Raw genomic sequence first — 57,671 nt, forward strand, 5'->3', positions numbered from 1 at the left:
GCGCACATGATCAGGCAATGCATTGTTCCAGAAATCCGCCTGTGCACATATTAAGGGCTCTGACACTAAACTTTAGCCCGTCAGCACACATATTGAGGTCTCTGACTCTAAACTTTAGCCCGTCAGCACACAGATTAAGGGTTCTGACTCTAAGCTATATAGCCCGTCAACACACATATCAAGGGCTCTGACTCTAAGCTGTAGCCCGCCAACACACATATGAAGGGCTCTGACTCTAAGCTATAGCCCGTCAGCACACACGATCAATCATTTTAAACGTAGCAGATTCCCTTCAGCACACATGAACTTCCCGTCAGCAAACATAATTATGAGTCGATTAGGAAAATACTATTCTGTCAGCACACATTTTTTTGACTTCTTCAGGCACAATTGCCCGCCAGCACACATGATCTTGACTTTCCGACGGACGTATCCCGCCATAACACATTTTCTATTTTTCCCGGGACTGTATCCCTCCAGCACACATTTTGAGTCTATAAAGAAGAAAATAGCTCGCCAGCGCACCTATCTCTGCTTTTGCAAAGCAAAAATCGCATCCACCTCTTTCAGGCAGTTGCTGCATATCGCCCGTTATAGGTGACATTTTAGACGGGCTGGGTATAAGAAGTGTAACCGTCAGCACACATGTTTGAATTCTGCCTTTTTAATACCCGTCAGCGCACATGATACTTTAGGATAATCATGTCCCGCCAGCGCACACAATCTATTGGTTAATTATTGATACCTGGGGTGTGGAGTCCTCGCTGGCCGACATTGCATTCTATATCAGGTTGAGTAAAAAAGATTTTTCAACCTCCAGCAGCAATGACTGAACTTTGGTTTTTTAAAGAATCGGTAACGCCGCCAAATTTTTTGAGGTAAGTGGGAATGTCTTAAAAAAATCGTCCTCGAAACTGCGCTGGTATTACCTGCAGAGTCACTGGCAGACATTCCTGAATAGCGCTATCTACGGGGAATTTCAGCTTGAAAAAGTAGTTAAATTAATATTAAAAACAATAATTTAACGTATTTAAATTGAGGGGTATAACTTATCTGAATCTGCGTGCTCTACCCATCTTTGGTCTGTAATTAATTCGTTATCAGGACATGACTTCTGGCAGAAAAAAGGAAAAACTATCAGCAAATATTTTTTCCATGTACAAGAAATGCATGTCTTTTCGAAAATTGTTGCTCTGGCTTTTTTGACATGTACAATCAACATAAAATTGACAACGGAACGGCTAAATGAAAAGTCATTACGGTGGAGTGGATGAAACTGCACGCAGGGCCAGTGCAATGTTACGCAGTATGAGCGACGACATATCCCTTAGAAGAAATGAGTTTGGACTGGATCAGTATTACCAGACATTCACACGCAACTCTGTGGCTAACCTTCCGAAACTTAGTCGGCGTGCTGTTGAGCAGGCGATTGATGAAATGGAAGCACAAGGGCATGTCTTCGGCAGGAAGGATGCCGGTAATACCCGACATTATGCGCTTACCATCAAAGACGTTGTTGATATTTATGCCCATCGCAAAGTGCCTAAATACCGTGATTTGCACGCGGGGGAAGGCCCTTTTGTTATCTTTGTTGTGAATCTGAAGGGGGGGGTGTCAAAAACTGTGAGCACGGTGACGCTTGCGCATGGTTTACGTGTTCATCAGGACCTTCTCCAGCATGATCTTCGTATCCTTGTGGTTGATCTTGATCCCCAGGCCTCCAGCACCATGTTTCTCAGCCAGCAAAACAGCATTGGCTCCATAATGGAGACGGCTGCACAGGCAATGCTTAACGATCTTGATGCTGATCAGCTCCGTGAAGACATTATCAAACCCACAATCATTCCTGGTGTGGATGTGATCCCTGCTTCCATAGACGATGGTTTTATTGCCAGCCAGTGGAATGATCTCGTCAGAGAACACCTGCCGGACAAGTTACCCTCAGAGGTTCTGCGCCGCACTATCATTGACCGTGTTGGCGGGGATTATGATTTTATCTTTATTGATACCGGTCCTCACCTTGATGCCTTCATGCTGAATGCTCTCGCGGCAAGCGATTTATTGCTCACTCCCACGCCGCCGGCACAGGTGGATTTTCACTCCACGCTTAAATATCTCACCCGACTGCCTGAAATGATTGAGCAGCTTGAAGAAGAAGGAATTACGCCACGTATCAAAGGGAACATTGGCTTTATGTCGAAAATGACCTCAAAACGTGACCATGAGATGACGCACGGGCTGGCCCGCGATGTATTCACGTCCTACATTCTTGATGCGGCACTGCCGCGGCTGGATGGCTTTGAACGCTGTGGAGAGAGCTTTGATACCATCGTTAGCGCCGATCCCGGTTCTTATCCGGGCAGTACTGAGGCGCTCAAAAAGGCAAAACGGGAAGCAGAACGTTTTACTCAGGCTGTATTTAAAAGGATCGAGTTCATCAGGGGTGTGAAATGAAGAAAGAAATGGTGAAGCTGGGCCGGCAGCTGGGCAATTCGAGTTTTTCGAAAATGATGAGTGAGTCAGACAGCGAGCGGGTGTTCACCCTGAAGTCTGGCGCCCAGGCCCGTTTTGTTCTGACCAAGATTCTGCATGACGATATTGAAACACAGACTTTTGTAGACGCAACCGTCAATGGTCGTGACCAGGCCTTTCTGACGCGCGAATCGGTCAGCGATATCTCCCGGACTATCAGACTGCAGCAGTTCTTTCCTGCTATCGGGCGGGAAGTAGACGGACGTACAGAGATCCTCGATGGTTCACGCCGCCGGGCGGCCTGCCTTTATAACGGGACTGCCTTTGAAGTGCTTGTAACGCGTGACGCGTTATCTCTCTCTGATGCAAGACAGCTGGCTACGGACATTCAGACTGCCAGAGAGCATACGCTGCGTGAACTCGGTAATCGATTAAAGCTGATGTATCCTGCGGATATGAATCAGTCAGATATTGCCGCCGCAGAAGGACTTTCTGCGGCCAAGGTCACTCGTGCGTTTCAGGCAGCTGCAGTACCTGAAGAGATCATTGCCGTTTTTCCTTCGGTCAGTGAACTCTCCATTAGTGACTATCAGGTTCTGCTTGATGTGACTGAAAGAGCCCGGGCAAGTAGCATCAGTACGGAGGAATTAGCTGGCAACGTCCGTGTACGGATCGAAAGTGACGCGTATCACGATAAGGCGGATCCCTCCTATAAGGCAAAGATAATCAGTTACTTCCGGGCTGAAAGCGCAGATCCCAAAAAAGGATCGTCTAACAAAAAAGTCGTTACGGAAAAACTGGCAGATTTTGCTGATAAAAAGCAGTTTGCAAGAAAGAAAACGGATTCGACTAAACGGCTTGTTACCTACGAATTCTCGCGCCTTTCTGCAGCCAGTCAGGCTGAACTTGATGCCGCTGTAAGAAGCGTCATCGAACGGATGGTTGCGAAGGAAAAAAGCACATAACTTTCTTTCCGTTGCGGGAAATTAAGGAAATAATTCCCGCAAAAAAAATCACTTAAATCTTTGTTTTTTAAAATTAAAAAAAATAATTTCAATCTGAAATTCCCGGGATAATACTCCTTATAATTGCCTTTAGCCTCTTTGCACGAACCGATAAAGCGGTCTCTTACGGGTATGAAACTCTGCATTGAGCCAGTAAGCAAAAGTAGTGATTCTACTGGCAAAAGACATTACGTCCCCATACGGACGGAAGCTTGTGCTCAGCAGATAGTCCATTTCTTCAGCCAATGGCCGGATACCGGCGATTAAATTTATCCCGGAGTTCATCCAGCGTAATTGGCCAGTCATTATCGCTATCTAATCGCAGTATGTTTGTCGAACGGATGGCCTTGCGTACAGCGGCAGACTGAAGAGCATGCCCGTCCACAGGTTCCAGAGTGGGTTTCCTCAGAGCCACATAGTCAAAGAGCACAGCGAAAAAATTACCCTTTATGGCAACAGCAATTTCCGTGAAGGCCTGAAGGATTTAAAGAGATTACGCAGGTCTTCACCGTAAACGCCTACACAGTGGTGCTTCAGACAGTAGCCCCATCGTCTGTCGTTGGCGGTTAACATCACGTCTTCCAGTACACCCGGATCGATGTCCATTTTACTGATAACCGGATGATGCTTTTCAAGTGCAGACTTAATAACGTCGATTTGTACAACTGGATCTGGTTCACGGTAGTTAATCACGGTGAGGCCGAGGTCAGACGACTTTTCATTGGCTGTGCCAGGGATAACTACCATAGACATAAATGCTGTGGATCCGATCTGGAAAAGTCACGGTTAGTGTCTGAACCACATCAGAGACCAGTGGAGAAAAGCTGGCTGAAGTCCTGTGAAAAAAGGCTGTGTAATGAACCCACAGTTATCGACCGCCAGTGGTTTCCCATCAGGTGAAGCATAATGTAGTTAGCTGAAGCCCGCAGCATAGAACAATAATTTTACCGCACAGAGAAATTAAAGCCTGGGTGACCGGAGTTCTGAACCTACGATACAAAGCTCTCTGATCCGTTAATCATCGTCGGCTTCCATCATGCTGACCATTGCTCCCCGGTGAGCTTCAACCATACGAATGTAGCGCATGACCGTCTGGGTCTGCGTCCAGGTACCCTCCTGCATGATCTGCGCAATCGATATACCTTTTCTGGCCATGTCCTGCGCAGCACCAACACGAGCGCTGTGACCGCTCCAGCTGGCATAGCGGCCCTTATTGGTTTTGTGAGATTTTGTCTCACCTGCAGCCTGACGGGCACGACGATAAATATCTTCCAGGCAGGGTGCGCTCATAGGGATTTCCGACAATCGGGTGACCCGGTTAGAACGATGAACAGGACAAAAGATAATAGCGTCAGGTTTGTCTGTCAGACCCGCTGCCGTGATCCATTCGCTAAGCCGCCGGGATGACTTTGCACTGAGGGCTTTCACGATACCGCCAGACTGCAGGATAGTTTTGGTCCAGCCAACATCCAGAATGACACGCCCGTCTACAGCGAGCGAGATATCCCTGACCCTCAGGCGGGAAAGCTCGCTCATGCGCAGAAGGGTGCTGTAAGCAATGTGCATAAACGCGAGATCCCGCAGCTGCTGCAGGCGGGATGAATGACTCCATGCAGCATCCAGACGGTTAAGGTCTGGCCGGCAGAACGGAACTGCCTGTCCTGTACGCTCACCCGAGATGACCGCAATACGGTTTATCTTCTTCCTGGCGCGCACAACGTCCGGCGAAACCGTTGGGGGTACCAGCCCAGCGTTACGGTGTAACATTGACAGAAGAGCGGCGTGCACCGAAATGGTTGACGTTGCCCGGCCAATGGCCTGCAGGTGGAAGAGATAGTCCTGCATGTCTTCAGGCGACATGGGCAGGAACGTACGCTGGTTTTCCTGCGACCAGCGCCAGCAGATCCGCATAACGCTCAGGAGCTGCCGCCACGTGTTAGGCGAAAAGGCCTCACGGTGGCGCACAAAGGCAGCGAGCTTTCTGGTGAGATCATCATCAGGTGCTCCACTGGAGAGCAGGCCGGTAAAACCGGAGATATCGTTCATAATTGTTCAGTAATCGTCCATTTATCGATAGGCAGCGCTACGTGAATTCTATGATAGTTACAGGGGAGATATGCGCCAGATTTCACGTAGCGTTGTCAAACTTTTAGCTGCCTGTTTCAGGGTCTGGCAGGACAGACACAGTTCAGAACTCAGTAGTTTCGTATAAATGATCGGAAAGGTCAGGATCCGCGTCAGATCTTCATGATACAGGGTTTGTGAGTCCACGTCTGGTCTTATATAAGTATAATTATATAAGGTTAGAAGACATGCTGAGTTTTCACTTTTTTTTACTCTCAGAGAAAGAAACGGGTAAAAATAATTATTTTGAGGCGCGTTCGTCTTGCGGAGATTGTGCGCAGTTCAGAAAAACTCCGCACAAAACATGCAGCCCGACACGTATTTCTATCGAGGAATATCACGCAAAACACAACTTATAGTCGTTGTTAACCGCTAATATTTCTGTTGAGGATTACAATCACCTGGTGAAAAAGCAGGCATCTTTATGTCCGTCAAACGTTAAGTGCCGAACAAACCGGAACTTCTTATAATCCGTTAAAAATGACATAGGTATAAATTAACGAATGGATATTGGTTGTTGCCTGCTAATTCTGGCATTTAAACAGAGCCACTAACGAATAGCTTCATAACTTTCTGTATTCCAGAGGTGTACAGACAAGTCAGTGTAGAAAGAATTTACTTCGCTTCACTTTTCAGGCGGCGCTGCGACTGCTTATTTGCCCGATAAACTCTCGAACTTCAACAGCCTGTTCAATAAAACCGCTCACGACATGACTGAAGGTGGCATCATCAAGCTGTGCCAGCGACTGCTGGAAACAAAGGCGCACCTTGAACTGCTCATCCATCGCCAGCCAGCAACCACGCATTGCTGCCATCTCAAAGTTCAGCTGCAATAACAGCGGATAGAGTGTCAGCGAGGCCTGAGGGTCAGTTTCAGTTAACTGACAGTGCATCAGCAAGCTGTCACTTTGCTCCGGCACCTCCAGCACTACGGCCTCTTGTCCCTGGTCGTTATACAAGGCGCAAACCCCTTCCTTCAGGTGCAATGGCGTTTTGCAGCCCGCTGAGAAATACTGTAAAAACTTTTCTACCTGCCGTTGTGATGCGGTCATCATCTCGTTCCTTCATTCAGTGTTTAATGGTCTGGCCGGCGAAGATTAACGGCGGTCAGCTTTTCATTTCAAACCCTTCTTTTCTCAGCTCAGAGAGAGCCGATGCCACTTCCGGATTGGCTTTAGCAATGTCGCCCTCAAGTGTGAAGCGCCGTGGCGTGTCCTGGTCCTGACCGTATTTAAAGTTAATGGTGCCAATATTGCGTTCCATACTGACGCCTGCGCTGTTGCTGGCCCCCAGTAACAGCGTCGGCGTGTTGAATCCTTCGCTTTTGGTGACATTCTGACTGACGCTGATCGAGCGAATGCGCAGGTTGTTGCGGTCCTGGAACAGCAAACCCAGTTCGTCGCGTCCGACCTTACCGTCAAGAATGGCTTTTTCAGTATCATCACGCAGGCTATCTTTCAGCTCCATTGAGACGCTGGCGCTGCTGAATGGCATGCTCTGCAACTGTTTAACTAACCCCTTCAGTACTGGATCGTTATCCATCATGGCACTCAGACGGGTGGCATTGGTTGGTGGCAGAGCCGCATTGAAATGTTGCTTCAACATATCCACAATGCCGTTCTCATTCAGTCGTGAAAGATTGCTGTAAGAGGTGCTGTGCCGGGCCGAACTTAACCCCATCACATTGGTTTCAACAGCCTGTTGACGAAGGACCAGCTGTTCCAGGCTGCGAACCGCCTCATACCTGTCGTCACCGATGACCTTATTGCGGGTGAAATGGCGGTGTAACTCGCTCAGTTGCTTTGACGGTTCGGGGTTTTCCTGTTTTTTCAGATCAGCCAGCATTTTAGTACTCTCGCTGTCCTTAAAATGTTTACCCAGTGTGGCGGTCAGCTCACTGATATCGTTGCTGGTGATCGGATCGGCCTGTTTCATCTCCACGCTGATCCTTTGGGTGGTGCGGTTATCCATCGCCAGCGACACCGCCACGTTAGTGGAGGTGAAGGCCGGAAAAGTCCCGACGGACTTAGCCGGCTCTTTGGTGGCATTGTCGGTGACCTTACCATCATGAGTAAAACCGTGGGCAACACCGACGCTGAGGGTGAGGTTAGCTCCGACGCTGGCCGAGTTAAGGAAAGTCGCACGGTTGTCACTGGCTGATACCGTACTGCCAAACTCGCCTTTTTGCATACTGCGTTCACGTCTGGCGGTCATCAGGTTAGCTGAACCGCTTATTCCGGTGGAAACACGGGCGGTCACGCCGTCAGGTTTTGCACCATCGTTGGTAATGTTGATACCGGCACGCAGGTCAAAAGCCGCCGAAGTATCGACATTGAACACCAGTTTGGTGCCCTGCTTCATCTGATGTTCAATCCCTTTTTTCATCAGCTCGGTCGGCGTCAGGGTGCCATGTGTCAGACCATGCAGAAAATCAGGCAGTTCATCTTCGGTCAGTTTGAAGTTAAGACTGTTTTGCAGCGTCCCCTGGATGTTACTGCTGATACTGCCGCCGATACGAAAATCCGGGCTGATCTTATGTTTTTTGCTCAGCCAGTCGCTGGCATTTTCGGCGGTGTTTTTTTTGCCGGTCATGTAGGGCATTAAATCGTGGCCGGTAGCAACAGAGATGGTGCCGGTTGCCCCCCCGTCACGACCAAAGGTGACGTCCAGTCCACCGCTGGTACGGCCAAAGCTAAGGTTATAAGCACGGTCGAGGGTGATCCCCGCGCCGGGCACGATCGGCACCGGGATTTTGTTTAGCGTCGGTACAAAAGCAGTGCTGAGGCCACCGCCATAAGCACGGCTGAAGCTCATGCTTTCGCCATCGTTCAGCGATAACAGCGTGTCTTTTAATTTTTTTTCCAGCTGGGTGTTGCCGTGGGTATCCAGTAAGGTGCGGGTGGTCAGGTTGACACCGTGGTGCTCTTTCCTGAAGGCGTTAATAAAGGCTTTCACCGCATCGTAACTGGCTTCCAGCGGTGCGTTATGGCTAAAGCCCATGTCAGTAAACTGCTTCACCGGGTTAGCGCCATACTTTTTTTCGCGCAATGTATCGAACTGCTGACGCAGTTGCTTGATCTGGTCGGGATCGGGGTGGTGTCCTGATACCAGCGCCGCCTTATCCGCCAGCTGATGCAGATCGCCGATGGTGACGGTATCAAGAATGAGCCGCGACTTGGTGAGGGATGTCTCGTCGTTGGGATCGCGCTGACGTCCCATCGGCACGTCGCCTTTCTGGTGACTCATGTTCACCCCGGCTTTGACAAAGTGGCTAAGCAGCGTTTGTAATTTACTTTGTAGTGACGGCGCGGCAGAGCTGACCGCTTTTTCTAGCGCTTTACTGAGGTCACGACCTGAGCGGTTGACGTTAAAGCTTTGAATGACTGCCTTACTGGCTGAAGGTCTGAACTCTTCGTTAATCTGACCGTTGCTTTTCAACACCCCCTGATGCTGACCCAGTTCAGTGGCCGAGCGGACGGCATTCTGTTCCAGCTCTTCACGGAACCGTTTCATATCATTCAGCAACGCCGCACCGTGTTCACCTAAATCCAGCGCTTCCATTTTGCTGTGCAAATCCATTTGTGTGCCGCTGTTACGCACGTTGTGCGCTTCCAGCTGCTTAATCAGTGCGCCCTGCATTTCGTAAACAGAACTCAGACCACGCCGTCCCTGCCAGTTATGCTGTATGTTGTAGGCCGCATTCTTGATCGGACGCGGCGTCGCCATCGTCGGATTGAAAATATAGGCGCGCACCCGGTCAGTAAATTTACTGGTTATTTTGCGGTTTTCCATCCCGGTCTGACCGGCGACCTGCGCAGTAGCCTGCATCGTTACACCGGTTCCGGGGATCAGGCGGCCTTTGGCGCCCTGGTTTAAGCGGGAAAATACCTGTTCTGATCCACGCGGACCCACTTCCAGCGGCGCAGGCTCTGGTGCGGTATGCGTGTGCCACTTACCCTCTCTCAACTGATGCAGGGTGCCGTCGGCCATCGTGGCGACCGGCTGGTTGTCATGGTCCATCTCCAGACGTTGCAGTTCACTTCCGCTGTGCGGCATAGCCAGTTTTTGCCAGCTACCGCCAGCCTCGCCGCTCTGCCACTGTTCACGCAGCTGATGGAAAATCTCGCCCTCGTGGTTTACGGCGTAAAGATTCTGCTGATGATCGACGTGAATATCTTTCAGGGTGCCGGTAATACCTTCTCGGCTGAGGGTTTGCGCTGGCCGCGCCAGTTGCTGAGTGCCTGGCTTGATTTGGAATGAGCGGATGTCACCTTTTTCCGACAGCGCCAGGTATTTGTTGACCCCAATCACCGCCATCGCCTGAGCTTTATCGGCTTTCTCCAGCCCCTGAAGTGCGCTTCCCGGCTCCGGCTTATTGCGTACATGCGGCAAAGTAAACAAGTTGTCCTTACCCTGGCTGATGGATGAGGAACTCTGGTTAATATCCAGCCGCTTTACCTCACCCTCTTTCAGAATATATGCCGCACCGTCCAGCCCTTTTTTCAGCTGCTGACAGTCTGATTCTGCGGCAGTCCAGCCTTTTGTCAGCTGATCGAAATAGTGAACCTTTCCTTCCTGTAGCGTCAGGCTGCCTTCACGCCCCATATTGAGAATTTGATGTGGCGCCGGGTTGACATTTTGCAGGCCAAGATGGCTGTTGATCACCAGCGTGTCGCTGAGGTTCCAGCCCGCATGGAACTGGTGATCGTCGCCCAACGGGCAGGCGTGTTGCTGCCTGAAATTATCTTTAACCAGCGCATTTAACTGACCATGATTGTCAGTGAAAAAGCCTTCAATACGGTGGTCGTGTCCGAAATGCTGCTTGAGCACCTTTTGTGACATGCTCTGCATCGGCAGCTCGCCCTCTCTGACATTCGATAATACGCCGCTGTAGAGTTTGCCTTCGCTGTCGGCGGCATACAGCTTGCCATGACTGATACCAATTGATTGCGTTTCCAGATGAGGTTCACCACGCTTCAGCATCTGCATGGTATCGGCAAGATGCAGGCTGAACTGGACACGCTCTTCCGGAGAGGCATTGGACGAAGGCATCAGGCACATATGATGCGAGCTGTCTGTATCGGTCAGAATCGCCACCTGTCCATGCTCACTGACGGCGAATGATTTGATCTTATCAACGAACTTTTCGGAGGTGTGATTATCCGACAGGTTGTGCAACGACCGACCATCCTGCACCGCATAGAGTTTGCCATCGGCCTGACGGGAAAGCTGGCCATGCGAATCGTTGCCGGCGGTCTGCCAGACGCCAATTTCCGGATTGAGAATATGAATCTTATCGTCGTGCAGACGAATCGACTCGCCTGCCGGATGCTGCCAGACGCCGCAGAGCAGGGAGCGGTGAACGTCTCCCGGCTGATTGACATTTAGTTTATTCTTACCATCAGTACCGATGCTTATCTGAATTTTACCGTTGTTATTCTCCAGAGTGACTGGCGTATCGCCAACCTGCGCCAGCTTTGTCCTGATATCAGAGGACTGGCTGTTATGCAGCACGCTGTAGCCGCTCTCATGACTTTTAATATCAAACAGGCGGCCCTGTTTATCCAGTAGCAGATGCTGACGGCCATCGCTGCTGGCAGAGTGGGCCAGATAGTGCTGATCTTTTTTCCCCAGCGTTTGTGACAGTAGCGTATTGATCGCCGGAGGATTGCTGGCGGCCAGCTGCAATTTACCGTTTGCCAGCGTCATACCCAGCGTAACAACAGGAGTGGTACTCAGCTTCGACGGTACCTGAAGGGGCGACGGCTTTATGCTGCTTTCGGTTTCCAGCATGTTCTCTGCAATCGGTGACAGGGTTGGCTGGAATTTACGGGCTAGTGGCGTTGGTATACCTAACCGTGGCGGCTGCGTGGGGTTTTCCCGCTCACGCGCCATCATCTGCTGGTGCATCTGCTGGAACTCACTGTCGTCATCTTCTTCCGTGATCTCTGACGTGCCGGAAGGCGTGGCGGTGGTGGTCTGATGCACTTCAATTTGCTGATGATGGCCATGCCCGTGAGTTTCACCCGAACCGTGCGTTGTTTCAGGACTGCCTGGCGGGGTGGGGGGGAGCTCTTCAATCTCATGGTGACTGACGGGAATATTAATCGGCGTATGGCTGCCAGTGGGAGAAGGTTGGTTCATTCTGCTCAGTATGTTCTGCCTCACCTGGCTGAAGTTTTGCAACTGATGATGCTTAAGGTGCGTCGGCACGCTATCGGTATGGCCTTCTGTTACCCTTTGCCGACCGCTCATATCGTCAGGATTGTGGCGTTTCACGCCATCGGAACGGGTCAGGCGAGCGGCTGCTGACGGAGCGGCAGTTTCAGTTTCATTGTCGACCTCATGCTGCGCCAGTAAATCCCCCAGAGTCGGACGTCTGATTCGGCCGATATCTGCTGCTGCCGAGCTGGAGGTCGCGGTCTGTGCTGAGGGTTTCTCAGATTTTTTAAACCCGAACATGCTTTTCAGGCTGAAAGATTTTTTTTGCTGGCGACCGGTACTTTTTCCATCCTGCCCGGTGGGCTGCTGATGGACATGGGGTAACTTTCCACGATTTTTACCATCGGCTGCCAGCGATCCGGCAGCAGCCTGCGGCGTGCTGCTGCTGCAGCCCTGTTGCAGCGCCGCCCCATTTCCGCTCTTCTTCTGCTCAACGTTCTGTATTACGGCTTTCTGTTCAGTGCCATGCAATCTCAACTTCATAACCTGCCCCCCGGCCCGCATCCCGCGTGAAACATTAATGAAAGTTATGTAGCGGGCTAAAGCTAAAGGTTCCCGTCAGAGGCCAAAAAAGTCTGTTTTACGGCACAAAATGAGGAACCTCAGAGACCCTCGTCCCACTCAAGACAGGCAGCCGACGCTGCATGTACGCGGGAAGTTAACCTTCAATAAGGGGAAAATCCATGTCAGGTCTGACACTTAGAATTACTATCCCGAACTCGCTGGGGCATTTTCAGCCCGGAGAGAATAACGGGCTTTCTACCGGTAATAACGCAAACTCCGCTCTGGGCCAGCAGCCCGGTGATCAGCAAACCATTGAACAGATGGCTCAGCTGTTGGCGGCACTGTTAAAGCCACTGATCTCCTCCCAGAGCGGAGATTCCTCCAGTGATGCTAATGGGATTAGTGCGTTATCCGGCCCAGGCAACTCCGGCGGGGCGTATGGCGTATCTGGCAACAGTCCGCTCTCCGACTTAGGTCATGCAAGCGGCCTGACGGGTCAGAACGGCAGTGTCAGCGGCTCATCGCAGGATGACAGCCAGTCAATGCTTAATGATATGAGTAGCAACGGGCTGGATCAGAGCCTTAGCTCTGACGGTCAGGGCGGCGGTAATATCAGCGACAATCCGTTGCTAAAAGCGTTACTGAAGCTTATAGCGCAGATGATGGACGGGCTGAACGGTCAGTATGGTCAGCCAGACGGCAATGACGGTTCATCTTCTTCTGGCGGCGGCACCTCTCTGGCGGATGGCTCGGGTGGTGGGGTAGCTGGCGGCAGCTCTCCTTTTGGTGGCACCTCACTTGCCGATGGTTCAGGGGGCGGTGCTTCTCTTGGCGGGGGCTCGCTTACCGGCGGTTCCGGCGGCGACGAGTCCCTCCCCACCTCACCGGTTTTCAGCGGTCATGAGGCGAGTTCGCTGCCTACCGGCACTCCGGCTGTGGGGTCAACCACGCACACGCCGGTTAGCGATCATGCCGATCCGCTGGGCAGCGCAGGCACCGGCGCGGCGCAGGATGTGGGTTTCCCCACCGCCAGCGCCAATCCTAACGTGGTGCACGACACCATTGTGGTTAAAGCCGGCCAGGTCTTTGATGGTAAAGGGCAGACCTTCACTGCCGGGAACGAACTGGGCGATGGCGGTCAGTCCGAAAGCCAGAAACCGCTGTTTAAACTGGAAGACGGCGCCAGCCTGAAAAATGTGGTGATTGGTAATAACGGTGCAGATGGCATCCACCTCTACGGTGATGCCAAAATCGATAATCTGCATGTCACCAATGTGGGTGAGGATGCCATTACCGTGAAGCCCAATAAAGAGGGAAAAAAATCTAATGTTGAAATCAGCAACAGCACCTTCCAGAATGCATCGGATAAAATTCTTCAACTGAATGCCGATACTGACCTGACCGTTAACAATGTGAAAGCGAAAGACTTTGGCACTTTCGTCCGCACTAACGGCGGCCAGCAGGGGGATTGGGATCTGAATCTCAGCCACATCAGTGCGCAGAACGGCAAGTTCTCGTTCGTGAAAAGCGACAGTGAAGGGCTGAAAGTCAATACCAGTGATGTCTCGCTGGACAACGTTGAAAACCACTACAAGGTTCCGGCATCCGCTAAACTGACAGCGGTAGCGTCATGATGACGCCCCAGCAGCCATGCCCGCTCACCCGTTGGGTGGACGTGGTGGATAATCAGCAGCGTCTTACTCCGGCGCAGTATCAGGCTTTTCAGCAGGCGATTGCCCAGGTTAAGGAGCGGCTCCACCAGGTGTTGAGTCGTCCGACACCGCAACGCCAGGGCCGCTTTGAGCTGAGCTCGTTTGTTGACAGTCTGCACACCGATTTCCTGCACGGAGAGCAAGGCTCAGCGACTGATGTGAGTCAGACCGCGTGGTGGATCACCCGTTATCTGGCTGACCGACTGCTGGAACTGCAACAGTTGGAACAGGCACGGAGCAGGATGTAGTGGTGCCAGTGCGTCGGCCAGAAGCCGACGCACTGGCATTGTTGTGCAATGTGCGGTATTTCCGGGCAAAAAAACGCACCGGGAGTGACCCTGGTGCGTGGGCTAAATGAGTCGTTGACCTTTCCGGCACGCTGCCTGCCGTTATCTTCTGCCTCTTTGCGCAGCAAGGTATTCACCGGCGCGCTCGATCTCCTGAAAGCGAAAGCCTTCAATCGAGGTGCTATAGGCTTTATCAAAGCGTTGTGCGCGATAGGCCAGATTGCGGTGCAGTAGCGTTTCAGCATGCAGGCCGCCTTTGTCTTTCGAAACGATGTCGTTCTCACGAGGTCCACCCTCAATATGAGATTTAGATTGCGCATGTTTAAAAAACTCAGACGGCTTCGGCACATTCTGTTCGCCTGCATGAAGACGCGATGTATAGTCGTCATAATGCTTAAAGCTTTTCAGCGCATTATTCAGCGCAAACATCGCACAATCCCATGATGAGGCCTGAATAAAGTTACCTACCATCTTCACTCTGGCTCCCTTTAGACCCTGCTCAATTCCCTGTTTTATTGGATCCATCATATTTCCCAGCGCTGACTCGAAACACACGATTGATGGACGATGACCCGGGCGTAACTGGATATCAAGTGCAATATGGTGATCTGGCATCCCCTTCGCAGGCGCAAAGACCACGCGCATATTCCCGGGCTGTCTGCTGTTCCAGACCTGTTTATTTTGCTCTTTGATGGCCTTATAACACTCATCCGGTCCTTTAAAGACATGCAGATTCAAGTCTGGATGACGGGCATTTTCTGCATCGGCAATAAGTGGCATCATCTTTTTATCCAGCCGGGTGAGCAGTACATTTGTACCGGAGTTGTCCTTCACCAGATCGGTAGCCAGTTTGGCGTAATCGTATAAATCTTTATCCAGTTTCTTAAGCTTCGGCAGGTTAACGGTATCCATCTTCTGCTGGAGTCGTCCCGGTAATCTCTCCGGGTTCTGCGGCAGGGGATCGCTACGCGACATTTTTGATGAAGACTGCATCATGTCGTGGAACTGGACCAATTCAGTATTCTCACGACGGCCGCCCTGACGAATCAAGCCCAATGATGAACCGGTCGACATACTGCCCTCGCCAGCGGATTGCGCCGAAGAGCTGCTCGCTTCACCCCGATGCCTGGTGGTGGCACGAGCGCGATCCGGCGTGCTTTGGGTGGCGCTGGCATTGTAGCGAACATCAGGGGACATGGCATTTTGACGCTGTAATCGTCCGGCTCTGCCTGCCGGTAATGGTGACGCCTGAGGTGACGCCGTCGGCGTACGTTCGGGCTGCTGAGACGGGCTTTTATTGCCCGTTATCGCACGAAAAATATTCATCGAATTTTCTCCGCCATATTCAAAGTTAACCCCTGGTGTGCCAGCAGACGTGGGGCTGAAGATGGCTCAACCATGCTGTGCAGTAACTTTTTTTGCCATACTTTTGCCACCTCAATCATCTGCACGCAGGCACTGACAAAGCTGGCTTCCTCCACTGAGGGTAGCGGGAAGCGTTGGAACAACAGCAACTCGTTTTTTTCCTGATCAAGACCAAATGCCGCGCCATCGCTGGTACCGTAGTGAAACAGGTTGGCAGCCAGAATATCCGCTAGCAGAATGCTGCCCTGTGCCGCAGAGAGTGAACCCACGTTGAGATAAACAAACAGCCAGCTCTGCTGTTCCATATACTCCAGCGTCATCTCAAGCGTGTTCACTTTCAGGCAACAAAGTTGATTGGCATCCAGCGACAGTGACCCCGTCTCCAGACGTCTTGCCAGTGCGCCCAGTAAATCTTGTATTATCATGACAGTCCTCCACGGGTTAGCCTGATGTAATGCCCGAAATCTAAAGGAGCTTTACAGTTGTTAACCCAATAAGGGAGGCGGGCAGGCAACACCTGTCCGCCCTGCAACAACTTATGCCGCGCTCAGTTTGCCCAGTGCCATATTGTTGATAGCATCGCCGGCCAGCATCGCATCAATACCCAGCGACGAACCGCCTGTACCGCGTGCCTGAAGGTTGGTGTTGCCGGTATCACCCGCCATAGCACTTTTGATCATGCCTTTAGCCTTGCTGAACTGGTCCATACTGGATGGGGTCATACCATCATCATCTGGTTTGCTCAGGGCTTCTGCCCAGGATTTAGTGTCGGTTTTTGCTTCCGAACCTGCGCTCTTCTGATACTGAGGTTTACCGAAGGTTTCAGGATACTGATCCATAAACTGCCCCACTTCCTTTGCCATCGCCCGGTCGTCTTTGTTGATAAAAGAACGTGTGCTGCTGTCGCTGTGTGTACCGATGTTGTTCAGTGCTTCGATACCCGCTTTCATGCCAACCCCGGTTCCTACCGCATTACCTAACTGCTGAAAATCAGCCGGGCCGCTCAGGTTTTGCAGGCCCTTGACGCCAGGGCCATTACCCCCCCCCAGACCGCTACCCTGGCTCTGGCTCAGGCCGTTCCCCATCAGTGCGCTCAGTGCATCGGTAACGCCTTTGTTATAAGCCTGTTGTTCTTCTTTGCCTGGCTGACTACCCGTGCTGCTGCCCGATAATGAACCATCCTGATCGCCAAACATGCTTTGCATGATTTCAGCGAAGATTTTCATTAATTGTTCCATCGGGCTCATGCCCGAACTGGAGTCAGAACCGGAAGTGGAACTGTCGCCATATGACGCTGGATTCAGACCCAGCGCCTGGTCGAGCGAAGAACCCAGGTTCGATCCGGTATTACCGCCCAGCGCTGAGCCAGTATTGCCGCCCAGTGCTGAACCCAGCGAACCCCCCATAGTTGCCCCCAAAGGGCCGCCCAGCGCGCCGCCAGCAACGGTGCCTAACCCACCGCCCAACATGCTGCCCAGTTCACCTCCAGCGGCGCTACCCAGCCCCCCGCCCAAACCGCCACCGAGGCCGCCCAGACCACTACCTGAAGCATTCCCCAGCAGGCTGTTCAGACCGCCGCCCATCATGCTCATCATCATCATGCCGGTGAGCAAACCTGCCAGCTGATTGATGGTATCATTTTGGCTGTTCCCCCCCAGGCCCAATGACGAATTCGAGCTTAATCCTGCATTTTGCGCGCTTGTACCCAGCAACCCATTGCTGCCACCCGCACCGCCGATGTTAATTTGCAACGTGGTCGCTCCCAGCGGACTTGTATTCAGACTCATACCATCTTCCTCTGTGAATTAATGAAATTACCCTACGGACGAAGCACCTGATGAGTGCCTTACCAGGGCTTCTATTGAGTGATTCAATAATGACGGAGGTTCCTCGGCGCTATGAAAAATAAGGTATGACGATAAAGGGAAGGCAGCCCGGTTTGAGAGAGAGGGAAATAGTGGTACACAAAAAATGGCCACATCATTAAATAGCAATGAGAGGCTTACCGAAAACGCCGGGTAATCATCAACCCTATCGTGGTTTGATGAGTACAGATGTCCGACATGATCTACTGGCTTAATCCATCACATGTCGATGCGAAACAAGCTGACAGAAAGCATGTGCAAAAAGACAGCAATTATGGCTACTGACGTGATACTTGTGACCGGGTGTAACGCGCCCGGTTGCGCACCACACCGGGCTGCCCGGACAGCGATTAACGGAGTTCTGTCAGCGCAATTCCTGCCAGGCTGAACAACTGCGCGATCTGCTGTTTATCATCTGCTGATTCTTCGCTAATCTGACGCCAGCAGGAGAGACTCCGCTCAGCGTTCAGACACAGGTAGCAACCGTCATAGCGCTCAGGACGCAGCGCCCGACGGCGCAGCAGACGCTGAAAGAGTCCTGGGGGCTGGTATGTGGGTTGCAGGTTGAGCATCGCTTCCCGTCCATGTTCACCGCACAGCACCAGCAGTTCTACCCCCTGCAGCACCGGCCAGCGACAGCTCTGGCGCAGTTCTAGCAGGCTGAGCAGGGCCGATAACGAACCGACCTGCGGACACGAATTACTCATTAACAGTGACCTGTGTAAAATCGGCGACGCCATTGCGTAGCTCTGGCTGCCACCAGATAACCAGCTGATGCGAACCTGACTGTGGACGGCAGTCCACGGAGGTACAGGTCAATCCGTTATCGTGGCGTTTGGCACAACCGGTCAGCAGCAGCGCCAGACCCAGCAGGATGAAAGGGGCTTTTTTCATTGTTTTTCTCTGCTTAGCGGTTGATTAAGGATTCGCGTGATTTAGTCAACACGCGATTTGGACTCAGCGCCATATAGACCTCTGCCGACTGGCCCGGAGCCAGTGAACTGAGCGGCCATATTGCCACCGCCATTGTTCGTTTACTGGCACAGGCAGACTCGTCAAAACGCAACGGTTTGTTCGTGATATTGCGCACAACGCCCACGGTTAACTGCACGCTACCGTTTGCCCCGCTGTACCACTGCGAACGGGAGTTATCGAACAACAGCCCAGGCACTTTCTGGCAGATCTCACTTAAACGCGACCCGGAAAACTGCGACTGGAAACCAGCAGGCGTCTGGCGTTCGGCCAGGTCACGCATGGCGTTTTCAATCACGTCGTGCAGATTGACATTGCTGTGGCGGCGCTCGACACGTTCCATTGCATCGCTCAACTGCTGGCGGTTATCCGCAGTAACATATCGGGTCGGATCGGTCTGATCGCCTATCAGGCGTGGCGTCAGAATAAACAGTCGCTGACGCTGCGAAATTTCATGGCGAGTCGAAGTAAAGATTTTGCCAATCCATGGAATATCGCCTAACAGCGGAATACGCTGGTTACGATCGCCGCTCTCTTCAACATGGAACCCCCCCAGCACCAGCGCGCGGTTTTCACTGATAAGCGCCTGGGTGCTGACCGTGCCACGTTTCACGCCGGTGGCCTGACCATCGCTGTTGGTTTCTACGTGACCATCTTCAATATCAATCATCAGCTGAATACTGTTGTGCCCATTGCCTCCAACCGCACGCGGCGTGACCTGAAGGCTGGTGCCCGCCGTTACCGGCTGGATGTCAGCCACGCGCTCACCGGTGGCGGTGATATAGGCGGTCTGGCTGAAATCAATTACCGCTGGCTGGTTTTCCAGCGTCAGTACCGAAGGATTGGCTACAATTGATGCGGTACCTTCCCCTTCCAGGGCCTGAATATCGGCAAAGAAGCGTTTAAAATCGCTGACAAACAGCGTTCCGCTGCCGGACATCAGCGAGGTGCCGCCAGTAACACCACCCAGCGTCGCCTGCCAGTTCGCCTCCAGCCGGTTCAGTGCGGTACGATCGATATCAAGGATCACTGCATCGATTTCCACCAGATTCTGTGGCACGTCGATTTTGGCGATCAGCTGCGCATATTCATCGCGACGCTTATCATCGTCACGGATTAACAGCGCATTGTTACGCACGTCTGCTGAGATACGACCGCTGAGATCGTCAATGCTGACGCCGCCGCCGTCCCGGTCAGACGGACGGCTGGTGCCGTTGGTATGGCTGGAGAGGCGCGCCAGCAATGACTGGGTATTCTGCATCATCGCATTGCTGTCAGGCACGCCAAGAGTGCCCTCGATTCCGCTGGCGCTGTTTGGTGCAGCCCGTTTACCGTTCATCAGCTCATTAAGCATCGTGGCAACGCCCGGGATCACCAGCGTCTGATCGCGGTAATGAATGGTCCTGTCCGCTACTGAGGCATATTTCAGTGGAAAGGTCATGACTTTACGCCGATCTTCTTTTTTCTCGCGCTGCTCACTGAAACGCTTTACCAGCTCAAGATACTGCGGTGGTCCGGTCACTAACACCACACCATCGTCCGGCAGCTCTCCCCAGCCAAATCGCGGATCCAGCAGCCCGATACCGTTTAGCGCCTGTTTGATATCTGGTGCGGCATCCGGTGATATTTCCAGCCGTTCAGAGCTCTGCTCGGCCTGGGGACTGACATACAGGGTGTTGTTGTAGACGAACCACTGGAATTGATGCTCAAGCGCCAGACGGTCAAGAAATACGCTGGCATTATCGGCTCGGATCTTACCATCGACTTCGGTATCTTCGACATTCCCCAGTTGCAAATCGACACCATGCCCATTGGCAAAATCCTGAAGCACTGTGGATAGCGGAGTGTGATCGGCAGAATACGCATAAGATTGCTCTTTCCAGTCGGAGGGGATTTGCGCCCCAGCCTGGTGGGTTACGCACAGCATTAATAACGCGCCCAGAAAGAGCCCGCGCGATTTACTTTTATCAACCATGGTTTCCCCTTGGTAGAAAGGCCAGGCTGTGCAAGGGCACTGCGCCATGGGTTGCTGCTTTATTTCGCTGCTGTTGCAGCATGGATTGCCATGCATCACGCTGGTTCAGCAATGATTCGAGCTGTTCACACACCGCATCAGCATGAGTTTCGCGAAGTCGTAACATCAGCAATAAATGATTTTCCTGTGCAGCAAGGGCTGCCGCATCGCGACCAAAAAAGCGCAGCGCCGGCGCTGACAACTGTAATGCCCGTTCCAGAAATGCCTCATCCAGCGGTGCATTAACCGTCAACACGGACAGTGCGAAGATCTGTCCCCCTCGTTGCTGTAACCAAAGAACGCCGTCATCAACGACTAGCTGCTGGTCTTTTTCAGGATTATCAAGCCAGCGTTGCACCCATTGCTGCAATTCAGTTGATCTCGTTAATAATGGCTTTTGCCAGCCCATGCTTAACGGTGAGCTCCTGACTGGCTGCCCAGCTGGCGTTGGACAACCCCATGCTTGCCTCAAAAAAAGCGAAACTATCCGCCTGACTGTAGCCTTCACTGGCATTCATGGTAGCGTCGTCGAGCTGGTTTTGCGCCCGGTCAAACTGGCTATCCAGACGACGTTGCAACGGACTGAGTGATGACATAGTTAAACTCTCTTATTGATGAGCGGACCTGTTATTTAAGTGGCGTGTTGTGCGTAACGGTTCCGTGGTAAAGCGAAGATTTTTACCGCGATGACGACCCGCTTTCAGAGGGGAGCAACTGGCTTACCGCCTGCTGCCAGTTGAGGTGTAGTTCACCCTGGGCGGTGATCAGTTTCAGATTATCAACGGCCAACGTTTCATCGGGTTGCAGTTGCCAGCTTAGATGAGTGTGCGTGGCTAACCATTCGGTAATGGGCTGTTGTTGGGACGGGTGACAGCAGAGGCTGGCTTGCTCTGCCCGCATTTTGTCGCGCAGCAGCTGTCGCAGCAGTGCGCTCAGGCGTTGTGGTTCCGGTATCTCGGTCAGCAACTGTTCCAGGGCCAGCGTCAGCACGTTGTCCATCACCGCCAGCACCTCTGATTCAGTCTGCCGTTGCTGCTGCTGCCAGTGAGCAAACAGGCGGTCAGCCTGATGCCAGAAATCCTGTTCGGCGCGCGCTTGTGTACGCAGCTTACAGGCTACCGCCTCCTCTTCTGCAGCGGTGAGGATCTGTTCTGCCTGCTGCTGTGCCTGTCGCAGGATATCCTCTCCCTGTTGCTGAACAGTCAGCATTGCCTGTGAAATTACCGGGGCCAGATCGTCAGCGCCATTAAGCAGGGTTATTTTTTTTTGTGTCAGCATAGCGGTTCCTGGGACGCATACCATAGAACGGCTTGCCAGAGCGGTAACAGACGCGGTGGAAAAGCGTCTGGCTGGTGAAGTGATTCCACTCTGCGCGTTTGCTCAGTCGGGAAAGCCAGCCGCAATCGCGACCAGCAGCCCGGGCCGGCGCGTAAACGCAGCAGCCACAGGCCATTAATATCACCATCGTTAACCGGTAATTCCTCCGCTTCCGTCAGCCAGAGCCCGGGGCGCATCGCCTGAGCAATACGGCGACACCAGCGCTGTTGCGCCGGTAGTAGCATTGTCTGCGTAGAATCACGCCAGCACACTTCTGCTGCCAGACGCAGAGCCAGCTGGCGCTGAGCCTCAGTCAGATCAAGCCATGCCAACAGTTCGCGGTCGGGTGGACTGACCTGGTGGCTCAGTTGCAGTTCCTGAACGATCAGCGGATGGTGTGTCCGGGCCAGCGCCGCGAGACGGACATCATCCAGTTGATAAAATCCTGCCTGACGCCAGCTCGCATCGGCGGCCAGCCAGCTGTCGATGCACCACCAGCGCAGCCAGCGCAGACCAGGTTCATCACCTGGAGGCATTTCACTCATTCGGTACGTCCAACCGCGGCTTTTTGCCCTGGCGATAGCGTTTAAGGTATGGCCAGCCAAATATCCCGGTCGCCCCCAGCAGGATTAGCGCACCGAACATGCCGCACAGCCAACTTAACTGTAAAGAACGTTCTGGCGTGACCATAAAAGGGCCGAAGGAGACTTCTGGCGGCTTGTCCTGATAAGTTTCCGCCGGGACAAATACAATCGCCAGGTCTTTGTCCGCCCGTCCTGCCAGTCCGGGCAGGCTGCTGGCCACCATTTTTCTGATACGGGGTTCAATGACATCGGGATCGAGGTCGGGACGATATTTAATAAATACTGCGGCACTGGCGGGTTGCACCGGTTCGCCCGGCGCAACCCGCTCTGGCAGAACCACATGCACCCTGGCAACAATCACCCCGTCAATTTGACTGAGGGTGGCTTCCACTTCTTGCGAGAGGGCATAAATATAACGTGCCCGCTCTTCCAGAGGCGTAGAGATTACGCCGTTTTTCTGAAACACTTCACCGAGATTGGTGCGCGCCGGACGTGGCAAACCAGCAGCATCAAGGATGTGAACGGCACGGTTCAATTCAGGGGCATCGACCAGTACGGTGATACCGTCTTTGCTGGCGCGTTTTTCTGCCTGAATGTGATAACGCCCCAGCTCCGCCGCCACTTCGTTGGCGTCGTTTTCTGTCAGGCCGTGATTCAACTCGACCTGATCGTTACAGCCGAGCAACATGACTACCGGCAGTAAGAGCAGTAACTTCAAAGATAATTTAGCCATAGGGGGGGTTACTGCAAGTTGGTTAGTTTCTCCAGACTCTGAACACCTTTGCCAACCAGTTTTGCGTTGAGCAGGCTTTCCAGATAGTAAGAGGAAAGGGTGCGGTTAGCATCCATTACACTTCTCGAATCCAGACTGCGTGACGCTTTCGCGAGTGCCCTGTCAGCCTGACCGGACTGGCCGCTGGCCGTATCTGTCAGATCGGCGAGTTTATTAATCCAGAACTGATTGTCCTGGGGAACCGCTTTTTTTTCAGGCGCCTGCAGGGCTGCGCTGAACCAGGAAGCATCTGCCTCAGTGCCGGTAACGGCACTGAGGTCATTATCCACGGAACTGATGGCTAAAGAGGGGGCATTTCCGCTATTGATTTTCATGGTTCGTCCTTATTGGCAGCGACAAGTACCGGGCGAAAGTGCTGTCTCTTACGCCCGGCTATTAATCAGAACTGAATAGCTTTCGCGGCGTTGTGACCAGAGTTAATTTCTTTAGTCGCAGAGTCCATTTTTCCATCCAGGATGGAGTTTTGCGTATCCAGTTTCATTTTAGATGCCTGGGCATCAGCAGACTGCGTCAGTGAATCACTCATTGCGCTCTCAAGAGTTTTTGATGCAGAGTTGCTGGCGCTAGTCAGTGAACTGCCGCCAAGGGTAGTAAGACTGCTAAGAAGACCGCTCATATTAATCTCTCCAGTTAGTTAAGTTTGTGCCCTGGAACATCACATAATGTTCATTTGTTAAGTGGTGGACTTTTTATATCGGTTCCCGGAACGCGCTATTTTTTCATTGATTTCATGATTTGCTTACGCTTGCAGATGCAAGAACCTGCGCTTAACGTCAGATAAAGAGTCACCCTCTTTTTCTTATCCGCCTGTTTTTTTCGACCCGAGCGAGTCGGGCCGAATGAATGGAAGATTACTGGGTGATGATGCGGTTCGTGCTAACGTTAAGTAGTTTGATTCGGTGATAGAGTGTGCGTAAGGGCATTCCCAACTCCCTGGCCGCATCATCAATGCAGTGATCGTGACGAACCAGGCAATCCTGAATCAGATTTTTTTCAATGTTACGCATCATATCTTTCAGTTGTGGCCGCTGATGCTCACAGTGACAGGGGAGGTTCAAGGGCGGTAATCCCAGCGCAAAACGCTCAGCGGCGGCTCTTAATTCACGGATATTGCCCGGCCAGCTGTAACTCAGCAGGCATTCGTAATGCTGCTGAGTAAGTTTGGGTGGGATGCATTGCAATGAGCCAGCCGCCTTGTCGAGGAATTGACGAAACATCGGGATAATCATTTCAACGCGTGATCGGAGTGGCTGTAATTGAATGTTGATAGTGTTGAGACGAAAGTAGAGATCGCGGCGGAAGGTTCCACGCTCAACCAGAGTAAGCAGTGGTGTTTGTGTTGCCACGATGACCCGCATATTTACCGGAATGTAACGGGTTCCGCCCAGACGTTCAATTCCCCGGGTTTCAAGTACACGCAGCATTTTAGCTTGTAATGATAAAGGCATGCTGTCGATTTCATCGAGAAACAGCGTTCCGTTATTCGCTTCTTCCACATAGCCGGCACGTGCCTGTCCTGCTCCGGTATAGGCGCCGTGGTTGATACCAAAGAGTTCGCTTTCAGCCAGTGTCTCAGGTATTGCCGCGCAGTTAACCGGTACCAATTTTCCAGAACAGCCAGAAAGTTGATGAATCTTTCGTGCCAGTGTGTCTTTTCCTGTACCCGTCTCTCCCTCAAGGACTAAATCAATTTTTAAAGGTGCAACGGTCTGGATAATTGCAGCCAGTGAGTTGTGGATATCAACGGGCTGCTCTTCTGTCAGAGTAATGTGCTCCCCTTTCCCCAGCCACGACTGAAACGAGCGCTCACTGTTTCTGATATTCATAAAATTTACCCCTGGCCTGTCCATTAAATTATTTGACGCCGCTCATACGCACATCAGTATTACAACCAGCCTGTCGATTACAATTAATTACATTTGTAGTATCTTTGTTTACTTTTGGCTTACACAGGCTTTAAGAATGTCCTGTAATGACGTTATGAAACCATCATCATATGCTGAACATTCAGTAAGGTTTTTTCAGGGGTATGGGTAAGGATCTCCTTACTTCTGAATAGAAAAATGTAAGCGATTACACAATGCGCTTACTCTATTTACTTGTAAGGTAAGGAGATTTTTTTATAACACCAACAGGAAGGCATGTAAGAAAGTCATAATAAGAGAAGATAATCCAGGAGCAATCCTATGCGATTAACCGGTGACTGATAGCATATTTCACGATGTCGGCATTAGTGGTAAACATCATTTTTTCCATAAGACGCGATTTATGTGTACTCACCGTTTTGTTGCTGATTGCCAGTGCTTTAGCAATGTCATTGACGCCGTCGCCACCCGCCAGCATGAGCATGATCTGCATCTCCCGTGACGTCAGGCGCTCATGTAAAACTTCCCCCGCCTGAGTGTATTCATAAAAGACAATCTGCTCGGCCAGAACATGGTCGATAAAGCGCTCTCCTCGAGCCACGCGATGAATAGCAGCAAGCAGAGCCTCTGGATCATTGTCTTTAGTGATATAGCCTAATGCGCCACATTTAAGGGCACGCCGCGCAATCTGCGGTTCACTATACATAGTGAGGATAAGAATGGGCAGGCCGGGATATTGCAGATGAATACGGGTAATCAGCTCCTCACCACATAATCCAGGCATACTCATATCCAGTAGCAGTAAGTCAACGTCTTCACTACGAAGACCTTCCATTACCTGAGCACCATTACCCGCTTCAGCGACTACCATAAGCCGGTCATCCAGCGAAAATATCTGTTTCAGTCCTTCACGCATAATGACGTGATCATCCACTATCATCAGGCGAATGTTATTATCCATTGTACTCTTCCAAATTCTCAATATTCGTCGTCACCTGGATGAGTGGTATTGTTAACATTATCCGGGTTCCTTTGGATGGCTGACTCTCAATTTCCACATGACCGCCTAACATCCGACCCCGTTCTTTCATTCCCATCAGGCCGAACGCATTGTCATTACGCTGATCGCAGTCGAAACCACGGCCATTATCACATACGGTTAGCACCACTGAACTGGGGTATCTGACAACGAGGATCGTCACCACACTGGCCTGCGCATGACGTGAGATATTCGTTAAGGATTCCTGTGCCACGCGGAAAGCGGCGGTCGCCTGTTCATCATTTAGCTTCACCTCCTGTTCAGGTGCGATTAACCGACAACAGCAGCCGGTATGGCGGCTGATGAATTCATCCCGCAGCCACTCCAGTGCCGGCGTCAGTCCCATATCAAGAACGTTTGGTCTGAGACGAGTCGCGACGTTTCTCACCACCTGAATTGTTTTATCAGCCAGCCCCATCAGATGTACCACGCGATCATAGAGCAACGGATTGTTTTTACTGAACTGGATACGCAGCATTGAAATGCCCATCCTTAACGAGGTCAAATGCTGTCCCAACTCATCATGTATCTCCCGTGCGATACGCTTACGCTCTTCTTCGCGTGAAACTTCACGCTGCCTTGCCAGAAGACGCAGGCGCATATGTGAATCTTCCAGCTTTTTTTCTGCATAATGAATCGCGGTGATATCGCGCCCAACCACCATTACCGACATCAGATTGCCATATTGATCAAACTCCGGCACGCAACGGGTATGGTTGATCACGGTTCCTCCAGTAAGTGGGCTGTCCGATTCAACCAGTTCCCCTTCCGCCTCAATTTGCGTGCTGACCACCTCTTTTATCAAACGCTCAATATGTTCGACACAGGGTAAAACCCCAAGAAGCTCACGCAGGCTGCTTCCCCGTAACTCTTCAGCCGACAGATGCAGATGACGCAACGCGGCCGGGTTAGCATAATGACATTTCAGGTCAGTGCCAAAACGCACGACCATATCCGGAGAGTTCTCCACCAGAACCCGAAATTCTTGCTCCCGGACATGCGCCATCTGCTCAAGATGTTTGCGCTCTCTGATATCCTTAACCACGCACATGCTGTAATTGCCCTCTTTATAAGTAAAAGGGTTAGAGCTGACCTCAACCGGAATCATTTCGCCCCATTTACTTTTGTGATGCGTTTCGAAGGTAAAGGATTTTCCACCACTCTGCTCCCGTACCCGCTTCCACATAGCGAAGATATCGTCCTTGCTCCATGCTGGATCGATATCAGAGACTGCCATATTCAGTAATTCTTCACTGCTATAGCCAAGCATGCGGCATGATTCATCATTGACGTAAAAGAAGCAGGTATCGCAGTCAACAAGATAGACAGCGTCTCTTACCATATTCAGCGCAAACTCGACCAATTTGAGCGGTTCATCACCATTCTTTAACTGTCGCTCGGAAAATTGCATCTCGTCTCCTGTGAGTAAACTTCTTTTATCCGGTCTGGCTACGCATCTGCCTCTTTGCAGTGTGGCATTGAAGTTCTGTCCGGGTGGCACGGGCACTTTGCGCATCACTTTACGACTTCACGATTGAGTGGATTTTAGGTCCATTTTGGTTGTAGTAGGATATGGCCTGTTTTAGTGATACACGCACGCGCGATAAACGCGAACGTACAGTGCCAATAGGAATATTCAAATCTTCGGCGATATCCTGATAACTGCCTTCCTTCTCTAAAAGCATACTCAACAGATGACGTGTTTCCTTCGGCAACAGGGCAATTGAGTTAAGCGTGGAGGTTAAGATGCGTTGATGTTCAGTAATCTGGCTGGGATCGCCATCCTGCACCAGTAAAATATCATCTTCCAGTTCATCATAGCGTGGACGCCCGGACTGCTGACGAAAATGGTTACGAATTAAATTCAGGGCGATCCCAAATACCCAGGTTTCTGGCCGCGAGGCACCCGCGAATTTGTCGCGATTACGAAAGACTTCCAGCCAGGTCATCTGAACCAGATCTTCCGCGTCTTCTTTGTGAGAAACACGTTTTCGGATGAAATGGTGTACGCGCCGGCCATGCTCACGAAAAATCCGCTCCCAGTCGATGTTCATCGGGACAACATTGTTGACTGATAACTGCTCTGTGTTCTGCAAGTGAATTTCTGACATAACAAACTCCATTCCTTTATCCATTGATGCCCGAGCGGCTCAATGGCTATAGCAATGCCTGTGCCAGTCGAAAGTAAAATTTCAACTTATTGAAATTATTGAGTTATTTATTTTTACTCTGTCATTTTATGGCAATTTATTGCCAGGGGTGCAGGGGGGAATTTGCAACTCTTTGCAAAGCCAGGTTTTGACTTTTTCAGCAGGAAAAATCATCAGGGAACCGCAGCACCTAACACGCCACATACCTGCAACAGCTCTCATATTTGAGGTTCGCCAGGATGAAAATTGCTCCCGTTATACCCGGCATTCAACCGACGCTGCCGGTTGCTACCAGCGTGGTAGATGATGTTCTGCCGCCGGTCAGTGTTGCGCCCTCATCGTCCAGTGCATCATCACGCATGCCTGCTTCCCTGCTGGAAGACTCGATGGAAGAAGTCTCAATGACCTTCGCGGAACACGTAGAACGTAAAAGCAAGGCGCTAAATCAGCGGAAAGTGGTGGCACAGCCGGGTAGCCGGGCGATGCAACATATTGAACGTATTGAGAAGTTAGACGAGCTGATGAAGTTGCTGGAGCACCCGCAACACGCACAGCTGGAAACCCTGAATCAGAAGATGCAGGCCCTGCTGAGCCGTTCACCCTCTCCACATCTGGATGTGCTGCTGGACGCTGCAGGTGATGATCCTGTGCGCTGTGACGTAATGTTGCGTCACACAATGCTCCAGGCACAGCTGACGCAAAACACCGAACTGGCAGGTAGGGCATTACAAAGCCTTGAGTTGTTACACAAGGAAAAAGGGGCCGAAGTCAGCGCCGGGTTGAATACCGCCAGCGCCATTGCCACTTTCAGTACCGATCCGACACAAAAACAGGCGATGCGCCAGCTCTACTATAAAACCATTGTTCATCTGCAATCAGGCCATGCGATGCTGGATGCGCTGCTGAACAGCTTTGGTAGCGTGCATTTCAGACAGGGATTGCGCACCTTACAGCGCGCGTTATCTGATGATATTGCGGCTCACAGTTCTTCCATCCCGCGAGGCGCACTGCAAAAAATCATCGCCAGCCTTCAGGATGCTGGCAATATCAGTCAGACGCTGACCGCCAGCAAAATTTTGCTGGCACGTCTGGCCGGGAAACTGCCCGATATTAGCTTCAGCCCATTAGAGTTGACCCGTCGCCTGTTAAATCTGAGCGGAAACGGCGCTTACCTGCGGGATCTGCAAAATCTTTCACGCGATGTGGCAGGCCAGCATCCCCATCATCAGGTGCTGTTTCTCAGCGGGCTGGTGCCGCTGGTCTACCATCTGCCGCTGGGACTGTGGCGGGATGAGAAAAGTAAAAACCGCCAGATGGCGTTAAATCTGTTGCGCACGGTGATCAGTGAATACGCTGCCCATGAGCCGCGAGCCTCGCTGTCGCAACCCAGAGCGGCGTTATAAATGGGGTCTTTGTTTGTCTGGCTGAACCGTCTCGCCATCAGTGCGATGCAGCGCTCGGAAGTGGTGGGCGCCACCATTGTCATGTCGATCGTCTTCATGATGATTATCCCGCTGCCTACCGGCCTGATCGATGTGCTGATTGCGCTGAATATCTGCATTTCGTCACTGCTCATCGTGCTGGCGATGTATCTGCCGAAACCCCTGGCCTTCTCGACATTTCCCTCGGTGTTGCTGTTAACCACGATGTTCCGTCTGGCATTGTCAATATCCACCACCCGACAGATTCTTCTGCAACAGGATGCAGGTCATATTGTTGAAGCCTTTGGTAATTTCGTGGTTGGCGGCAATCTGGCAGTAGGTCTGGTTATCTTTTTAATTCTGACCGTGGTGAACTTTCTGGTTATCACCAAAGGTTCTGAGCGGGTGGCAGAAGTCGCTGCACGCTTTACCCTTGACGCGATGCCAGGGAAACAGATGTCGATTGACAGTGACCTGCGTGCAGGACTGATTGAAGCGCATCAGGCGCGTCAGCGCAGGGAGAATCTGGCAAAAGAGAGCCAGCTGTTCGGCGCAATGGATGGCGCCATGAAATTTGTAAAAGGGGATGCAATTGCCGGGCTGGTGATTGTGTTTATCAATATGATCGGCGGCTTTGCTATCGGCGTTCTGCAAAATGGCATGGATGCTAGCCTGGCGATGCATATCTACTCAGTACTGACCATCGGTGATGGTCTGATCGCGCAGATTCCGGCGCTGCTTATCTCGCTAACCGCCGGTATGATCATTACCCGCGTTTCCGCTGACGGGCAGCAGGTGGATGCCAATATAGGTCGCGAAATTGCCGAGCAACTCACCAGTCAGCCTAAAGCCTGGATTATGTCTGCCGCTGGAATGCTGGGTTTTGCCCTGCTGCCCGGTATGCCTGCCGCGGTCTTTATCGTTATCAGTATTGTGGCATTGAGCAGCGGCCTGTTTCAGCTCTGGCGTACCAAACAGGAAACCACTCAGCAAGAGGCAAACCAGCGTCAGGCGCTGCAGCTGGCCCCGGAGGACAATGGTCATCAGGATTTGCGTCGCTTTAACCCTACCCGCGCCTATTTATTGCAATTCAGCCAGGGCCATCAAAACAGTGAAGCAGCTACAGCACTGATCCAGAATATCCGTCGATTGCGTAACCGGCTGGTTTACCAGTTTGGCTTTACACTGCCCAGTTTCGACATTGAATTCTCGCCGATGCTGGCCGATGACGAATTCCGTTTCTGCGTCTATGAGATCCCGCTGGTTACTGCCACGTTTGCCGTCGAACATCTGGCGGTAAGAAAGAAAAGTCTTGAAGCCTGGCTCAGTGAACATGCAGACGATGCAAAGCATCCGGTGATAGAGAGCGTGGCGGAGCGCGGTGAAACGCACTGGTGCTGGCTGCCACCTGAGCATCCACTGCTGCAACAGGAGGAGCAGCGAATATGGAATGCCAGCGACCTGATCATGCTGCGCATGGAGCAGGCGATTCATCAAAGCGGTTCTCAGTTTATCGGCTTGCAGGAGAGCAAATCGATCCTCAACTGGCTGGAGAGCGAGCAGCCGGAACTGGCGCAGGAGTTGCAACGTATTATGCCGCTGTCGCGTTTTGCCGCCGTGCTGCAACGACTGGCTTCCGAACGTATGCCATTACGTTCAGTGCGAACTATCGCAGAAACGCTGATTGAACATGGCCAGCACGAACGAGACAGCGCTGCCCTGACCGATTTCGTGCGTATTGCGCTGAAAGAACATATCTGCCACCAGTATCTGCAACCTAACGGGCTGGATGCCTGGCTGCTGACCCCGGAAACCGAAGAGCTGCTACGTGACTCCATGCGACAGGCCCAGAGCGAAACCTTCTTCTCGCTGGCCCAGGATTATGGCATCAGTCTGCTGCATCAGATGCGCCAGGCCTTTCCCCCTTATGACAGTACAACCGCGCTAATCCTTGTCGCGCAGGATTTACGCAGCCCGCTGCGCGCGCTACTGAAAGACGAGTTCCACGCCGTACCGGTTCTGTCCTTTGCTGAATTAACCAATAGCGTTGCCATCAATGTGCTGGGACGGCTCGATTTACAACAGTCACCGCCAGACCTCCAGGAAAATGACTCATGCATGAATTACGCGTACTGACCGGGCTGCATCGCGGTGCAGCGTTGCCCCTGAGTGGCGAACAATGGTGGATTGGTGCCGCAGAGGATGCCGATCTGGCCCTGTATGATCCGGGGATCAAAGATCGCCACTGCCAGCTTCTCAAAACCCTGCAAGGCTGGGTGGTAAAGGCACTGGAGGGACCGCTGAATGACAACGAAGGCCAGCGATGTGAAGAGCTGAACAATCTGCAACCGGGCACGGCTTTCGCTATCGGCCATATCTGGCTGAGCATCGTCAGTGCTGCTACCCCCTGGCCGGATGAGGCCAGTGAACCGGTAACGTCAGAGGAGATCCCGGCGCTTTCTGACCCAGCGGCAACGACACCCGCTGAAACAGCCCTCACGCGAGTGACAGAGGAGAAACAACCGCTACCGCTCTGGGCAAAAGTGGTTTATGTGGCGCTGATTCTGCTGCTGGTAATGATGCTGGGAAGCTGGCTGCTGAACGCCAGCATCGCCTCGCCTTCTGCGCCGCCTGCACCGGGTAAACCACAGCTCACAAGCGTGGGACGAACACGGCAGATCATCAATAGCATGCTGCTGGATCGCGGTCTGAATAAACAGGTTGCTCTTGCATCGGACAACAACAGCCTGACGTTGAGCGGTAATCTCTCCGACGACGACAATCAGCGTCTGCAGCGTATGATGCGCAACTTTTACCATCATTATGACGTGCGGTTAGTCATCCATAACAGGACAAGTGCAGTCAGCGCAAAACTGCCGTTTAAGATTGTGCAGATCACCAGCGGCGCGCACGCCAATATTGTCACCGATAGCGGCCAGCGCATGTTTATTGGCGATGAAGTTAACCAGCTACGCCTTGTGGCGATTAATAACGACAGCATTGAATTCGCCGGACGTGAAAACATCAGGGTGAAATGGTAATGAGTGCGCTACGCCAGCAGCTGGCGCTGTGGGAACAGCAGCAGCAGCAACGCCTCGGCCGCTATGCGCCAGCCAGTCGTTATGGCCGTGTTACCGGCATCAGTGGGATTCTGATCGAATGCAGCCTGCCCGCCGCGCGCATTGGTGACTTATGTCGCATTCTGCGCAGTGACGGCGGCAGCGTGCTCTCCGAGATTGTCGGTTTCAGTCCGCAGAAAATTCTGTTGTCAGCGCTTGGTGCGCTGGATGGCATTTCGCAGGGTGCGATCGTTATTCCACTTTATCTGCCGCACAGTATCTGCGTCAGCGGCAGGCTGCTGGGTAGCGTGCTGGATGGCTTTGGTCGGGCGCTGGAACCTGGCGGATGCAGCGCGTTTGCAGAGCCAGGGACGCAGGTCCACACCGTGCCGGTGCTGAACGATGCACCGCCACCCACCGAACGCCCGCGCATCCACACCCCATTACCCACCGGACTTCGGGCCATTGACGGGCTACTGACGATGGGTAACGGGCAACGGGTAGGCATTTTTGCCGGGGCTGGCTGCGGCAAAACTACACTGCTGGCGGAGCTGGCGCGAAACACGCCATGCGATGTGATCGTTTTCGGGCTGATTGGTGAACGTGGTCGTGAACTGCGCGAATTTCTCGATCACGAACTGGATGATGAATTGCGCAGCCGTACCGTGCTGCTGTGCGCCACCTCTGACCGCAGTAGTATGGAACGTGCCAGAGCTGCGTTCACCGCCACCGCCATTGCCGAGGCATTCCGCGCCGAAGGAAAAAGCGTCCTGCTGATCGTTGACTCTCTGACCCGTTTTGCCCGCGCCCAGCGCGAGATCGGCCTTGCCCTCGGCGAGCCGCCGGGACGAGGAGGGTTACCGCCATCGGTTTACACTCTATTGCCACGGCTGGTGGAACGTGCAGGACAGACCCGCGACGGAGCCATTACTGCGCTCTATTCTGTGCTGATTGAGCAGGATTCTATGAACGATCCGGTCGCCGATGAAGTCCGCTCTCTGATTGACGGCCACATCGTCCTCAGTCGCCGCCTGGCTGAGCGTAACCACTACCCCGCCATCGATATTCTGGCCAGCCTCAGCCGTACGATGAGCAATGTGGTGGACCACGAGCACATGATGCAGGCCGGCCGCGTTCGTGGCCTGATGGCGGCTCATAAGCAGGTAGAGATGCTGCTTCGCCTGGGGGAATATCAGCCGGGTAACGACAGCCTGACCGATGCCGCCGTCAATGCCAACGACATCATCAATCACTTTCTGCGCCAGTCAATGCGCGCCCCCGAACCGTTAGATAACACCCGCTATCAACTTGCCGAGGTCAGCGCCCATGCCCCTGATTGAAGAAGATGATCTGGAACAACAGGACAGCCCGCTGGAAAGCCTGCAGCAGGCGCTGAATGTGCTGATGCCAATCCGCCGCCAACGTCTTAGTCGAGCGCAACGCCAGCAACGCCAGCAGCAGACGCTGCTGGCCGAGGCTGAAGCACAGCAACAGGCAGAAGAAAAACAACTGGTGCAGGACCAGCAGCATTATCAGGTGCAACGCGAACGCCTGCAGCACCACTCCTCAAGGGAAAAACTGACCCGTCATGTCAATAATGAGCTGAGCGCCTTACAGACGGTGGATCAGCAGAAGAAGCAGTGTCAGCAGGCGCAATACAGCTGTCAGCAGGCCGCTTATGCGCTGGAGCAGGCGACAGAGTGGGCGCGTGAGCAGCAAAAAGCGGTAGAGAAGCTGGACTATTTATCTGAACACCTGGAGGACGCGTGACGAATACCCCTACATCGGGATACCCGGACCGGGTGCCATCTTCTCAGCGGCAGGTTCAGCCGGATGAGCGTTATCGTGAGCGTATACCCGCAACCCGCCGACATCAGCAGGAGAGCAAAGAGTCGCTGAATGTGCTGGGTTCGCTGTTTTTTGCCAGCACCACCGAATTTATGTCTGAGCACGAGAGGGTGCAGGATGAAGCCCCCTCGCCGGATTGGCAGCAACTGCACGAGGCGTTGCACGAGCGTATCGCCAGCCATGCCGATGAGGATTGCGCCTTTACTGTGCTGCTGCCAGAAGCGGGTGAGGTTGATGTCACACTCGCCAGGGCCCAACCCGCAGGCTGGGAGATTGCGCTACGTTTTTCTCCACAGGTCTGGCCTCAGTGGCAGCGCCGGGAAATCCTCTGTCGCCGTCAGTTAAGCCAGTCTCTTAACGCGCCGGTACGTCTGAACATTGAGCAGGGCAGCGCATCATGAGCGAGGTTACGCGGCTGCATTTTCCCCGTCTCACCCGCCCGGCGGTTCGCTCACACAACCTGCTGGCGCGCGCGCACTGCTTTCCTTTCACCCTCGGCGGCGAAGCCGGTGAGCTGTATCTGCTACCCGGTGATGCGTCACCCCCGACTACCTTCAGCCACTGGCACTGTGCGCTGGGCCCCTTTTCGCTGGGAGACGCCACGCCAGTACTTAATCTGCTGTCGCTGTCGCCCATCAATGTCCTGCACAGCCTCTGCGCAGAGGATGAGTGGCAGACAATATTATTTAATCAGTACCTCAGTCCGGAACTGGCGCGATTATTCGGCGACTTAACCGTAAATCACGCGCAGGAACAGCATGAATTATGCGCCAGGCTACATGTCCGGCTGGGGGAGCGCCATGCAGAGTGCCCGCTACAGCTAAGCCATTCACGGCTGGCACACTGGCTGAAGCAACCGGGCTGGCAGAGGAGCCAGAGCACGCTGCCTGATACGCTGGTTTACAGCCAGCCGTTAGTACTGGGGCGCACTACCCTGCACATGCCGCAGCTGCAGGCGTTGAGGGCAGGCGATGTACTGGTGCCTCCCGTCAGCTATTTCCTTCCAGATGGTCAGGGCAGCCTGATCCTTGCCGGGCAGCAGTTACACGGCGAATTGCAGTTGCCTCACCACTTTTTGCTTAACCATATGGAGAGTACCGCCTTGGATCCTTATGCTGCTGATGAATTTGACGCTGTGTCTCAGCCTGAAATAGTCGCCACGGATGAGAAGACGCAACTGGCCTCGCTGCCACTGTCGCTGGAAGTGCGCTGTGGCCGCACCCGACTGACGCTGGGCGAACTGCAACAGTTACAGGCAGGCAGCGTGCTGACGCTCGCAAATGTGACGCCCGGTGAAGCCGGCTTGTACCACGGCGATACGCTGATTGCACACGGTGAACTGGTGGATGTGGAAGGCCATCTTGGATTACAGCTGACCCGGCTGCTGCTGACCTCGCAGCAGGAGGCCGGATGAATACCGAACAGTTCGACCCGATGACCTTTGCCCTGTTCCTTGGGGCATTGTCACTGATCCCGATGCTGATGATCGTCTGCACCTGCTTTTTGAAAATCTCGATGGTGCTGTTGATCACCCGCAACGCGATTGGTGTGCAGCAGGTTCCGCCTAACATGGCGCTGTATGGCATTGCCCTGGCGGCGACGCTGTTTGTGATGGCACCGGTGTTTAATCAGATGCAGCATCAGTTCAGTCAGGCCCCCGCCGACTTATCCAGTACGGATAATCTGAAGACCAGCGTGACCAATGGGGTGGCCCCACTCCAGAAATTCATGACCCACAACACCGATCCGGACATCCTGATCCATCTGCAGGAAAACAGCGTGCGGATGTGGCCGAAAGAGATGTCAGACAACGTCAGCAAAGACAATCTGCTGCTGGTGATCCCAGCCTTCGTACTGTCGGAATTGCAGGCCGGGTTTAAAATCGGGTTCCTGATCTATATCCCGTTTATCGTTATCGATCTGATTGTCTCTAACGTCCTGCTGGCGCTGGGTATGCAGATGGTGGCCCCGATGACGCTGTCGCTGCCGCTGAAGATGCTGCTGTTTGTGTTGATTAATGGCTGGACTCGCCTGCTGGACGGCTTATTTTACAGTTACCTCTGAGGCAAGCATGGAAATACTGAATCTGTTCAAGCAGGCGATGCTGCTGGTGGTACTGCTCTCGGCCCCCCCGCTGCTGGTGGCGGTGATTGTCGGGGTGCTGGTGTCATTGTTACAGGCGGTGATGCAGTTGCAGGATCAGACCCTGCCCTTTGCCATTAAGCTGGTGGCAGTCGGTATCGCGCTGGCGCTGAGTGGCCGCTGGATCGGGGTTGAGCTGCTTGAACTGGCACAGCAGGCCTTCGCCATGATCCCTCAGACCGGGGCATAGCTATGGCTAACGATGCCATTCACATCCTCTATCAATACCTGTTTGCCCTGACGCTGGGCGCCGCGCGCATCTATCCCTGTCTGATTCTGGTTCCGGTATTTTCATTCAATATCCTGAAAGGCATGGTGCGCACCGGGGTGGTGCTGGCACTGGCGCTGGTTCCTGCCCTGGGTTTACAGACACAGCTGGCGATGCAGATGCCTGACTGGCCGCAACTGATTGCGTTGATCCTGAAAGAGGGGGTGATTGGTATCCTGTTGGGGCTGATCATGGGCATGCCCTTCTGGCTGTTTCAGTCGGTGGGGGCACTGTTCGATAACCAGCGTGGCGCATTGATTGGCGGCCAGCTAAACCCGGCGCTGGGCAGCGATGTCACCCCTCTGGGCCTGTTGCTGCAGCAGACGCTTATCCTGCTGCTGATCCTTGGCACGGGGTTAAGCGGCATCACCCAGATCATCTGGGACAGCTACCGTATCTGGCCTGTGATGCAGTGGTTACCGTTGCCCCATGAACAGGGATTTAAACAGTATCTGACGCTGCTGGCCGATACCTTCAGCCATATCATCATTTATGCCGGTCCACTGGTAGCGCTGCTGCTGATCCTGGATTTCAGTATCGCTATCCTCAGCCTCTACAGCCCGCAGTTGCAGGCGTTTGTACTATCTGTTCCAGCAAAATGTCTGGTTGGCCTGCTGTTTTTTGTGCTGTATATCCCAACACTGAACGCTCTGGGGGAAGGACGTTTACAACTGCTATCTGATCTGAGCAAGCTAACGCCGCTTCTGCTGGGAGACCATTAGCATGTCTGAAAAAACGGAAAAACCCACGGCGAAAAAGCTTCAGGATGCACGTCGTAAAGGTCAGGTGCCGCAGAGTCAGGATGTTCCCAAACTGCTAATCTGCGCAGGGATTGTGGAAACCGTTTTGGCACTGGATGACGTCGGGATGCAAAAGCTGCAGGCGCTGATGATGTTACCCCTTGCACGCCTTAATCAGCCTTTTGAACTGGCCTTAAACGAAGTGGTTAGCAGCGCACTGGTACTGGTTACCACCTTTTGCGGCCTGACCGTGGCAGTGGCGGTGCTGCTGCGTATTATCGGTGGCTGGGTTCAGTATGGCCCCCTGTTTGCACCGGAAGCCCTGAAACCTGATTTTAACCGCCTCAATCCCATCAATCAGTTCAGGCAGATGTTTTCGGTAAAAAAACTGACCGACATGCTGAACAGCATGCTCAAAGCTGCTGCTATCTGTACCATTTTTTATCTGGTGCTCACGCCGGATCTCGAATCGCTTTCCAGACTGGCTTATGGCGATCTGGACAGCTTCTGGCCTGCGGTAGAGGTGATGCTGACGCGCGTGTCACGCCAGACGCTGCTGACCCTGCTGGTGCTGACCCTGCTGGATTTTGGCCTGCAAAAATACTTTTTCCTCAAGCAACAGCGGATGAGCCATCAGGATATCCGTGATGAGCACAAACAGTCTGAGGGCGATCCACATATGAAAGGCCACCGTCATGCGGTGGCGCATGAGTTGCTGAACGCTCCGGCGGCCCCGCTGAAAAGCAAACCGGTCGAGGAGGCCGACCTTCTGCTGGTCAACCCCACCCACTATGCGGTGGCACTTTATTACCGCCCGGAGCGGACCCCGCTGCCGCGCATCATCTGTAAGGGCGAGGATAAGGATGCCCAGGCGCTGATCGCCAGGGCGCAGAAAGCCAATATCCCGGTGATCCGCTTTATCTGGCTGGCACGAACGCTTTATTGCTCTGAGGAAGGCCAGATGATCCCCCGTCATACGTTGCAGGCGGTGGCGCAGGTTTATCGGGTGCTGCGTGAGCTGGACAATCAGATAACCGATAAAGTGATCGAGCTGGAAGCGGAATAGCGGGAACTTTTGCTGGCCGCACACCACCTATATGCTAAATGAATCGGGCAGAGAGCCTGAAACATGTCCGGTCAAACCACAGCACGCTTGTAAGGAATATGGCCAATGAATATGACAATGACCGACACGCCACACCCTGATGATGTCAGTCAAATCCGCCAGAAACTGATGGCGTTCAATGCACAACATGTTGATATCGGTCAGATAAAAGAAATCGCCGTTTTTCTCAATGACGCAGAAGGCAACAAAATTGCCGGACTGCTCGCCGTCACCTGGGGAAACTGGATGCATATTCATTTTTTATGGGTCGATGAAGCGCTGCGCAGGACGGGGCAGGGTGCCAGGCTGTTGCAGGCCGCCGAACAGGAAGCTATTGTGCGTGGTTGTCAGCGCGTCTGTGTGGATACTTTCAGTTTTCAGGCGCGGGAGTTCTATGAGAAACAAGGTTACAGACTGCAAATGACGCTGGAGCAGATGCCGCAGCATCATCGCCAGCATTATCTGGTCAAGCAGCTGGGATCTCCCGGCTGTGCGCTTTCCACCAGTAATTAACTGCAGCACACACGCAGTGCATGAGGATTCTGAGAACTGCCGGTGTGCAGAATGCCAGGAAAACCAGCCTGATGAAACAGGCTCTAAGGAAGAACTATGTTTTACAAACTCTACACCGTTGACCCGAACCATGTTGATTTTCAGGGCGTGGTCGATGGTCTTTACTACCCTTTCTATCTGGAGTGGGCTCGCCATGCTTATATGGCAGAAGCGCTGGGACTGAATCTCGAAGAGGAGTTTAAACAGGGGCGTATTCATATGTTGCTGGAGTATACCCTCAGCTTTAAGAAAAGCCTGAAGGCAGGTGACGCGCTGATGGTGACCTGTCAGCCGGTAAAAAACGAAAAACGCAGCCGGGTAAATTTTTTCCAGCAGATTCTGGTTAACGATGTGGTGTATGCCGAAGCAACCTTCACGGCCACCTGTCTGACCAATGGCCGCCCCGGTGTTCCTCCGGCCCTGGCGGCAGTCCTCGAATAACCTGTCCTTTATGCAGGCGCATCCGCGCCTGTTTCCACATTATTTATAAATATCCCCTGAGTAAAAATCCATTTTACGCAACCTGAACTGCGGGCACACGCCACTTGATGTCGCGCGAAGCCGTACTGCTTCAGGCGGTGGCCAGTCAGCGGGTGAGGAAGGCATTCTCCTGAGCGGGAGAAAATACGGTCCTGTCCTACCGCGTCAGGGCGATCGTGGTCAGAGTACGTTACGCCAGATGGCCAGAATATGTTATCAGCGTCACCTCCTGGGGGTTCTGAGCTGGGTGCTGGCTGAGCAGGCAACATGGGAATGACTGCGCAAATGAAAATCGTTCCCGGCGCCGGAGAAAAAACTTCTTTTATCAGCGCCTTTATAACTGTCACAGGCAGCGTGTGAAAATCATTGAGATGGCCTGTTTTTTACTTTATTTTCAGTTACTTTTTCTTGATAAGGCAGGATAGGTTAGAGAATATTTAGCCAATATGAAAAAGAATGAATTTTCTCCATAACCCCATAAACAACATGCTCTTTAGAAATTAATTCCCTCCCCTCAGGACCATAATACCTCCAGAGAGTTAATTCAAAATCTGAGAGGTATCCTATGAACAACGTCAGTAACGCGGTTTTACTGCAGTGGCTGAAGCAAGAGGTCAGACCCGCGCTGGGCTGCACGGAGCCGGTCGCCATCGCGTTTGCCGCCGCTACGGCAGGCCGGCACCTTGGCGAACCCTGCGTCAGGGTAGAGGGCAGCATTTCTGAAAACCTGTATAAAAATGCCGTCGCCGTGACCATTCCCGGCACACAACTTTCCGGTATTGAAATGGCTGCCGCCGTTGGCTTGTACGGCGGAGACCCTGACAGAGGCCTGGAAATGCTGGCTGGGCTGACGGCCGCACAGGTTCAGCAGGCCCAAATAATGGTGAGCGAAGACCGGGTCAATATTATCGCCGCCCCTTCATCTGACTTTATCTGGATCGATCTGACGGTCGCCGGGGAGAAGAGCCGCTGCCGGGTCGTTATCCGGGGAGGTCACACCCGCATCACGGAGCTTTATGTCAACGATGAGCCGGTGACGGCCGTCTGCAGTCCTGAGCAAAATGCCACTATGGCACCGCTACCTCTGTTCTCATTACGCGATGCGGTTGATTTTGCTGCCCGCGTACCGGTGGAGGATATTGCGTTCATGCTCGAGGCCGCACGCCTCAATGGTGCGCTGTCGGAGGCAGGACGTCAGGGCCATTACGGGCTTGATATCAGCGGAACGTTTTCATCGGCAGTCAGCGAGGGGCTGATGAGCGACGACGTGCTGTCCCGGATGCTGACCGAAACCGTTGCAGCGTCTGACGCCCGAATGGGAGGCGCGCCGGTTGCTGCCATGTCGAACTTTGGCTCCGGCAATCAGGGCATTGCTGCAACCCTGCCCGTCATGGTGCTGGCGCGGGAGCTAAATGCAGACCAGGAGACCCTGGTCAGGGCGCTGACCCTGTCGCACCTCGTAGCCATCTCCGTTCACGCCCGCTATACCCGGCTTTCGGCCCTGTGTGCCGCTTCAACGGCGGCAATGGGCGCAGCAGCAGGTATGGCCTGGCTGTTTACCCGTGCCCCGGACGCCGTCGAGGCGGCCGTCATCAACATGGTCAGCGACGTGAGCGGAATGATCTGTGACGGTGCGTCAGGCAGTTGCGCCATGAAGGTGTCCACGGCTACCGCGAGTGCCTTCAGAGCGGCGCTGATGGCCCGTCAGGGCGTGCGGGTCGGCAGCAGCGACGGCATCGTCAGTGCGGGTGCCGAGCAGACTGTCGATAACCTCTGCCGGCTGGTTGTTAACGCCATGCCGGTGACCGACCAGGAAATTATCCGCATTATGGCGGAAAAAAACGCGCCCGTTCACAGCTGAGGGTGAACCTGAAAGCACTACAGCCAGCGCCGGCATGCCCGGCGCTGGCACCGGAGACATTGTAATGGATAGAAAAGCCACCATTTACCGGGGCGTTCGCGCCGTCATGCCCCTCTGTATCGGGGACTTTCCGTTCTCGTTTATCGTGGGCGCGCTGAGCGTCAGTCTGGGCATGAGCATCTGGCAGAGCACGGCCTGGTCGTGCATTGTTATCGCGGGTTCAGCGCAAATGCTTGCGCTGAACATGCTGAAAACCGGCGCCAGCCTGAGCGTAATTATTTTCACCACCTTTATTATCAATTTGCGTCACGTTCTCTATAGTGCCTCGCTGGCAGGAAAAATCAGGGAGGCTTCTTTCTTCAGGAAGTGCTGCATGTCTTACGCCCTCACCGATGAGGTCTACGCCACGACCATTGGGGAGATGGGCGGAAGCCGGGAAGAAAAATACCTTTTCTACTTCACCGTCATGCTGACCTTCTGGGGAACCTGGGTACTCGCTAACTTTGCCGGCGCGCTGGTCGGCTCATCCTTTCCAGGACTCCAGTCCTGTGGACTCGACTTTGCCATGGTGGCCGCCTTTATTGCCATCGTGGTGCCGCAGGTGAAAAGCCAGGCCTGCACGGTTGCGGCGGTGGTCGCCTCCCTGTCCGGCGTGCTGCTGGTCGTTCTGCCCTGCTCCCTGGGCATTGTGGCCGCCTCACTGTTGGGCGTTTTCGCCGGGCTGTGCGTAGACCTGGCCGAAGAGCGGAAAGAAAGACGGTCAGACCTTCCTGAAATCAGCGGAGACACTGCACATGAATAACGGTTATTTTTTCGCGCTGACGCTGGGTATGGCGGCCGTCACCTTCCTTATCCGCTTTTCCTTCACGGGCATTGCAGGAAAGCTGCACATGAGCGAACGGGTCGTTAAAACGCTTCGTTTTGTCCCCGTGACGGTGCTGCCCGCCATCATTACGGTGCAGATACTGGACGTAAACTCCCGCATGGAATTTGACCTGCACAACCCGAAGGTCATCGCTGCGATTATTTGTACCCTGGTCAGTTTCCGGCTCGGGCTGATATGGGTCGTTGTCAGCGGCGTGGGGTCGCTGGTTCTGCTTAACCACTTTATGTAACCGAAGAAAAGAGAGTATCCGGATGGAAATTATCACGACACAGAATGCGCCGGCCGCCATTGGTCCTTACGTTCAGGGCGTCAGCACGGGAAAAATGGTCATCACCTCCGGCCAGCTGCCGGTTGACCCACAGACGGGAATAATGTCAGAAGCGATAGAGGTGCAGACTCACCAGTCGCTGGAAAACGTCAGGGCCATCATCGAGGCGGCGGGTCTGACCACAGGCAACATCATCAAGACCACCGTTTTTGTGAAAGACCTGAACGACTTCGCGGCCGTGAATAACGCGTATGAGGCGTTTTTTAAACGACACGGAACCGTCTTCCCGGCGCGCTCGTGCGTTGAGGTTGCCCGCCTGCCGAAAGACGCCATGATTGAAATTGAAGCCATTGCCGTTGCCTGACGCAGGCAGAGCCTGAATGCCCGACTGCCAGAAAACGCAGCCGGGCATTCAAAGCACAGGCTGACCTGACCTGCTGCCGTTCAGCCACAAACAGATGGTGTTGCGGGACGACAGCCTCTCACGCCTCATCTGCCACGCACTGTCCCTTCCCTGTCCGGTAAACCGCAAGAACGCATCAGGCTTCGCCTGCTGATGATTGATGAAGCACTATAGACGGATGAATTTAAAAACTATCCGGGCTTTTGCTTTCATCCCCTGAAAGATGGCAGGAATGATCTTTATTCAATGACGGTCAGAGCCAACGGGTGCATGACATTCGAATTGACAGACGGTTCTGCATAAAACGCGCTCACCAGCGCGTTTTTTTATGCTCACGGCGCGCTGGCAGGGACCAGAGCACCCCAGCCCTGCGGGCCGCATAATGCCAGTGCTGACGCACCATCCATGTACCAATAGCGCCCGGCTAAAGCCGCAGATCCGATGATAGTTACAACGTCCTTGTAGGCGATAAACATTCACGAACTGCCATATTAAGGGTGCCAAGACTAAAAAGCGGCCCGCCCGGCCCAGGGGCCGGAATTGCAGTGTCTGACTATTGGGTGTTGTAATTAAAGTAGCGAGTCGCGTTAAGTCACATTGTTGCGCGTCTCAAGTGAAAAAATTCCAAAAACCCATCGCGGCAGACATCAGATTTATCTCCCGCATCGGAACCTGTCGTCTGCCCCTCACCCGCTACGCCTCGCCAGCCTGATGACGGCACTCCGTTGGTGAATAGCTAAATTTTGCCCTGAATGCACGCGAAAAATAAGCCATATCATTGAACCCAAACTTCCATGCAATCTGACTGATAGGGATATCGGAATACAGGGGGGACTGCAGAGCCAGCGAAGCTTTATTCAACCTCTGCGTCAGGACATACCGGCCAAAGGTGGTACCGTCATTTTTCAAGAGCATGCTCAGATAACGCGGTGAAATACTGAATGATTCAGCAATTTTTGATGCTGACAGCGTCGTATCCGAAAGCTGCTGATTTATCATTATTTTAATCTGAAACAGCAGCCCTGCCGATGAACGGGACGGTCTTTTTGCTTCGCATTCATCTGAGATGATAACTGCAAGGAGCTCAAGAAACTGCCCGTAAAGAAGGCCAGTGTGGCGGGATGCAATATCTTCCGGCTGCGCCATCAGGTTATTCAGAAGCAGGTGAAGAAAAGGCGTCAGGGCATGTTTTTTGCCAAATGAATGAGCAACCAGGCGTTCTGTCTTTCCCAGTTCCTGCCTCAGGTGCTCTATGGGTATCTGCACCACATGCTGTCGCGTTTCACCATGCAGGTGCAGTTCATAAGGGAAGCGCGTGTCATAAAGTCCGAATTCACCCTGACCAAGACAGGCATGACTCCCCGCCTGAACCACGGATGTTTTACCCTGACTGATGAAGCTCAGCAGCATGGCATTGTCAGGATGATTATCAGCCCCCCTTCGGCACCTCATGACGTCCTGAGCGCTGCTGCTGACCTCTGAGATCCGCAGGTCACCCCAGGCGCCAGACCGCAGAACGCCCTGCCGTTGACTTCCGGAAAACGTGCTCTCCAGCGGCACAAACGTGCGGCTAATCGCATGACGCCAGTATTCACATCGTTCAGCGTACAAAACATCAGCAGTGTTATAGGTGTTCATGTCAGCAACCTCCGCCCGGGTTGGACATGTCATGCAAACTTCAGACCAGTTCCTTTTCAGACAAGCATTCTTTCCCCCCTGTCATAACGCCGTGACCTAAACGGAGGGTATATCTGTGTCTGCTGAAATATTTTACCAGGAGAAAAAACATGATGAAAACAACAGTTACGGTTGCCTGCGTTCAGGCCGCTCCCGTATTTATGGATTTAGAAGGCACCGTAGACAAAACAATCGCCCTCATCGCTGAAGCCGCACAGAAAGGCGCGGAGCTCATCGCTTTTCCGGAAACCTGGATACCCGGTTACCCGTGGTTTTTGTGGCTGAATTCGCCCGCCCAAAATATGGCTCTCGTTTATCAGTATCATCAGAACTCTCTGGTGCTGGACAGTGTCCAGGCGAAGCGAATTGCGGATGCAGCGCAGCAGAATAATATCGTTGTCGTTCTGGGCTTCAGCGAGCGGGACCATGGAAGTCTGTATATCTCACAGTGGTTGATTAACAGTGACGGGGAAACCCTTGGCATCCGCCGCAAGCTTAAGGCCACGCACGTGGAGCGTACGCTGTTTGGCGAAAGTGATGGATCCTCCCTGACCACCTGGGAGACACCGCTGGGTAACGTCGGAGCCCTCTGTTGTTGGGAGCATCTGCAGCCGCTGTCCCGCTACGCGATGTATTCCCAACATGAAGAGATCCACATCGCTGCCTGGCCCAGCTTCAGTCTTTACACCAGCAAAACCGCCGCACTGGGTCCTGACGTGAATACGGCGGCTTCACGCCTGTATGCCGCGGAGGGGCAGTGTTTTGTGATAGCCCCGTGTGCTGTCGTTTCTGCTGAGATGATTGATTTCCTCTGTCCTGATGATGACCGGAAAGCGTTACTCAGTGCCGGGGGGGGCCATGCCCGTATTTACGGCCCGGATGGAGGAGAACTCGTTACGCCTCTCGGGGAAAATGAGGAAGGATTACTCATAGCTGAACTCAACCCCGCTGCGATTACCTTTGCCAAACTGGCGGCAGACCCGGTAGGCCATTACTCCCGTCCTGATGTGACCCGTCTCCTTTTTAATCCGTCAGCGAATAAGGCCGTGGTCAAACAGCACTCCCCCGCCGAGTCATTCGCTGAACAGCCTGCAGAAGAAGAGGAGGAGTAGACATGGAATCTGCCATTCCGGAACATCTGCGTACCCTGCGCAGATGTCCTGTCGCCATGCCTGAGGGATACCTGCCGCCTTTCCCGGCCTGGACCGCTCGATTTTCTCCCCTGACCGGCCGGATAGTCATGGCCTACTTTGGTGTTCAGGGGAGAAGCTGTCCGGATATTTCTGCTCTGGATGAAATCACTGAGCGTTTCTCGTCAGCGGATGGGCCCGGGCACTGGGACATAGCGTCATGCAAAGACCAGGCGGGCTTTTTTAATCTGATGGCCATCGCCTACTGGTCATCAGCAGAGCAATTTGAAAGATGGAAACAGAAAAGCCAGTTCAACATATGGTGGAATTCAACAGAAAGGGAGAGCGGGGAGTATGGTTTCTTCCTGGAAATTGTCAGCCCGCAGCCTGCAAACTTTGAGACCATATTCTCAGACAGGTCATCCCCGGAAGGCGTCGCCTGGCTGGCAGAAGAAATGAGCGGTGAAATGTATGAGCATGGCTACTGGGGGAGTGCGCGCGATCGCCTGCCTGTCGCTCAGAACAACGTCCTCAGGGGAACCCGTAAAACCCATTCCCGGACAGCAAGTGGCAAACGCATTGTGCTTTCAGGCAGTAACAACCTCTGCCTCATTCGCTCCGGGCAGGACTGGTCGGCCACGCAACAGGAAGAAAGACAGAAATACCTCACGGAAGTCGAGCCGGTACTGCATGAAGGGATGGATTTTCTGAGAGACCAGGGACATACCGTAGGCTGCCTAAGCTGCCGTTATATGCAGGTGGTTGACCCGAAATCACAAGTGCTGGCAGAGAAAACGTTTGGCCTGGCACACTTTACTGATATGGCCGCCCTTGAACGCTGGGCAAAAAGCCATCCGACACATGTGGCCATTTTTGGTGGATTTATGCGCTATGTGAAAGAGCTGAACTTTAATATAGCGCTCCGCCTGTGGCATGAAATTGTCGTTGTGCCTGAAGAATCACAGTATTTTGAATACGTTAACTGTCACCAGGGCACCGGCCTTTTACGGCAGGACAGCGGAGATTTATTATGAATAAGTTTTTTTTCTCTACCGGTCTTTCTCTTGTAGCCGTATTAAGCGTGCCTGTTTATGCCCTTGAGTTTTCGCCCGGGGATTACGAAATGATGCCGGCGGATAAAACATTCGCGCTGGCCTATTTCCAGTATGCCCACAGCGATAAATACTATTCGCAGGGCAATAAAGCGGCCGGTGATTACCGATTCAGTTCAGAGGCCACACTGCTGCGCGTTATTCATGGATTCCGTCCTGCGGAAAACATCAGTATTGAGCCACAGATTATCATTCCGTTTGTCAGGGCGGACGCGATGGGAGACGCCAGTCCCCTCGGCAGCGCTTCAGGCATGGGCGATATCATCGTGGGTGTACCTTTCAAGTTCAGAATTGACAACTCAGGAGGTGACATTCTCTCCCTGGCACCGTTTGTTTATGCCCCAACCGGGGCCTACAACAATGAAAGAGCCGTGAATGTCGGGGAGAACCGCTGGCGCTATCTGCTGCAGGGCGTCTGGATTCATCATTTCTCTGATGCCTGGGCATTCACTACAGGCGCTGATGTCTCCTGGACGACAGCAAATGACCGGTACGGTAATAATAACGCCAGGCTCAGTCAGAGTCCGCGTTATGAATACCAGGCTTATCTGAGTTATAACCTTACGCCTGCCACGCAGGTTGGATTCGGCGGCGGATGGATAACCGGGGCCAAAAGCCGGATTGACAGTATGACTCAGGATGACAGACTGGACAGCACCTATGCCCGTATCTCTGCTTCGCATTTTATTACACCCGCCGTTCAGCTACAGTTTTCAGGTGGACGGGATATCGCTGTAGAGCAGGGGTTCCGGCAGGATACAAATATCAGTCTGAGGTTCGGTTACCTTTTCTGAAAACCCTGGTCAGAGACGGTCTCTGGCCAGAGATTTTCAAACCGCATCATTAGCATGGTTAAAAAACCCTCTTATTTTATCTTTAAAATCAACAATTTCATCCATCTGCCTTCTGCGCGTTAACCAATGCGGTGTATACGGCCAGCTTTCTCTGCTGTCGGCACTGTTGCAAAATTCGTGATGAGGTTTTCGGTCTTATTTAAAAGCCTGATATTTCGAAAACGCCGCTTACCCGACGTATCTCGCCCGGAGGTTTACCATAATAAAATGCTGATGCCTGGCCTTTACGTAGCGCACGCATCATCTCAATGCCTTTGATTGTGGCGTAAGCCGCTTTGCTGTTACAACACCGGGAGAGATAAGAATCGATGGTGCGCGTCCATCGGTGACGTGACTGGTGAAAATAGCGACAATGTTTATCAGCACGGCGATCTTTGCAACAGTGCCGCTTATTGAGCCGCGCGATGGTCGGGATGCAGGTCTATACACGCACGGCTCTTCATATCAGTCTGATCAGAAAAACGGACTAATCTGTTAAAAACGGATAATACATTTGCAGGAAGATACTCATGAACGTTTGTCGCCGCTTTACTCGGTTAATCCAGGCGGTTCTCTCTTTAAGCCTGTTTTTTACGTTTTTTCATGCGGCATCCGCTGCCCACGCTTTGCCAGTGGTAAAACCTGTCTATTCATGCGCTGAATTTGGCGCGCTCAAATTCAGCAAGGGTATTGATGCAGATGTTAAAATTCTGGGTGCTACTGAACTGAATACCGCCCAGGGAACATTCTGTAAGATTAGCGCCACGCTCGGTCCTGACATTGGCGTCGAGGTCGCATTACCGCAGTCACGGTGGACGCAACGTCTGTTGCAGGTGGGCTGCGGGGGCCTTTGCGGTGATATTAACCTCAGCCTCTCTAACGCCAGTGGCTGCGTGCCCGCGATGAACGGAGAGTTTGCCGTCGCCGCCACCAATATGGGACACGCTGGCAGCATGATGGATGCTTCATGGGCAGAAGATCCACAGAAACGAATCGACTTCGCTTATCGGGCGAATCATGTCACCGCACAGTTGACCAAAGCGCTGATCAAGGCCTATTACGGGCAACAGCAGAAATTTGCTTATTTTATGGGGTGCTCAGATGGCGGGCGTGAAGCACTGGCAGAGGCGCAACGCTATCCGCACGATTTTAACGGCATCAGCGCAGGCGCGCCCGCGGCCTGGTTTTCAATGCAGAACGCCTTTTTTCACGGCTGGAACGTGATCGCGAATCTGCGTGCTGACGGTACACCCATCCTGCTTCAGAACCGGCTGGCGTTGATTCATCAGGCAGCCATGGCACACTGTCCCTCGCTCTCCGGCTCGGAGGATGACGTTTTACAAAATCCTTATGCATGCACGTTCTCCCGCAGCTGGATCAAGCCGTGTACATCAGGGCAGAAGGACAGAAGCCACTGCCTGACGACTGAAGAGCTGGATGTGGTGGAAAAACTTTATCACGGTGCCCGCGGGCAGAATGGCGAGCAGTATGCGCCGGGCGGCCTGCCAATAGGGTCAGAGCTGCGCTGGCCAGTTCCCGCTACGCCAGCCGGCCATTCAATGTCTGAAATGATGGCTCTGCCAGCGCTACAATATGTTCTGCTGCCCGGAGGTAAACAGAAGCTGACTAAAGTGGCCGATTTTGCGTTTACCCGTCAGAATTTCGCCAGGGTTGCCGAGCTTGCCCCGCTCTACAACGCGACAAATACCAACCTCGCACCTTTTAAAGCGGCAGGCGGTAAGCTGATCGTCTGGCACGGTCTTGCAGATGACTCGATCTCTCCGGCCGGGACTATCGCCTACTTCAAGGGTGTTCAAGCATTCATGGGGGCGGAGAAAGTTGACAGCTTTATGCGGCTTTTTCTGCTGCCAGGCGTAGCGCACTGCGGGAACGGCGAAGGCCCGGATCAGATCGATTTACTCACCGCGTTGATCAACTGGACCGAGCAGGGCGTTGCGCCGGATAAGCTGATTGCCGGCAAAACCGAAAATGCCGCCTCCCCGCCCGGTATACCGCCTGCGCAGGGTATAGCTGAACCGAAGCCGGCCTCAGAAGACGCGTCAGTGCAATTTCATGGCGTGCAGAAACCCAGCCAGCCTGTGGCTGGGCCTGCGTCAAAAGTGGTGTATACCCGTCCCGTCTTTCCTTATCCCTATGTTGCTGAGTACAACGGTAAAGGCGATGCCAGTGATGCGGCCAGTTATCATGCGGTAGTGTCACAGGATGATGAAAAACTCGATTTGCATAAACCCATTAGTGACATGCTCGGCCCGGACAATCAGTTAACCTATAAGGTTAACAACGGCCAGCTAACTGTTCAGCAATAGCAGAAGGTGCGCCACAGGGTAAACGTGGCGCGTGAAAGCGTTCAGCCCGCACCATGCATGATGGGGCTCCCGGTGAGCAAGATTTAGGGGATTCCCGCCAGCTGATTTGTGTTTCTGAACCCTAAATCGCTCCGGGGATTTCCGTTTCTTCGTCTCAGGAGGCAACACCGCCATTGGGGACCGGTATCACGGGCACTGACACGCGGCATCTTTTTCACGCCAGAGGCCCCATCCCTGATGGTCTCTGAACGCACTTAAATAATGCTTTTGATACGGGTAATCAATCGTAGTCACCTCACTTTTCTGCGCCCTGACTCATTCGCCGGTCCAGTCGGGCAGAAAGCGCTTAACATCGACATCCTGGAAAGGCGCGCGAATAAATTTGTCGCGAAGCTCCCACGGTACAGTACAGTCGAAAATAGCCTTGGTGGATATGCCGTGGTTGAAGTTCGTCCAGAGAAAACCGGGATCGGCAGAAGGATCGAGAGGATGGCAACGAACACCCGGTATCGGGATGAGCGAGCGTTCAGCCTGAAATCGGGTCGTCATGGCCCAAAGCACGTCATCGGTGTCAAATATATCAACATCATCATCAACGAGTATGATGTGTTTCATCTCTGGAAATGCACCGAACGCAACAAGGGCAGCCTGCCGTTCGCGTCCCTGGTCATTATGATCCCGTTTATGAACCTGTAAAATTCCGAGGTACTTCCCACCGCCAGCCGGATGTGAGTAAACATTTTTGACAAATCCCGGCAGCGCATCTTCGAGTGCCTGTACCAGTGATCCCTCTGTCGGAATACCAGCAAGGCTGACATGCTCTTCTCCCGGGCCGACGAGCGTTTGCAGGATAGGTTTTGTGCGTGTCGTCACGGCCTTGACCTTTACAATCGGAAGAGACGGATTGGCGGTCCCGTCATAACCCGGAAACTCTGGCATTGCGAAGCCCGTGTTTGTGTTCTGGTCTTCGGCGACCCGACGCCCCGGGAGAATTTCACCCTCGATAACGATCTCCGCACTCGCCATGGCATACTCCTCTATCGTCTTCGCCTTCACGAGCTCAACGGGCGAGCCAATCAAGCCACCGGCAAACTCAAGCTCATCGAAACCGTACGGGGTTGAGGGTGGTTCGAACGAAATCGCCATGTACTCCACCGGCGAAATCCCCATTGAGATAGTAATCGGCATCGGCTTCTCCATTGCGTCATACTTCTCGTACATCATTCCAATATGGCGTCCCGTTTGCATGAACACTGAAATTTCATCACGGTCCTGCACACACAGTCGGTGGATGGTGACATCATGCTGACCCGTCTCCGGATCGGTACCACGCAACACCGCCATGCAAAAGTAGGGTCCGGCATCTTCGGGGGTATTCGTCGGCGCCGGCAGCAGCTTGCGGATGTCAAAGTCCGGCTCAGAGGCCAGATATACCTGATCCTGACATGGCGCAGAATCAACTATGACTGGCTTTTTAGCATGGTGCATTGCATTGAGCATGTGGCGTCCGAGATGCTTTTCGTCAGCGCCCATGAAGGCAGCCACTCGTTTACGCGAAGCAAGTACGCCAACGATTACCGGAATATGGTAGCCCTTCAGATTTTCGAATAGCATCGCTGGTCCGACCCGGGTTGGGCGCAGGGTCGTCCCCCCTGCGCCGACCTTCCGATAAACACCAGCCAGTTCAGCATGGGGATCCACTTCCACGTTCGTTGACACAAACTGCCCATCCATTTTCCTGAGCAGTTCGATGCCTTCGCGCAGATCCTTTACCGCCGCTTTCGGTGCGGCTGAAACTTTTTGATTCTTTGATGTAGCAAGGGCCATTATTTATCTCCTTCTGGTTTCAGACCTGAATAAGGCGCGACCTCCCAAATCTAATAATAATTAAATCGACGTATTAAACAGGACGAACACTTTTGCGGCTTGTAAAATATATTTATGATTTTTCCAGGTAAGTTTTGAGATTGTGCAGCGCCCTACCCCAATGCGTATTGCAGAATGGCAGATGTGGATCCCTTTCCGACCACTCTCCGTCGGCTAGCTCGACCAACGTTCGACCCTCGTCAAGGTCGGAAAGATTAAAGGTCAATGTTTTACCCACCGAAGTGCCCATTCCTTCGACCCCGGTCTGTACGATAAAAGAGTCGGCTTCAAGCTTTTCCGTGCGCCAGCCAAAGCGCTTTCCTGAGGCCGAGGTAAGCGTTAATACCTGGCCCGGTAAAAGGGTGCCTTCAATAGTGCCAATGTGCCAACGGCGCATGGCTTCCGGATCGGTTAATGCTATGTAAACAGTACTTCTGGGAGCAGAAATTTTTATGGCATGTTTCAATATAATCATTGTGTCGCTCCTGTAGATTTATTATCAGAAGGGATCTCGTTACAGAACTTTTGAATAGCGTTATCGGGGCGTACTATCCTTGTAAAGTGGTTCTGGAGCCTGAGACCGTTAAAAGGGATTTTGTAGTATTTAACAGACAACTCTTTGTGGCTGCCAGATAAAAGCTATTGTTTTGCTACTTAATACCCTTCCTGCCATATGCCTTTAGGTCAAGCTGCCGTTAAGCTCTCTAACCGCTTCAAACGCCAGGCGTATGGCGGTCAACTGATTTGCCCACACAAATTCTGACTTTTAGTGGAACAAACACGCTTATTTTTTTGATTTAACGGGCTTTAATTTACCGTGATATCAGCAGGGCTGAAAAGCGCCGTAGTAACCGGTGGACGACTGAATTATAGTCACTTAGATGATTTCTGAATCATGTTTAACACGCCTTTCTGGTATGCCAGATGTGTAGCACGTAGATGACTGACTTCTGGATTTTGTCACGAACCTCGTCGTCTCCAGCCAGCAATGTCCTTATATCCCGCGGCGTTAACTGAAATAGCTGTTCCCCAATGCGTAAAGGGCTTAACGGGATGATTGGGGACAGGGTCAATGCCTGAGCTGCCGATTTATTAGCCAGAGATTCATACACAAGCGCTAACTCCGGCAGTGCCTTACCTGTCCACGTTATTTCCATCAATGCGGAACCGGCAATGGTTAGTCGGAGCCAGGGCTGGCAGCCCATGCCTGCACGGCATGGTGATGTCCGTCCCCTTTATCGATCTATACCGTCTCCTTCTGTGGCAGACGCGGTGGCCCAGCCTTCATCGGTGCTCTGCAATATCACAATTGCCCCCGGGGGATCGGTGGGGTAGTTGAACCCGGAATAACCATTCCCGCTTTTAGACTGCCGGTCAACGCCATACTGTGAGCCGGTCAGGGAATTAAGGTTATGGTGCCCAACTCCCCATGAAAGGGAAAAGGCACTACATCGTCAGTTGCGGAGGCTTCGTGTCATCTGCTGTCCTATAAGCCTGGGTGTAAAACGGATAAATGCGCAGTTTTCCCTGACAGGGTTCAAATTCGGGATGACACCCGAGAAAAAACACAATTAAGCCTGGTTATTTACCTCTGCTAATTATCCAACGGTTAACATCAATAAAAAGATAATGGAATACGACTTTTTCACTCTTTCCGGGGTTATCGGGTGGCGCAGGGGCACCTCTCCCTCCGCTCCCACAGAACCGTACGTGATACTCTTGCGACGGCTGTTGTCGCTGAGCCGTTCAGCGTCTGGCCCGGCGCCAGTAGACAAACAACATCGGACACCAGGCAGATATGCCGCAAGCGGTAAAGCGGTGGCCAGATTCTCAACGGACGGCGTGCTTCTCGCGGATGGCAAGTCAGCCCCCTGTTTGTCCTGCCTGAGCAGACTCGTTTCATGTCCTGGGCCTGGCGGGCCGCCATATTTAAGGATGCGAAACACCCCGAAGGGTCAAAACTCTATCTGAACTGGCTGCTGAAGAAAGATACGCAGAAAAATGCTGGGTAGATGTGGCCCGTAAGGACGGATGTGCTGTCCTGCCAGTCGGCAGAACGACTTCTGTATCCATGAGCGGTTACAGCGAGCGGTCCTGCCGCCATCATGGTAAGGCTTACGCCAGCCAGCAATCTGTACCTTCCCGCCCTTCACTCAGGGTTCTGAACAGATAAAAATCCAGTATCGCTGTCTGGCAGGTCCGGTTAACACGTTCTATAAAGGCATTCAGCCTCGGTTTACCCGGCTTAATAAACTCCAGCATCGCGCCATGCTCTTCACCCCACTGCACCAGAGCCAGTGAGTCTAATTCCGCTCCAATTGTTCATCCGCATCTTCAGCGGGTTTCCGCGGTTTGCCACGATCCTGTCCAGTACCCGGACAACGCGTTGGGCTGGGATATTCAGGTCAATTTCCATGGCCAGGGTGTCGCGGTTAAAGTCATCCACCACATTAACGGTGCTGAATGGCCTGCCACAGCCCAGCGCGTCGAGCATAAAATCGATAGACTCGGTCTGATTAACGCTTCCGGTGTTGTCAGCGGAGCCGGATAACGCACCGGAAGGCGTTGCTTTCCCTTGCGACGAAAATTGCGTTTCAGAAGACAGTAAATCCGGTGAACACGCTTGTGATTCCAGGCCTTCCCTGCCTGCGTAATACCTGAAAAACGGGCATCGCACTTTCTGCCGCCCCACCGCCTTGAATGCGGCACAGCCATTAATGCTGCCAGGAACAAATAGAATGTTGATGTAGCAAGGCCGGAGACATTCACTCACCCTTCTGCACTAAGACTGCCAGATTAATTCAGGTAAATATTCAGGTAGCAATTTTTATCGCCAACTAAAAATCCATGTAATGACGTCAAACGTCTGAAAATCAGAGTGGATCTGATGGTCTCAGGCCGCAAAGCCCGTAATAGCACAGTCTGATTTCACATAAAAAAAACATATTTAAATCATTTTATTGCCAACTTTTTTGTTTATTACATCAATAAGCTTTGTTCACTAACCAGGTGTTATTATTCGAACCAAATGTTATGGTTAGTTAGAAATAAAACACAAAGTGTAAATGCACTATGTTACTTGGATTAATTTAAGTTTAATTAAATCATTATGATGCATATTTGCAAAATGTTATAAACGATCAATTAAATTACCTTGATAGCTAGTGTCTATCACGCAATGTTGATTGAGCGCTTTAAACGATTGGATGTTTAATTATTAATTACCTAAGCTCAAATCGCTCTTTTAATGGGAAAGTCACTCCGCAGTGTTTTATGCCTCTGGCGGAGAGAGGTGTTTTTTATTTGTTATATTTGTTGAGAAATTGACTTTATACAGCATGTCAGGGCGCATTTTTATGCGTCAGCGCTCTGGCATTGCCCGGGGTTTATGGAGAGGCGCGGTGGATGCCGGCAGCTGTTTTTTTTAAGGGAAGGTAATAAGCTTATTAATTTATGGTGAAGCCTATGCTCATTAACTTACTGAACGAATTTTTAGGGTCGGGGATAATTGCATCATTTTCCGGAGCCATGCTGTTCACCATCACCCAGCGCAGCTTTACCGGGAAAAACAGGTTAATGATTTTTATTATTTCATTTTTCATGGGGATCGTTGGCGCAAATAATACGGTCAGTATTATTCGCCACTATTTCCCTGCGCACCCTGAAATAAGCAGAGAAACGGGCTCGTTTATCTGTAGCGCACTGATTGTTACCGTCTCCATGCTGGTTATCTCCCGCGTGGAAAATGTTGCAAACAGACAAAATAAAAGGGGAGATGGCAATGACGAGTGACATACAGCCTGCCGTTAATGCCGTTAATGCTGTTTCGTGCGGTATTATTGCTGCACGTATATTGTGGTGGCGCCTTGGTTACAAAACCCGCAGCCTTATACAGGGAGTGACTATCTATCTGTTTATTATTTCTTATGCAGATGTCACATTACGCTTCATCTCCGGGGGGGGGTATTTTACCTCATGGTCTGAGCTGGTTATTAACCTTCTTCTCTGCATACTATGCCTGTTATGGAAGACGAACTTTTTTCAGACTATTTATGACAAGCGCTGAATCTCTCTTGCCGCCTGCCATTCTGAAATAACTGATTAACAACATCACGTTTTATTTACCTTTTCTCCAGTAATTGAAAAGAATGATTTTCATCATTCACACTCCGGTTTTTTTTAAATTTTCCGGTCAACTTTATTTTATTTTAACCTGAGGGCTTGTATGAAAATAAGCGCCAGCGGACTGAATTTAATCAAGCAGTTTGAAGGGCTGAGACTCCAGGCCTACCAGTGCTCCGCACGGGTCTGGACCATCGGCTACGGCCATACTGCAGGCGTTGAACCCGGCGATATCATCACCGCTGAACAGGCTGATGCCCTGCTACTAGAGGATGTTCTTGAAGCAGAGCGTTCCGTCAGCCGTTATATCAGCGCGCCTCTTACCCAACATCAGTTTGATGCCCTGGTTTCATTCACGTTTAACGTGGGTTCCGGAAATCTGCGAACCTCCACGCTGCTGAAAAAATTGAACACCGGAGATTATTCCGGTGCGGCCGGTGAGTTTTTACGCTGGGTGAACGCCAGTGGAAAAAAACTCCCTGGCCTGGTACGCCGCAGGGAAGCAGAAAAGACGCTATTTGAAACATCCTGATAATCCCGTAAACAACCATCCTAGTCTCCCTTTATCAATATTAAGGAAAAGATCATGTATCTCACCGATGAAATACTCGACAAGCTGAACGCAAGGGGAAGTAAAAAAGCCGGCAGCCGGAAGGCTGACGCCGGCGAAAAGGTCACCCTGCCTGACATTATGGTCCGCTCATTTGCCGAATTAAAAGAACTCGCAGGTGACGCGCTCACCTGGGATGAAAAGAACTTTCTGTATCAGCAGGCGCAGAAAGAGCTGAAAAAAAATAGAATGGCTGAATCCCGTATTCTCAGTCGCGCCAACCCCCAGCTGACGAACGCCGTCAGTCTGGGCATCCGTCAGTCTTCGATGCTGCGCAGCTATGACGACCTGTTCCCACAGCGTGCCGGCCGCTTCGTGCAACCCGGCTCCGTGGCGTCAATGTTCTCGCCGGCAGGGTACCTGACCGAACTGTACCGGGAGGCAAGGGGCCTGCACGCGGACACGTCGCAGTATCACCTGGACACCCGCCGGCCGGACCTGGCATCACTTTCCCTGTCCCAGACCAATATGGACGACGAGCTGTCCACCCTGTCCCTGTCAAATGAGCTGCTGCTGAATAATATCCAGTCGCAGGAAAAACGGGACCACGACGGCGTGATGGCGAAGCTCGCCACTTACAGACAGACCGGTGCCACGCCATACAATCGGCCATATGAGGCGGTCCGCCAAAGTATTCTGCTACAGGACCCGGCGTTTGCTGCGTTCAAGAAT

General features: G+C 52.6%; 52 protein-coding genes and 2 pseudogenes (1 of these 54 running past the window's edge). 28 read left to right on the top strand and 26 right to left on the bottom strand.

Features of this window, described 5'->3' with window-relative positions; translation table 11 throughout:
• The first annotated feature begins 1,245 nt into the window (after positions 1 to 1,245).
• Both WFO64_RS20230 and WFO64_RS20235 read left to right on the top strand, forming a co-directional pair.
• The gene (locus WFO64_RS20230) at positions 1,246 to 2,454 is read left to right on the top strand and encodes an AAA family ATPase (protein WP_337013819.1); all 1,209 of its coding nucleotides are present in this window, start codon (positions 1,246 to 1,248) and stop codon (positions 2,452 to 2,454) included.
• The gene (locus tag WFO64_RS20235) at positions 2,451 to 3,437 is read left to right on the top strand and encodes a ParB/RepB/Spo0J family partition protein (protein WP_337013820.1); all 987 of its coding nucleotides are present in this window, start codon (positions 2,451 to 2,453) and stop codon (positions 3,435 to 3,437) included. The genes WFO64_RS20230 and WFO64_RS20235 overlap by 4 nt, the downstream gene beginning before the upstream one ends.
• A gap of 486 nt (positions 3,438 to 3,923) precedes the next feature.
• On the opposite strand, the gene WFO64_RS20240 is transcribed toward WFO64_RS20235, so the two are convergent.
• The 4 genes from WFO64_RS20240 to WFO64_RS20255 form a co-directional block, all read right to left on the bottom strand.
• Positions 3,924 to 4,223, bottom strand: a complete 300-nt coding sequence (locus WFO64_RS20240; RefSeq protein ID WP_337013821.1) for a hypothetical protein — start codon at positions 4,221 to 4,223, stop codon at positions 3,924 to 3,926.
• A gap of 267 nt (positions 4,224 to 4,490) precedes the next feature.
• Complete coding sequence (locus WFO64_RS20245) at positions 4,491 to 5,522, bottom strand: tyrosine-type recombinase/integrase (protein ID WP_337013822.1); 1,032 nt, start codon at positions 5,520 to 5,522, stop codon at positions 4,491 to 4,493.
• 710 nt (positions 5,523 to 6,232) lie between these two features.
• Entirely contained in the window at positions 6,233 to 6,652 is a 420-nt protein-coding gene (locus WFO64_RS20250) for a type III secretion system chaperone (protein ID WP_337013897.1), read from the bottom strand.
• A 55-nt stretch (positions 6,653 to 6,707) separates the two neighbouring features.
• Positions 6,708 to 12,305, bottom strand: a complete 5,598-nt coding sequence (locus WFO64_RS20255; RefSeq protein WP_337013823.1) for an AvrE-family type 3 secretion system effector — start codon at positions 12,303 to 12,305, stop codon at positions 6,708 to 6,710.
• A gap of 200 nt (positions 12,306 to 12,505) precedes the next feature.
• Between WFO64_RS20255 and WFO64_RS20260 the strand changes: the two genes are divergently transcribed.
• Together WFO64_RS20260 and WFO64_RS20265 are read left to right on the top strand one after the other, a co-directional pair.
• Positions 12,506 to 13,960 carry a pectate lyase gene (locus tag WFO64_RS20260; protein WP_337013824.1) on the top strand — a complete coding sequence of 485 codons (1,455 nt, stop codon included), beginning with the start codon at positions 12,506 to 12,508 and terminating at the stop codon, positions 13,958 to 13,960.
• A complete protein-coding gene (locus tag WFO64_RS20265) occupies positions 13,957 to 14,286 on the top strand; it encodes a hypothetical protein (RefSeq protein WP_061060942.1) in 330 nt (109 codons plus the stop codon). The genes WFO64_RS20260 and WFO64_RS20265 overlap by 4 nt, the downstream gene beginning before the upstream one ends.
• A 141-nt stretch (positions 14,287 to 14,427) precedes the next feature.
• Here the strand turns inward: WFO64_RS20265 and WFO64_RS20270 are convergent, their stop codons facing one another.
• The 17 genes from WFO64_RS20270 to WFO64_RS20350 all read right to left on the bottom strand — a co-directional run bounded on the left by WFO64_RS20270 (position 14,428) and on the right by WFO64_RS20350 (position 28,250).
• Positions 14,428 to 15,651 (bottom strand): YopJ family acetyltransferase, encoded by a 1,224-nt coding sequence (locus WFO64_RS20270; RefSeq protein WP_337013825.1) that lies wholly within the window; start codon positions 15,649 to 15,651, stop codon positions 14,428 to 14,430.
• Positions 15,648 to 16,115 carry a type III secretion system chaperone gene (locus tag WFO64_RS20275; protein WP_337013826.1) on the bottom strand — a complete coding sequence of 156 codons (468 nt, stop codon included), beginning with the start codon at positions 16,113 to 16,115 and terminating at the stop codon, positions 15,648 to 15,650. Before WFO64_RS20275 ends, WFO64_RS20270 begins: the two co-directional genes overlap by 4 nt.
• A 111-nt stretch (positions 16,116 to 16,226) precedes the next feature.
• Positions 16,227 to 17,477 carry a type III secretion protein HrpN gene (locus WFO64_RS20280; protein ID WP_337013827.1) on the bottom strand — a complete coding sequence of 417 codons (1,251 nt, stop codon included), beginning with the start codon at positions 17,475 to 17,477 and terminating at the stop codon, positions 16,227 to 16,229.
• A gap of 428 nt (positions 17,478 to 17,905) precedes the next feature.
• Positions 17,906 to 18,262 (bottom strand): HrpV family type III secretion system protein, encoded by a 357-nt coding sequence (gene hrpV / locus WFO64_RS20285; protein ID WP_337013828.1) that lies wholly within the window; start codon positions 18,260 to 18,262, stop codon positions 17,906 to 17,908.
• A complete protein-coding gene (gene hrpT, locus WFO64_RS20290) occupies positions 18,255 to 18,449 on the bottom strand; it encodes an HrpT family type III secretion system protein (RefSeq protein ID WP_337013829.1) in 195 nt (64 codons plus the stop codon). The genes hrpV and hrpT overlap by 8 nt, the downstream gene beginning before the upstream one ends.
• A 13-nt stretch (positions 18,450 to 18,462) precedes the next feature.
• On the bottom strand, positions 18,463 to 20,502 hold the full coding sequence (sctC, locus tag WFO64_RS20295; protein ID WP_337013830.1) for a type III secretion system outer membrane ring subunit SctC: 2,040 nt from the start codon (positions 20,500 to 20,502) through the stop codon (positions 18,463 to 18,465).
• Positions 20,495 to 20,950: a type III secretion system chaperone gene (locus WFO64_RS20300; protein WP_337013831.1), complete on the bottom strand. Its 456-nt coding sequence runs from the start codon at positions 20,948 to 20,950 to the stop codon at positions 20,495 to 20,497. Before WFO64_RS20300 ends, sctC begins: the two co-directional genes overlap by 8 nt.
• Positions 20,913 to 21,137 (bottom strand): type III secretion protein HrpF, encoded by a 225-nt coding sequence (locus WFO64_RS20305; protein ID WP_061060950.1) that lies wholly within the window; start codon positions 21,135 to 21,137, stop codon positions 20,913 to 20,915. Before WFO64_RS20305 ends, WFO64_RS20300 begins: the two co-directional genes overlap by 38 nt.
• 82 nt (positions 21,138 to 21,219) lie before the next feature.
• Positions 21,220 to 21,819 (bottom strand): type III secretion system stator protein SctL, encoded by a 600-nt coding sequence (sctL, locus tag WFO64_RS20310; RefSeq protein ID WP_337013832.1) that lies wholly within the window; start codon positions 21,817 to 21,819, stop codon positions 21,220 to 21,222.
• Complete coding sequence (locus WFO64_RS20315) at positions 21,813 to 22,403, bottom strand: type III secretion system protein (protein WP_337013833.1); 591 nt, start codon at positions 22,401 to 22,403, stop codon at positions 21,813 to 21,815. Before WFO64_RS20315 ends, sctL begins: the two co-directional genes overlap by 7 nt.
• On the bottom strand, positions 22,396 to 23,175 hold the full coding sequence (sctJ, locus tag WFO64_RS20320) for a type III secretion system inner membrane ring lipoprotein SctJ (RefSeq protein WP_337013834.1): 780 nt from the start codon (positions 23,173 to 23,175) through the stop codon (positions 22,396 to 22,398). The genes WFO64_RS20315 and sctJ overlap by 8 nt, the downstream gene beginning before the upstream one ends.
• An 8-nt stretch (positions 23,176 to 23,183) precedes the next feature.
• On the bottom strand, positions 23,184 to 23,549 hold the full coding sequence (locus WFO64_RS20325) for an EscI/YscI/HrpB family type III secretion system inner rod protein (RefSeq protein ID WP_061060954.1): 366 nt from the start codon (positions 23,547 to 23,549) through the stop codon (positions 23,184 to 23,186).
• Between the two features lie 65 nt (positions 23,550 to 23,614).
• A complete protein-coding gene (locus WFO64_RS20330) occupies positions 23,615 to 23,851 on the bottom strand; it encodes a hypothetical protein (RefSeq protein WP_061060955.1) in 237 nt (78 codons plus the stop codon).
• Positions 23,852 to 24,086: 235 nt separating this feature from the next.
• Positions 24,087 to 25,061, bottom strand: a complete 975-nt coding sequence (locus tag WFO64_RS20335; RefSeq protein ID WP_061060956.1) for a sigma 54-interacting transcriptional regulator — start codon at positions 25,059 to 25,061, stop codon at positions 24,087 to 24,089.
• A gap of 358 nt (positions 25,062 to 25,419) precedes the next feature.
• Positions 25,420 to 26,061: a response regulator gene (locus WFO64_RS20340; protein ID WP_061060957.1), complete on the bottom strand. Its 642-nt coding sequence runs from the start codon at positions 26,059 to 26,061 to the stop codon at positions 25,420 to 25,422.
• Positions 26,054 to 27,550, bottom strand: coding sequence for a PAS domain-containing sensor histidine kinase (locus WFO64_RS20345; RefSeq protein WP_337013899.1), 1,497 nt, complete (start codon positions 27,548 to 27,550; stop codon positions 26,054 to 26,056). Before WFO64_RS20345 ends, WFO64_RS20340 begins: the two co-directional genes overlap by 8 nt.
• A 109-nt stretch (positions 27,551 to 27,659) precedes the next feature.
• Complete coding sequence (locus WFO64_RS20350; protein WP_337013900.1) at positions 27,660 to 28,250, bottom strand: RNA polymerase sigma factor; 591 nt, start codon at positions 28,248 to 28,250, stop codon at positions 27,660 to 27,662.
• 278 nt (positions 28,251 to 28,528) lie between these two features.
• Here WFO64_RS20350 and sctW point away from each other — a divergent pair, with 278 nt between their 5' ends.
• The 17 genes from sctW to WFO64_RS20435 all read left to right on the top strand — a co-directional run bounded on the left by sctW (position 28,529) and on the right by WFO64_RS20435 (position 43,283).
• Complete coding sequence (gene sctW, locus WFO64_RS20355; RefSeq protein WP_337013835.1) at positions 28,529 to 29,692, top strand: type III secretion system gatekeeper subunit SctW; 1,164 nt, start codon at positions 28,529 to 28,531, stop codon at positions 29,690 to 29,692.
• Positions 29,693 to 31,846 carry a type III secretion system export apparatus subunit SctV gene (sctV, locus tag WFO64_RS20360; protein WP_337013836.1) on the top strand — a complete coding sequence of 718 codons (2,154 nt, stop codon included), beginning with the start codon at positions 29,693 to 29,695 and terminating at the stop codon, positions 31,844 to 31,846.
• Entirely contained in the window at positions 31,825 to 32,751 is a 927-nt protein-coding gene (gene sctD, locus WFO64_RS20365; RefSeq protein ID WP_337013837.1) for a type III secretion system inner membrane ring subunit SctD, read from the top strand. The genes sctV and sctD overlap by 22 nt, the downstream gene beginning before the upstream one ends.
• A complete protein-coding gene (locus WFO64_RS20370; RefSeq protein ID WP_337013838.1) occupies positions 32,745 to 34,109 on the top strand; it encodes a FliI/YscN family ATPase in 1,365 nt (454 codons plus the stop codon). Before sctD ends, WFO64_RS20370 begins: the two co-directional genes overlap by 7 nt.
• Positions 34,096 to 34,539: a type III secretion system protein gene (locus WFO64_RS20375; RefSeq protein WP_337013839.1), complete on the top strand. Its 444-nt coding sequence runs from the start codon at positions 34,096 to 34,098 to the stop codon at positions 34,537 to 34,539. Before WFO64_RS20370 ends, WFO64_RS20375 begins: the two co-directional genes overlap by 14 nt.
• Positions 34,536 to 35,018, top strand: coding sequence for a type III secretion system HrpP C-terminal domain-containing protein (locus tag WFO64_RS20380; RefSeq protein WP_337013840.1), 483 nt, complete (start codon positions 34,536 to 34,538; stop codon positions 35,016 to 35,018). Before WFO64_RS20375 ends, WFO64_RS20380 begins: the two co-directional genes overlap by 4 nt.
• Entirely contained in the window at positions 35,015 to 36,031 is a 1,017-nt protein-coding gene (gene sctQ, locus WFO64_RS20385) for a type III secretion system cytoplasmic ring protein SctQ (protein WP_337013841.1), read from the top strand. The genes WFO64_RS20380 and sctQ overlap by 4 nt, the downstream gene beginning before the upstream one ends.
• Positions 36,028 to 36,681, top strand: a complete 654-nt coding sequence (gene sctR, locus WFO64_RS20390; RefSeq protein ID WP_061060966.1) for a type III secretion system export apparatus subunit SctR — start codon at positions 36,028 to 36,030, stop codon at positions 36,679 to 36,681. The genes sctQ and sctR overlap by 4 nt, the downstream gene beginning before the upstream one ends.
• 7 nt (positions 36,682 to 36,688) lie before the next feature.
• Positions 36,689 to 36,949: a type III secretion system export apparatus subunit SctS gene (gene sctS, locus WFO64_RS20395; protein ID WP_031590837.1), complete on the top strand. Its 261-nt coding sequence runs from the start codon at positions 36,689 to 36,691 to the stop codon at positions 36,947 to 36,949.
• A 2-nt stretch (positions 36,950 to 36,951) separates the two neighbouring features.
• Positions 36,952 to 37,749: a type III secretion system export apparatus subunit SctT gene (gene sctT, locus WFO64_RS20400; protein ID WP_337013842.1), complete on the top strand. Its 798-nt coding sequence runs from the start codon at positions 36,952 to 36,954 to the stop codon at positions 37,747 to 37,749.
• A 1-nt stretch (position 37,750) separates the two neighbouring features.
• Positions 37,751 to 38,833 (top strand): type III secretion system export apparatus subunit SctU, encoded by a 1,083-nt coding sequence (gene sctU, locus WFO64_RS20405; RefSeq protein WP_337013843.1) that lies wholly within the window; start codon positions 37,751 to 37,753, stop codon positions 38,831 to 38,833.
• A 105-nt stretch (positions 38,834 to 38,938) separates the two neighbouring features.
• Positions 38,939 to 39,385 (top strand): GNAT family N-acetyltransferase, encoded by a 447-nt coding sequence (locus WFO64_RS20410; protein WP_337013844.1) that lies wholly within the window; start codon positions 38,939 to 38,941, stop codon positions 39,383 to 39,385.
• Between the two features lie 96 nt (positions 39,386 to 39,481).
• On the top strand, positions 39,482 to 39,865 hold the full coding sequence (locus WFO64_RS20415) for an acyl-CoA thioesterase (RefSeq protein WP_337013845.1): 384 nt from the start codon (positions 39,482 to 39,484) through the stop codon (positions 39,863 to 39,865).
• A 604-nt stretch (positions 39,866 to 40,469) separates the two neighbouring features.
• Positions 40,470 to 41,765, top strand: coding sequence for an L-cysteine desulfidase family protein (locus WFO64_RS20420; RefSeq protein ID WP_337013846.1), 1,296 nt, complete (start codon positions 40,470 to 40,472; stop codon positions 41,763 to 41,765).
• A 64-nt stretch (positions 41,766 to 41,829) separates the two neighbouring features.
• Entirely contained in the window at positions 41,830 to 42,567 is a 738-nt protein-coding gene (locus WFO64_RS20425; protein ID WP_337013847.1) for an AzlC family ABC transporter permease, read from the top strand.
• Positions 42,560 to 42,880, top strand: coding sequence for an AzlD domain-containing protein (locus tag WFO64_RS20430; RefSeq protein WP_337013848.1), 321 nt, complete (start codon positions 42,560 to 42,562; stop codon positions 42,878 to 42,880). The genes WFO64_RS20425 and WFO64_RS20430 overlap by 8 nt, the downstream gene beginning before the upstream one ends.
• A 22-nt stretch (positions 42,881 to 42,902) precedes the next feature.
• Positions 42,903 to 43,283 carry a RidA family protein gene (locus WFO64_RS20435; protein WP_337013849.1) on the top strand — a complete coding sequence of 127 codons (381 nt, stop codon included), beginning with the start codon at positions 42,903 to 42,905 and terminating at the stop codon, positions 43,281 to 43,283.
• Between the two features lie 732 nt (positions 43,284 to 44,015).
• Here WFO64_RS20435 and WFO64_RS20440 read toward each other — a convergent pair.
• Complete coding sequence (locus tag WFO64_RS20440) at positions 44,016 to 44,960, bottom strand: helix-turn-helix domain-containing protein (RefSeq protein ID WP_337013850.1); 945 nt, start codon at positions 44,958 to 44,960, stop codon at positions 44,016 to 44,018.
• A 149-nt stretch (positions 44,961 to 45,109) separates the two neighbouring features.
• On the opposite strand from WFO64_RS20440, the gene WFO64_RS20445 reads away from it, so the two are divergent.
• The 3 genes from WFO64_RS20445 (at position 45,110) to WFO64_RS20455 (ending at position 48,035) form a co-directional block, all read left to right on the top strand.
• On the top strand, positions 45,110 to 46,111 hold the full coding sequence (locus WFO64_RS20445; protein WP_337013851.1) for a carbon-nitrogen hydrolase family protein: 1,002 nt from the start codon (positions 45,110 to 45,112) through the stop codon (positions 46,109 to 46,111).
• 128 nt (positions 46,112 to 46,239) lie between these two features.
• A complete protein-coding gene (locus WFO64_RS20450) occupies positions 46,240 to 47,163 on the top strand; it encodes a phenylacetaldoxime dehydratase family protein (RefSeq protein ID WP_337013852.1) in 924 nt (307 codons plus the stop codon).
• Positions 47,160 to 48,035, top strand: coding sequence for a transporter (locus WFO64_RS20455; protein WP_337013853.1), 876 nt, complete (start codon positions 47,160 to 47,162; stop codon positions 48,033 to 48,035). The genes WFO64_RS20450 and WFO64_RS20455 overlap by 4 nt, the downstream gene beginning before the upstream one ends.
• Positions 48,036 to 48,234: 199 nt before the next feature.
• Here WFO64_RS20455 and WFO64_RS20460 read toward each other — a convergent pair.
• Positions 48,235 to 48,372: pseudogene (locus WFO64_RS20460) on the bottom strand (IS6 family transposase); the annotation flags it as partial.
• 232 nt (positions 48,373 to 48,604) lie between these two features.
• On the opposite strand from WFO64_RS20460, the gene WFO64_RS20465 reads away from it, so the two are divergent.
• Positions 48,605 to 50,401 carry a tannase/feruloyl esterase family alpha/beta hydrolase gene (locus WFO64_RS20465; protein WP_337013854.1) on the top strand — a complete coding sequence of 599 codons (1,797 nt, stop codon included), beginning with the start codon at positions 48,605 to 48,607 and terminating at the stop codon, positions 50,399 to 50,401.
• A 315-nt stretch (positions 50,402 to 50,716) separates the two neighbouring features.
• Here the strand turns inward: WFO64_RS20465 and WFO64_RS20470 are convergent, their stop codons facing one another.
• From WFO64_RS20470 to WFO64_RS20485, 3 genes and pseudogenes are all read right to left on the bottom strand, one after another.
• A complete protein-coding gene (locus WFO64_RS20470) occupies positions 50,717 to 52,228 on the bottom strand; it encodes a UbiD family decarboxylase (protein ID WP_337013855.1) in 1,512 nt (503 codons plus the stop codon).
• Between the two features lie 112 nt (positions 52,229 to 52,340).
• Positions 52,341 to 52,742 carry an SRPBCC domain-containing protein gene (locus tag WFO64_RS20475; protein WP_337013856.1) on the bottom strand — a complete coding sequence of 134 codons (402 nt, stop codon included), beginning with the start codon at positions 52,740 to 52,742 and terminating at the stop codon, positions 52,341 to 52,343.
• 1,643 nt (positions 52,743 to 54,385) lie between these two features.
• Positions 54,386 to 54,933 (bottom strand): annotated as a pseudogene (locus WFO64_RS20485) (DDE-type integrase/transposase/recombinase); the annotation flags it as partial.
• Positions 54,934 to 55,732: 799 nt separating this feature from the next.
• On the opposite strand from WFO64_RS20485, the gene WFO64_RS20490 reads away from it, so the two are divergent.
• The 3 genes from WFO64_RS20490 to WFO64_RS20500 all read left to right on the top strand — a co-directional run.
• Positions 55,733 to 56,059, top strand: coding sequence for a putative holin (locus WFO64_RS20490; protein WP_337013858.1), 327 nt, complete (start codon positions 55,733 to 55,735; stop codon positions 56,057 to 56,059).
• A gap of 433 nt (positions 56,060 to 56,492) precedes the next feature.
• The gene (locus WFO64_RS20495) at positions 56,493 to 56,921 is read left to right on the top strand and encodes a lysozyme (protein ID WP_337013859.1); all 429 of its coding nucleotides are present in this window, start codon (positions 56,493 to 56,495) and stop codon (positions 56,919 to 56,921) included.
• A gap of 54 nt (positions 56,922 to 56,975) precedes the next feature.
• Positions 56,976 to 57,671, top strand: the beginning of a protein-coding gene (locus tag WFO64_RS20500; RefSeq protein WP_337013860.1) for a neuraminidase-like domain-containing protein. It continues 6,837 nt past the right edge of the window; the window shows 696 of its 7,533 coding nt (coding positions 1–696); the start codon lies at positions 56,976 to 56,978; the stop codon falls past the right edge of the window.

Source organism: Pantoea sp. AS142 (assembly GCF_037152305.1).
In the GTDB taxonomy this organism is placed as follows: domain Bacteria; phylum Pseudomonadota; class Gammaproteobacteria; order Enterobacterales; family Enterobacteriaceae; genus Pantoea.

Bases quoted from the DNA above. Each gene is read 5' to 3' on its own strand.
- WFO64_RS20230 (WP_337013819.1), top strand. From the start codon at position 1,246: ATGAAAAGTCATTACGGTGGAGTGGATGAAACTGCACGCAGGGCCAGT.
- WFO64_RS20235 (WP_337013820.1), top strand. From the start codon at position 2,451: ATGAAGAAAGAAATGGTGAAGCTGGGCCGGCAGCTGGGCAATTCGAGT.
- WFO64_RS20240 (WP_337013821.1), bottom strand. From the start codon at position 4,223: ATGGTAGTTATCCCTGGCACAGCCAATGAAAAGTCGTCTGACCTCGGC.
- WFO64_RS20245 (WP_337013822.1), bottom strand. From the start codon at position 5,522: ATGAACGATATCTCCGGTTTTACCGGCCTGCTCTCCAGTGGAGCACCT.
- WFO64_RS20250 (WP_337013897.1), bottom strand. From the start codon at position 6,652: ATGACCGCATCACAACGGCAGGTAGAAAAGTTTTTACAGTATTTCTCA.
- WFO64_RS20255 (WP_337013823.1), bottom strand. From the start codon at position 12,305: ATGAAGTTGAGATTGCATGGCACTGAACAGAAAGCCGTAATACAGAAC.
- WFO64_RS20260 (WP_337013824.1), top strand. From the start codon at position 12,506: ATGTCAGGTCTGACACTTAGAATTACTATCCCGAACTCGCTGGGGCAT.
- WFO64_RS20265 (WP_061060942.1), top strand. From the start codon at position 13,957: ATGATGACGCCCCAGCAGCCATGCCCGCTCACCCGTTGGGTGGACGTG.
- WFO64_RS20270 (WP_337013825.1), bottom strand. From the start codon at position 15,651: ATGAATATTTTTCGTGCGATAACGGGCAATAAAAGCCCGTCTCAGCAG.
- WFO64_RS20275 (WP_337013826.1), bottom strand. From the start codon at position 16,115: ATGATAATACAAGATTTACTGGGCGCACTGGCAAGACGTCTGGAGACG.
- WFO64_RS20280 (WP_337013827.1), bottom strand. From the start codon at position 17,477: ATGAGTCTGAATACAAGTCCGCTGGGAGCGACCACGTTGCAAATTAAC.
- hrpV (WP_337013828.1), bottom strand. From the start codon at position 18,262: ATGAGTAATTCGTGTCCGCAGGTCGGTTCGTTATCGGCCCTGCTCAGC.
- hrpT (WP_337013829.1), bottom strand. From the start codon at position 18,449: ATGAAAAAAGCCCCTTTCATCCTGCTGGGTCTGGCGCTGCTGCTGACC.
- sctC (WP_337013830.1), bottom strand. From the start codon at position 20,502: ATGGTTGATAAAAGTAAATCGCGCGGGCTCTTTCTGGGCGCGTTATTA.
- WFO64_RS20300 (WP_337013831.1), bottom strand. From the start codon at position 20,950: ATGGGCTGGCAAAAGCCATTATTAACGAGATCAACTGAATTGCAGCAA.
- WFO64_RS20305 (WP_061060950.1), bottom strand. From the start codon at position 21,137: ATGTCATCACTCAGTCCGTTGCAACGTCGTCTGGATAGCCAGTTTGAC.
- sctL (WP_337013832.1), bottom strand. From the start codon at position 21,819: ATGCTGACACAAAAAAAAATAACCCTGCTTAATGGCGCTGACGATCTG.
- WFO64_RS20315 (WP_337013833.1), bottom strand. From the start codon at position 22,403: ATGAGTGAAATGCCTCCAGGTGATGAACCTGGTCTGCGCTGGCTGCGC.
- sctJ (WP_337013834.1), bottom strand. From the start codon at position 23,175: ATGGCTAAATTATCTTTGAAGTTACTGCTCTTACTGCCGGTAGTCATG.
- WFO64_RS20325 (WP_061060954.1), bottom strand. From the start codon at position 23,549: ATGAAAATCAATAGCGGAAATGCCCCCTCTTTAGCCATCAGTTCCGTG.
- WFO64_RS20330 (WP_061060955.1), bottom strand. From the start codon at position 23,851: ATGAGCGGTCTTCTTAGCAGTCTTACTACCCTTGGCGGCAGTTCACTG.
- WFO64_RS20335 (WP_061060956.1), bottom strand. From the start codon at position 25,061: ATGAATATCAGAAACAGTGAGCGCTCGTTTCAGTCGTGGCTGGGGAAA.
- WFO64_RS20340 (WP_061060957.1), bottom strand. From the start codon at position 26,061: ATGGATAATAACATTCGCCTGATGATAGTGGATGATCACGTCATTATG.
- WFO64_RS20345 (WP_337013899.1), bottom strand. From the start codon at position 27,550: ATGCAATTTTCCGAGCGACAGTTAAAGAATGGTGATGAACCGCTCAAA.
- WFO64_RS20350 (WP_337013900.1), bottom strand. From the start codon at position 28,250: ATGTCAGAAATTCACTTGCAGAACACAGAGCAGTTATCAGTCAACAAT.
- sctW (WP_337013835.1), top strand. From the start codon at position 28,529: ATGAAAATTGCTCCCGTTATACCCGGCATTCAACCGACGCTGCCGGTT.
- sctV (WP_337013836.1), top strand. From the start codon at position 29,693: ATGGGGTCTTTGTTTGTCTGGCTGAACCGTCTCGCCATCAGTGCGATG.
- sctD (WP_337013837.1), top strand. From the start codon at position 31,825: ATGCATGAATTACGCGTACTGACCGGGCTGCATCGCGGTGCAGCGTTG.
- WFO64_RS20370 (WP_337013838.1), top strand. From the start codon at position 32,745: ATGGTAATGAGTGCGCTACGCCAGCAGCTGGCGCTGTGGGAACAGCAG.
- WFO64_RS20375 (WP_337013839.1), top strand. From the start codon at position 34,096: ATGCCCCTGATTGAAGAAGATGATCTGGAACAACAGGACAGCCCGCTG.
- sctQ (WP_337013841.1), top strand. From the start codon at position 35,015: ATGAGCGAGGTTACGCGGCTGCATTTTCCCCGTCTCACCCGCCCGGCG.
- sctR (WP_061060966.1), top strand. From the start codon at position 36,028: ATGAATACCGAACAGTTCGACCCGATGACCTTTGCCCTGTTCCTTGGG.
- sctS (WP_031590837.1), top strand. From the start codon at position 36,689: ATGGAAATACTGAATCTGTTCAAGCAGGCGATGCTGCTGGTGGTACTG.
- sctT (WP_337013842.1), top strand. From the start codon at position 36,952: ATGGCTAACGATGCCATTCACATCCTCTATCAATACCTGTTTGCCCTG.
- sctU (WP_337013843.1), top strand. From the start codon at position 37,751: ATGTCTGAAAAAACGGAAAAACCCACGGCGAAAAAGCTTCAGGATGCA.
- WFO64_RS20410 (WP_337013844.1), top strand. From the start codon at position 38,939: ATGAATATGACAATGACCGACACGCCACACCCTGATGATGTCAGTCAA.
- WFO64_RS20415 (WP_337013845.1), top strand. From the start codon at position 39,482: ATGTTTTACAAACTCTACACCGTTGACCCGAACCATGTTGATTTTCAG.
- WFO64_RS20420 (WP_337013846.1), top strand. From the start codon at position 40,470: ATGAACAACGTCAGTAACGCGGTTTTACTGCAGTGGCTGAAGCAAGAG.
- WFO64_RS20425 (WP_337013847.1), top strand. From the start codon at position 41,830: ATGGATAGAAAAGCCACCATTTACCGGGGCGTTCGCGCCGTCATGCCC.
- WFO64_RS20430 (WP_337013848.1), top strand. From the start codon at position 42,560: ATGAATAACGGTTATTTTTTCGCGCTGACGCTGGGTATGGCGGCCGTC.
- WFO64_RS20435 (WP_337013849.1), top strand. From the start codon at position 42,903: ATGGAAATTATCACGACACAGAATGCGCCGGCCGCCATTGGTCCTTAC.
- WFO64_RS20440 (WP_337013850.1), bottom strand. From the start codon at position 44,960: ATGAACACCTATAACACTGCTGATGTTTTGTACGCTGAACGATGTGAA.
- WFO64_RS20445 (WP_337013851.1), top strand. From the start codon at position 45,110: ATGATGAAAACAACAGTTACGGTTGCCTGCGTTCAGGCCGCTCCCGTA.
- WFO64_RS20450 (WP_337013852.1), top strand. From the start codon at position 46,240: ATGGCCTACTTTGGTGTTCAGGGGAGAAGCTGTCCGGATATTTCTGCT.
- WFO64_RS20455 (WP_337013853.1), top strand. From the start codon at position 47,160: ATGAATAAGTTTTTTTTCTCTACCGGTCTTTCTCTTGTAGCCGTATTA.
- WFO64_RS20465 (WP_337013854.1), top strand. From the start codon at position 48,605: ATGAACGTTTGTCGCCGCTTTACTCGGTTAATCCAGGCGGTTCTCTCT.
- WFO64_RS20470 (WP_337013855.1), bottom strand. From the start codon at position 52,228: ATGGCCCTTGCTACATCAAAGAATCAAAAAGTTTCAGCCGCACCGAAA.
- WFO64_RS20475 (WP_337013856.1), bottom strand. From the start codon at position 52,742: ATGATTATATTGAAACATGCCATAAAAATTTCTGCTCCCAGAAGTACT.
- WFO64_RS20490 (WP_337013858.1), top strand. From the start codon at position 55,733: ATGCTCATTAACTTACTGAACGAATTTTTAGGGTCGGGGATAATTGCA.
- WFO64_RS20495 (WP_337013859.1), top strand. From the start codon at position 56,493: ATGAAAATAAGCGCCAGCGGACTGAATTTAATCAAGCAGTTTGAAGGG.